The following is a 57671-nucleotide window of genomic DNA, read 5'->3' as shown; positions in this document are numbered from 1 at the left end:
CTGCACATTATGCCTAAGCTGTTGACTAACGTCAACCCCTAATAAGCATTTTTTGCAAAAAAACGAATTTAATTCAGATTAATTGCAACTATTACTACAACAAACAATAAAAAAGGTTTGGTAAACCGATAAGCCGGGTTCTGTCGTGGACGATCATTCCTCTAGGCGTATCATCGCTAATACGCTCAAGCAACCTACCCGCATCGAACGCGGGCCGCGCCATGCCGATGCCTATTTGGTCTTGCTACGCGTGGAGTTTACCATGCCGTGAACTGTTACCAGCCACGCGGTGCGCTCTTACCGCACCCTTTCACCCTTACCGATAATACCCTAAGATACTAAAGGCGGTCTACTCTCTGCTGCACTGGTCGTCAAGTTACCCTGCCCAGCCGTTAGCTGGCACGCTGCCCTATGTAGCCCGGACTTTCCTCCCCTGCTCATCTGTTGCCAGTGTGCAGCGGCGATCGCCTAGTCTACCAAGCGCGCTAGTATAGCAAACTTATGACTGCCTGCGCATGTCTTTTGGATTTATTTTTGTGGACAACATAAATAGGCTAAACAAAATTTGCTGGTAGTGTTTCAATATTACTGACCACTTTATTCTTCAAATACGGTATCTGCAGCCAATGCGCTTCGGGATAATGATTGTCCAAATATTTTCGTAGAAACTCAATAGTGCTATTTGCGATCTCAGTATCCGTTTGCTCAGCATCATCATGGATATGATTATAAATTACGCTATGTACTATTAATCCGCGCGATTTTATAGCTTCTAAACTCAGCAAAGTATGATTGATGCTGCCCAATTGACCAGAGGTGACCAAAATAACTGGACAGCCTTGCTCAGCAATATAGTCTAATGTGAGTAGATTCTCTGTAATCGGCACAAGTAAGCCACCTGCACCTTCTAGTAGTACCAGCTCATACTCAGATTGCAGTCGCTTGGTAGCGTTAGTAATCATATCAGGATCAAGTGTTTCCCCTGATAACTTAGTAGCTAGATGAGGAGACGCTGGCTTCTTATAACGATGAGCACAAGTCGTAAAATCGAGGTCACATTGCTGTAAAGGAATGTCCATAAGTTGACGATGCGTAATAATATCATCAGCGATATTCATCTCACCATTATCTGGATTGATCGATACGCCCGTTTGTACTAGCTTTTGAGTGATGACATTTAAGCCTTGCTGCATAAGCGCTTTAGCAAGCAGCCCAGTAGCATAAGTTTTACCGATATCGGTATCGATACCAGAAACAAATAAAACACTCATAGTTGACCTCGGTTTTCTAAATACGTACGCACTACTTTTAGCAATGATTGGGATAAGGTAGTCAGCTCAGCATCAGTAATCACGTAAGGCGGCATGATATACACCAGCTTGCCAAATGGTCTGACCCAGATACCGTTATCAATCAACAAAGACTGAAAAATGGGCATATCGACCGCTTCATGCAGCTCAATTACAGCGACCGCGCCCAAGCAGCGCACTTCAGCAACGCCTTCTAATAAAGCAGCAGGCGCTAGTTGTTGCTCCATAATACATTGCATATTTGCGGTACGCGCTTCAATATCATAAGACATAATCAAATCAATCGATGCACACGCAACCGCACAAGCCAGTGGATTGCCCATAAAGGTTGGGCCATGCATCAGCGCTGGATAGTCACTATTATGAATGGTATCGGCAATCTTTCGGGTACATAACGTTGCGGCAAAAGTCATATAGCCACCCGTCAGCGCCTTGCCAATGGTCATGATATCAGGGCTAATAGCTGCATGTTCACACGCAAATAATTTGCCACTACGACCAAACCCAGTGGCGATTTCATCCGCAACCAATAGTACATCATGCTCATCACACAGTTGACGCAGCAATTGTAGGTATTCAGGACTATAAAAACGCATCCCGCCTGCGCCCTGAATAATCGGCTCAATGATAAACCCCGCCAGCTGCTCGCCATACTTTACAAAAAACTGAGCCAACGATTCACGCTCATCTACTGTCAAGGCGCGATCAAAGCCAAGTGGCGGCGCAGGGACGAAATGCTGCATCGGTAACTGCTTGCCATATAGGCTATGCATTCCATTAACAGGATCACAGACACTCATGGCATGCCACGTGTCTCCGTAATACCCTGAATGGGTTGAGGCAAACTGCTGCTTATTTGGACGCTTGGCAGCCACTTGATATTGCAGCGCCATTTTTAGCGCTACTTCTACCGCGATACTGCCACTATCTGCATAAAAAATCGCATCGAGACCAGTAGGTACAATGTCGAGCAGTTTTTTGCCCAAATCTATCGCTGGCTGATGGGTTAACCCACCAAACATGACATGCGCCATTTTACCCAATTGCTGAGTCAATGCTTCATTCAGTTTTGGATGATTATAACCATGAACGCTCGCCCACCAGGATGACATACCATCGATCAGACGCGTACCATTTTCAGTGATGATATAAATACCTTCAGCTCGATCGATTACGATATTAGAATAAGTGGGTGGCAGGCTGGCATAAGGGTGCCAAAGGTGTTGCTGATCAAAGTCATTTACGACTTGGATGGATTGCGTGGTGGTTGTTTGCGTGGTTATTGTTTCCATGGTCATCGTGTTGTCCCTAAAACGTTGTAAACCCAAACGTCATCAATCGCTTATAAATACTCTATTGGCCCGTAATACGTTTATATTTAGATAGCAGGTCGCTTTCAGTCTCGACATGATTGGGATCGTGAGGAATACAATCGACTGGACAAATCACAACGCATTGTGGCTCGTCAAAATGTCCAACACATTCTGTACATAGATCAGGGTCGATGACATAGATATCATCCCCTTCTGAGATGGCTTCATTGGGGCAAGCAGGCTCGCACACATCACAGTTGATGCACTCATCAGTGATTAATAGTGCCATGAACTGTTCCTTATATTTTTGCTTATATCAGTCATATATGGCTGCTCCTTACTGTTTTAGCAAGTGCTAGCAGCTTATCTTTAATGCAGCGTCTTTTATTTACTATTTAACTTTTTGTCGAATGCTTGCAAAACACAGGGTGGAACGAATTTATTGACGTCACCGCCAAGCTTAGCAATCTCACGAATCATCGTAGAAGAGATAAATGAATAATTTTGAGACGGGGTCAAAAACACCGCTTCAAAGTTTTCATCAAGCTCACGATTCATATTGGCCAACTGAAACTCATACTCAAAATCTGACATCGCTCGCAATCCTCGCAGCACCGCCGTCGCGTTTTTTTCACGCATAAAGTCAACCAATAGTCCCTCAAATCCAATGACGGATACTTGCGGTAAGTCAGCAAATACGGTTTCGACCAAAGCAACGCGCTCTTCAAAATTAAACAAGGGTTTTTTATGGTGGCCTGAGGCAACCGCGATAACGACCTCATCAAATAGCTTGACGGCGCGTGTGACCAAATCTACATGACCATTGGTAATAGGATCAAAGGTACCAGGGTATAGAATTTTGGTATGTAGCTTTGAGGAATTGGGAGAAATAGAGTGGCTCATAGCATGACTGATATAATCGGTGATATTAGGCCATATGCTAGCAAATTTTGCTCAAACTTAATACTTATCTGCTACATTTGTCCTAACAGCTGATTTACCTTTTCATCAGAGGCTTTGATACAATAGGCAGTTCGACTCATCCATCTCATAATCGAAATAAAAAACAAGACTAGTTATTGGATTAGGATGAGGAATTAGTGGGACTGATTAAATAAGGAGCCTGTGTTTTAGGTCACCCTTATGGAGAGATTATGTCAAAAAAATCAAAAAAGCCAGACAATCAGATTTGTGCCAATAAAAAGGCACGTCATGAGTATTTTATCGAAGAAACCTTTGAAGCAGGACTGGCATTACAAGGCTGGGAGGTCAAAGCCATTCGCGCAGGAAAAATGACGATTACTGAAGCGTACGTCATATTTCGCAATAACGAAGCTTTCTTGTTTGGGGCGCACATTCAGCCATTGCTATCGAGCTCAACGCACGTTAGTCCAGACAGTATTCGTACTCGTAAACTGCTGCTGAACCGTCGTGAAATCGAGAAACTATCTGGGGCAATTAACCAGAAAGGCTACGCTTGCGTACCGCTGTCTTGCTACTGGAAAAACTCATTGGTGAAATGCCAAATTGGCCTAGCCTTGGGTAAAAAGCAACATGATAAGCGTAAAACACTAAAAGATCGTGACTGGGAACGTGATAAGCAGCGCGGTTTCAAACAGCATTTAGATTAAGCACTATTTAATCTATATAAAAAAGGACGGCTCAATATTTACTGAGCCGTCCTTTTTTGTTGTTTGTGACGTTTAATAAAATAGAAACCTTTATAACATCTAGCCAGTGGCTTTCTATGCCATTTGCTCTTTTAGAGATAATGCTGTCTTTCTACTAGCCTGACGCAATTGCCTAACACCATGAGCAATCAAACACCCAATACCTAGCCAAATCAGACCATAGCTATAAATCATCGCTGACTCAAATGGGTTGCCTAGTACGGTCACTGCCAAGATAAATAGTAACACTGGCTCCAAATAGCTCATCATGCCATAGACATTGACTGGTAGCATTTGACTGGCATCAATATTGGTCTTCATTGCCAAGACACTGAGCACACCTAAACCTACTAGCATCATGATAAAGAAACCCGAGCCGCTAACCAATGCCAAACTGCTTGGGGCAAAGAAGAACAAGTAAGCAAGCGCAAAGGGCGCAAATATCGTTAAATCAACCAATAAACCAGTTACTGCGCCAATTCCCTGCAGTCGGCGTAAAATGTAGTAAACAGGATACGTACCGCATACCCATAGCGTCGCCCAAGAGACACTTTGCGTACGGATAACTTCACTACCCACGCCCAATGCAGCAAAGGCCACTGCCAACCATTGCAAACGGCTTAATTTTTCGCCAAAGAGGACACAACCAAACACCACCATCATTAACGGGAATAGAAAGTATCCCATCGCGGTTTGCACACCTTGTCCATTCACTGGCGCCCACATAAATAACCAAAATTGACTCAGGAATATCGGTGTAGGTAGTAGCAGCCAAACGCATTGCTTAGCGCCTTTGAGCGCTTTTAGTTTATCGATGTGCAATCCCAGACGTCCACTTACCATTAAGTATCCGACCAACGCTGCCCACATCGCGAGCATGCGCCAGATAAAAACTTGCGTCCCTGATAATGGCGACAAAAAACTGCTATACGCATAGAGTACACCAAATAGCACGTTGGACAATATGGCAAAAGACACCCCTAGTATTAATGTGCGTTGTTGTGCGCTACCTGTCGTCCAAATCGCAGGTAGTGGCAAACGTGCAACAGTCGTTGCTAGCGTATTAGCGAATACATTGGAGAACATTGAGATAGACATGATAGGCACCGTAGCTATTAATAGATGATAAAAAACCAATTGCTAGCTCTTATTTTGAAGCAGGTCTGATTGGTATGGTCTATTTTACTAGGGTACTTTGATATATTATCTCTATATAGATGTACTTATGAATAAAAATATCATATATATATCCTATAAATGATTATTTTCTTATATTAGTGTTTTTAGTGATAATATTTATAAAAATAGATAAAAAACTCTGCTGTTAAGGATGTCCTGATATGAGCCATACTTTAGATAACATTGATAAAGCTATTTTGAACTTGCTGCAAGATGATGCGACATTACCGCTTAAAACTGTCGCAGAGCGAGTGCACGTATCCATTGCGACGGCGCAGCGGCGTATACAAGCGCTAATAGATAGTGACGTGATTACCAAACAAGTCGCCATTGTCAATCCTGACAAAGTGGGCTATGGCCTGACAGCAGTAGTAATGATAGAAATGGAGCGCTCTAATACCTCAATGCAACATCGATTTGAGCGCCTGATGGACGCGCAATCACGAATCATGAGCTGTTATGAAGTATCGGGCGATTTTGATTTTATGTTGATGGTCAATGCAAAAAACATGAGCGACTATCATCAGTTCACTCGCAGCTTACTGACTTACGAAAATAATGTACGCAATTTCAAAAGCCAGTTTGTGATGAACTTTACTAAGAGTGGAACTAAAATCACCCTAGATTAATTATAATTAGTTATTCACCGCTACACTTACCTATCATATAACAATGGATGATAAGTAGCTAAGTTACATATAAACACTGTACGATATTCACCAGACATCCGAGAAGAAATAAAAACTCGATAGTTAATTTCGTAAGCCCATTTGTTAGACAAGGAAGCCTAATCATGACTGACCATACAAACGCTGATAACAAGAATATGAAAGCGTCACTAAAACCATTAAATTCAAAAAAGGTGATAGCAGGCGCTTTGTTTGCCGCGGTACTAGCCAGCTCGGGCTGTGCGACCAGCTCACTATTAGACAATAGTGGACACGTCACCACGAACACAACGAAGCAGATACTGTCTGAAGATCAAATTGTTGCCTTTGGTCGTCCTGCTCAGGCGTTACCAAAAATGCCAAACGCGTCAATGGTTATCGTAGGAGAGAAGAACAGCTACGTTCTCACCCAAGGTGGGACAGAAATGGTGAACTTACTGAGTAATCTGTCTCAAAAAAATATTCAAGTGGATAACGACATGAGCTTTCATGTACCCAATAACGATGGGTACTTCCAAGGTGAGATGAAACTGTCTTATGCTAAATTAAAAGATGAGTTTGGGCGCTCAGACTATCAGTTCTTTTTGCAAAACAACGGTAAAGAGTGTACCTCAGCGAGCGATCAACGTATCAATGCTCAGCGCTTTTGTTTTAGCGTTCCTGTCAAAGGCGCTATCTATCCGCAAGTTAGTAACTTGGGGTTAATTCAGTCAAACTATCGCGCATTGACCAAACCATATACGGTGAGTTTTTATACACAAACTCAGCAAGATGTCGTCACTCGTAGCGGTCCAAATGGCGCACAAAAACTGGTACTGCTACCCTTTGCCCTCGCCTTTGACGTGGTTACTTTCCCGTTTCAGCTATTAGATTAGATAGTTAACTATTATACCGCTCATCGTCTAGTATCAAGTTTCAGGCTACGTCATGAAAGCTACGTCATGAAAGCTACGTCATGAAAGCTACATCTTGAAAGCTACATCTTGAAAGCTGCGTTATAAAAGCCCCTTTATATAAGGTACGTTATCGAAAGGTATTCCATACTAAATCGTAACGTGCCTGCTTAATATTTTAGAATAACTTTTCGACCAGTGTTTTCGGGTAATTTTGTTTTGCCTTCTCTGCCGCTCGAAACATCATCTCATCTGCTTCGACAGGTCCTGCAACATCGCATAAGCATACATAAGCCAACTGCATCAAATTATTTAACAGGTGCTCATTATCAGGTACAGACGGGCGATTGCCTTCTAAAAATTGACTGATGTTAAGACCATGCCCTTTGAAGGTGCGCTCTTGCGAAACAGTTTGGTGCATGGTCAGAAATAGGTTGCGACTTTCTGTTTCTGATAGCTGACTGCGCAGCGCTTCTACGACGGTATAAAATGCCAAAACCAACTCAGAGACAGGAACTGGCGCTTTGATTGCTTTATTATGACCATTATGGCTATTGTGACTATTAACCTCTACTGTCTGCTGACTGTCCGCTTGCAACGTAGCCCAAAAGCCTTTCCTAATATCAGACTTATAAGCTTGCAGCTCAGGATAGCGCCTTGTCGCATCCAAGACGCACTGTTGCATCATCTTTACAGAGACCGTTGAGTATCGCTGCCACTGTGATTTAAGCAGCCGCACCTCCTCAGGATGTAGATAGTCGGCAAGCACCTCTGCCATCGCAGTCACAGCTTGGTCTACGGATTGAGTATCAATATTCATCAGCTCTCTCCTATAAATGCCGCTCGGTTAAACTCTTGGAATCAAACATTTGCTTCTGGAACTCAGGGTAACCGAGCTCTGCATGCTCGGTATAATCAAGGCCACGCTGCTCATGTAAGCGGCTTGCTTTTAACCCAAAGCTTAGATCGATCAGCTTATACATCACTAGACCCAGTCCCAGTCCCCAGCCTAATGCCACGCCGACGCCCAGCACTTGTACGCCAAGCCGTGATAAGTTAAACAAATCTCCTGTATAAAACAATCCTGCAGCGATCGTACCCCACGCACCGCCAAAGCCATGTACTGCCACTGCCGAGACCACATCGTCTACTTTGAATTTTAATAACGCTTGCGACGATAGGATATAAACCACGGAAGCAATCGCACCGATGATAATGGCAAATACAGGCGTTGTGGTCGCACAACCTGCAGTAATCGATACCAAACCAATCAAGCTGGCATTGACACTATCGCTCAGCAAAATAGCTTTATTAAGCGATCGGGAGATCAGCATGTAGCTCACCACAGCACTGACTGCTGCAACAAAAGTATTGACTGCGATTAGACCAATATTGCCAGTGATAGACAATGTCGATCCAGCATTGAAGCCGAACCAACCAAACCATAAGATAAATCCGCCAAGCGCTAGCAACGTCATGTTATGCCCTGCGATGAGTCTTGGCGTACCATCAGGTGCAAAGCGGCCTAACCTTGGGCCAATGACCAAGATGCCTGCCAATGCCAACCAACCACCGATAGAATGCACTACAGTAGACCCAGCAAAATCAATAAAACCAAGCTCAGCTAGCCAGCCTGTACCGCCGAAGTAACCACCCCATACCCAACTGGCAAACACGGGATAGATAAACAAACAAATCAAACATGCCGCCACCGCATAGCCGATGAACGAGACGCGCTCTGCCATCGCACCACTCGCAATCGTCACCGCTGTCGCTGCAAACATCATTTGAAAAAACATCAATGCCCAGTCCATATTAGACAACGCGACTGGCATAAAGTGATCCGTACCGACGAATCCGGAGTGATTAGTACCCATCATCAGCCCAAAACCAACCAAGTAGAACGCTAGACCGCCGATACACATATCGGTATAGTTTTTCATCATCACGTTTACCGCATTTTTCGCACGTACCGATCCGCTTTCAAGTAGAGCAAAACCTGCCTGCATAAAGAACACCAATACCCCGCCCCAGATAATCCAAGCGATGTTTTGATATTCGAGCAGCTGTGCCACGGTCAATGTGTCAGTCTCAGCAGCTTGGGCACTACTTATCATTGCAAACGATACTGTACTTAGCACCAGCCTATTGTTTAGCGATAATTTTAATGGTTGTAATAGTTTTAATAATGTCTTTATCGTGTCCAGTCCAACAGATGATGTTCTCATTTTATCTCCAAACACTTATCTATCCGTTCAAATTTTATCGGTGCACTATTTTTACTCATTAATGCACACAAATAAGCCCTAATAAGGGTGGAGCAAAACCTGTGCCAAAACCTATCATTAGAAATTAAAGAAACTTATCAACATGAGAAAACAAATGACCAGTAACAGCCAAGTCGGTATTTTGATAATTACGTTTGCGAGAATGTAGCTATAAGTTGAACTAAGGTAGAGAATGATTGTTGGAAGTAAGTTTGATTGAACTGATAATGTGACTGTTCTGTCTAGACTGTTTTTGCCATTATTTTGCTGTGCGGATAGCTTACTTTGCATGAGCAGTTTATCTCACGCTATCAATAACTTATCAGCAATCACCCCTCATAGAATAGGTCGCATAGTGAAGGCGATTCATGTTAAAATGAGCGCTTTTAAATTCGCCTTTATTATCATTGGGTAATAAGGGCTGTATTTTTAGTGCCATTTTTCTAATTAACAGGTCCGCCCATGTCTGCCGATACCATCGCCCGCACTGCCTTTAAACAAGGCACCAAGCCACTTTATGATTATGACAAACACTGGGCGAGCTGCTACGAGCCGGCGCCTTATCTGCCGATGAGCCGCAAAGAGATGGACGATCTAGGCTGGGATGCTTGTGATGTCATAATCATCTCAGGTGATGCCTATGTCGATCACCCAAGCTTTGGTATGGCCATCATCGGTCGTCTATTAGAGTCGCAAGGCTTCCGTGTTGGTATCATCGCTCAGCCAGATTGGAAGAGCAAAGACGCCTTTATGGAATTAGGCAAACCTGTCTATGCGTACGGCGTGACCGCGGGCAACATGGACAGCATGATCAACCGCTATACCGCCGATCGCAAAATCCGTAGCGATGATGCTTACTCTCCGGGCAACGTGGCAAACAAACGCCCTGACCGAGCGGCTATCGTCTATAGCCAGCGCTGCCGTGAAGCCTATCCTGATGTGCCTATTATCTTAGGCGGCATTGAAGGCAGTCTACGCCGTATCGCTCATTATGATTATTGGTCAGACAAAGTCCGCCGTAGTATCCTGCTGGATGCGCGTGCTGATGTCTTATTATATGGTAATGCTGAGCGTGCGATCGTCGATGTGGTACATGGTCTGTCTAAAGGCTATAGCTTTGAGCAGATGAGTAAATTGCGCGGTACGGCTTATTTATTGACTCCGACTCGTCGTCATTGGCAAGAAGACATGACCGAGGTTGCGAGTAATGATGTCGATACCGTCGGCCGTGTCGATCCTATCATCAACCCTTATGTGATGACCGAAGACGTTGATAGCTGTTCAATTGAGCAGAACAAACCATCGGACTCGCCTGTTGGCCAAGCCATGCCTTCATCTATGTCATCGCAATATCAGGGTTTTGTCGCTGAGCCAGTTGCCAATAAAGTCATCAACGCTGAACAAGTCGACGAAGAGACGCAAGTGGTACAAATGCGCGGCTTTGATAAGCCAATGACCGCACGTAAGCATAAGCTAAAAATGCCACCACGTGAAAAGACAGTGATTCGTCTGCCTGACTACGAGCATGTCAAATCTGACCCTGTGCTTTATGCTCATGCAAGTCGTATCCTGCATCTAGAAACCAATCCAGGTAACGCCCGTGCGCTTGTACAGCGTCATAGTAGCGGTGCTGGTAACTCACATACCTCTATCGATGTTTGGCTCAATCCACCACCAGTGCCACTCTCGACAGAAGAGATGGATTATGTGTTTGACTTGCCGTACGCACGCTTGCCACATCCAAGCTACGGCGATGCGCGCATTCCTGCTTATGACATGATTAAATTCTCAGTCAATATCATGCGTGGCTGTTTTGGTGGTTGTACATTCTGCTCGATCACTGAGCATGAGGGCCGTATTATCCAGAGCCGTTCAGAAGATTCCATCTTGCGCGAAGTAGAAGCGATTCGTGATACTGCACCGAACTTTACTGGTGTGATATCTGATCTTGGTGGCCCAACAGCCAATATGTATCGCCTCAGCTGTAAAGACGAGACAATTGAGAAGAACTGTCGTAAGCCGTCTTGTGTCTATCCTGACGTCTGCGAAAACTTGCTGACCGATCATAGCAACTTGACCAAGCTATATCGCAAAGCACGTGATATCAAAGGCGTGAAAAAAATTCTGATTGCTTCAGGCTTGCGTTATGACTTGGCAGTGAAAGATCCTGAATATGTGAAAGAATTGGTCAGTCATCACGTCGGTGGTTACCTCAAGATTGCGCCTGAGCACTCTGAAGAAGGCGTGCTATCGAAGATGATGAAGCCGGGCATGGGCAGTTATGATCAATTCAAAGCCATGTTTGAACAGTTCAGCCAAGAAGCGGGCAAAGAGCAATATCTGATTCCTTACTTCATCGCCGCCCATCCGGGTACCAAAGATGAAGATATGATGAACCTTGCCCTTTGGCTCAAAAGTAATGGCTATCGTGCTGATCAAGTACAGGCGTTTTATCCAAGCCCAATGGCGACCGCGACTACCATGTATCACACGCACAAAGATCCGCTACATAAGGTCAGCCGTGATGAAGGTGACATGGATATCGTCAAGTCTGGTAAGCAGCGCAAACTGCATAAAGCGTTCTTGCGCTATCATGATCCAAAAAACTGGGTACTACTACGTAAAGCGCTACAAGACATGGGTCGTAGTGACTTGATTGGTAAAAATCGTGGTTGCTTGATTCCACCATTTAACGCCAGTTTAGAAGGGCGTGATGCCGCGCAAGATACTTATCAGTCAGCGCGTAAAAAGAATAGCCGTGTTGGCAATGACTCAGTGAAGCGCAGTAATGGCTCGCCAAACAGCAATGCGTCAGCTAAAGGTGCAGCGGGTAAAAATGCTGTCGGTAAAAACAGTAAGAAGAAAGTCAGCAAAGGCAATTTCCAGACTCAGCATACTGGTCTACCACCACGTAAAACTAAGTAGTATTCATAGCAAGTAGTATTCATAGCAAGTAGTGTTCATAGTATAGAAATGCATGCTCAATCTAGAGCGTGTTAAGTAAAAAAAGCGGCTATCAGCCACTCGTTGATAGGCGCTTTTTTACGCGCTAATTTTATAGATGCAGATTTCATAATCAACACTGTTTACTTTTCACCATGTCGCAAATTGCAAGTTACATTAGACAGCGGTTGGGTAACGAAGCTAACAGGTAACGAACAATTTCTAACACTGAAATGGTTCGTTTTCGCTACTATAACCCTCATATGCTAAACGCATCATTAAGAACAAGTAAATGACATCAGCGAAAAGCTTTGGAGAGCACTATGAAAATGATAACTAAAATTGCGACTACCCTACCAGTCCTTGCCCTATTGAGCGCTTGTGCGACTACCGCACCAACTACCCCAGATGCAACTGATACGCCAGTTCCAGAAAAAGTAACCGCTGCCTATGATCGTATGGCACCAGCACCATACACCTGTACCGATGACAGCAAAATCATGGCAAAGCAATCTATCAACAAAGAACAAGTGATGCTCAACGTCACCTTGCCGAAAGTAAAATGGGCCGAGCAGCCAATCATCCTAAACGGTAAAGTGAAAGGCGAAGTCGCAAGCTATGTAAACGACTCAAACCCAGAAGTCATCTATGCATGGCACATGAAAGGTGACAAAGGTATCTTTGCGATGAAGTGGGCTGACGGTAAAGAATATCAAGTAAACTGCCAAATCTAATCAGCTAGAGATACGCTCATATCGTAATAGACAAATAGTCGTAATAGACAAAAAGCAGTCATTATATGGTGGCTGCTTTTTTATGCGTGTTCGTTTGATACGCGTATAGAAATGGCTATAAAAATCAGTATCAGATAGATAGTTGTACAGTTAGTTCAACATAATTTCGATACAAGGAAACCGAGTGCAAGTTATACATTAGTATGCTTAGCGAGGATGACAATGTAGCGGACTTATATAGACTCGACTATACAGTTGATTCAATTTAAAAGTGGTACAAGGCAGCCGAGTGCAGATATAACTGTAATACTGCAAGCGAGGTTAACGTTGTCATTCTTTTATAGAGGATCGACTATATCAAAACTTACCAACTGATGTATTTCGCTAGAGAAGCACAAAGAAAGCTGTCAAAATAGCAGGTAAAGAAAATCAATCATGACCAACAATCAAAAGGGTAACTCGATGGCAAAGCGTCTGATAAGTATGATGGTAATTGCAACGGCAAGCATGTGGGCGCTGACGGGCTGCGATAACGCTACCGATTCTGTCGATGCCACTGAGCAAACTGCGGAGACAGCATCAGATCCATCCACACCAGCAGCCGACACCATCGACTGGTCACTGGTAGATAGTGGTGAAAAGCCTGCTGACCCTACCAATTATAAGTATCCGTTTGCCATCGATAGTCAAAACGTCCGAGACTATGCAGATTACTTCAAAGTGGACGCTGCTACCGCCCAGCACAATCTGACCCTAAGCATGGCAAGTAATGAAGCACTATCAAAGGTTCTCGATCAGATCGGTGAGCACTATACCTCACATGAGCTGAACGATGGCGAAGATATGACCCTCATTATTCATACGACGCCTGATATTGAAGCGAGTCGCTATGATTACGTGTTTGGCGATGACTTTGCAAAGGGTTTGGTTTTGCCTATCATTATTCAGCCTGATGCTAAAAAAAGTGAGAGACAGCCGCATAGTGAGATACAAGGGTTGGCAGTTGATGAATAATTGTCTTATCTGTGTCTTTGTATATGCCTGATAAATCAACGTTTATTTATCGAAATAAGTCAAAGACAAAAACCCTAAAAGCTTAGCCTCAGCATCGCTTGCTTCCATGAGGGGCAAATATGCTTATCATAGCGCGGTTTTCTTTACTGGTACATTCGGCGCTCGTCCCTCGCGCAAAAGCAAAGCAAAGCTCTCCCCTTGCGGACGGCCAGAACAGTACTCTGATATTTCTATTCTCAATCGCGCGTTCATACTTATCGGCGAAAGAGAATGATAGATACCATCAAATTGCACATATAAATTCAAAATCCATTTCTTAGTCTTGCGCGAGTTAGTGTTACGCGAGGCGCACCTTACGTCAACTCTCATCTATTGTATATCTTTAACCTCTGTACCCTCTGCCTTTACCCAGTAAACAATGGCAAGCTGTTCAATATCTGTTGCTTTATAAGGTACGTGATATATATCAAATGAATACTCGCCATAGTTTGGCTTCACCTCACTACCCTCTTCGCTTACTACTATCTTTAGTAAAGCACGTGAACGTGTTCGTTTTTCATGAATATCCTTAATCGATCGCCATGGTATATCTAAGACTTGATTGGATTGAATGATTTGTAGTTTCTCTGGTAATAACTTAAGACTAGATATCGATACTAACGGTATTTTATTTTTATCTTCATTCCTGGCTACCAAATAACAGAGTATCGCTGCACCAATCGGTATCACTGCCCAAATGATATCAGAGGGATCAAATGTTTGGCTTGTGAATAATGGTAGTAGCCATGACATAATCAGTTTAGTGCTCAGCCATATCATTAGTGCAAAAATAGCTATCGTTAAGAAAAATCCAGCATTGTACTCTTTTGCTCTAAATTCGAAACTTGGTAATTTTGATCCAGCCTGAATATGAGCATTTTTTAAATTTTGTATACTGGCACTGATATCTATTTTTTGAGAATTGACTGATTCAAATACACCTAGCCACTTCAAGTAGCTCATGACGACAATAAAGAGTATTAAAAGGGATAAGCTCACACTATCTGTCAAATACTCGACGCCCGCGCTTATACAGGCGATGATGCCTACATGACGCATTATTTGAGTATTAGTCCGATGTGTCATAGCATTCCTGAGTTTCGATTATATAATTGCTAGTGTAAGCTTGTTTTGGCTTATATATTTTTCTCTGACCATACAGCAAACTCATTGCCGCTAGGTTCGGTAAAATGAAAGCGAAAGCCACCGGGGAATTCAAAAATATCTTGAGTAATCACTCCGTTGTTATCTACGATCTTCTTACGAGTTGCGGGTAAATGCTTACTATAAAAAATGAGTAGCGCTCCGCCATTTTCAGCTGAGCTGGATTTGTCCGCTTGGTAAAACCCGCCTTCCAATCCCTGATTATCAAACGCGGTATAGCCGTCGCCATAGTCGGTAAACGTCCAATCGAATACCGCGTTAAAAAAGCCTTTGGTCGCTGATAAATCCTTAGCAGCAAACTCTACATAGTTTAGTTTCTCGTGTTGATTCATTTGACGTCCTTGTCGATTAAGTGCAGAATATCATTAACAATTGTTTATTTTATCAATCTAAATTCAGAATATAAAACGCCAGTCTATAGTTTATTCATATACCTTAAAAGAGTGATCTCCACCTTATGAACATAAAAGTGATAGTAGCTAGCATTCTCTTGACATTGAGTCTAAGCGCTTGTAGTCCCTCGCCTGATGATATTAATGACACTGTTAAAGAGTCGTTACAAGAAACATTAAGCACTGATACAGACTTCGCAAATTATAATTTAAGAGTGGGTAATATTGATCTTATTAAAGTAAACGACAGTCAATATAAAGCCTTAGCTGAAGTTTATTTGGATGACGAGTTACACACCGTACCGCTCGATGTTTATGCCGAAGGTGATATGTTTGAATATAATGCCATTTGGGAAGCACAGCCAGGTGCCTTTTTGTTCGTTGCTGAAAAGGAAATTGATGCGGCTATAGAAGAGTTCAATGCTGAAATGGATAACTTACAATCTGAGTTTGAAAGTAGCTTTTATGATTAATAACGCCATACCTATACGCTAGATAAAACAAGTTAGCTATGTTGATGCATTTGATTCTAACACCTTCAAGCTATCTAACTGCCATTGCCTTTCAATTGTTATCATCTCACTATCGTTTGGAAAGGCAAGTTGTATTGATTTGATGGCATAATCTGAGCACACCATGGTGTGCTCTGTCATATGCCCAACCGCCACCGCGTGTCCCACAGCTCTAAAAACCGTTCTGGCTATTTCAGTCTGACATTGCCTTGCGACAACATGAATCTTGAATCCTGCTTTTCTGACCGCATTAACGCTAGCTTTACTGTCTTGCCAAAGCTGACTGGTTAACATGCCCTCTTGTATATCCGTAATATCAATATCTTCACTATTCGCTAATGGTAAAACGTGTTTTGCACATTCAATCGCCCATTTTGCTAGTGTTGCCTGTGTTGTTGATTCAAAGAGACTGTCTATCTCTGCTCGCAACTCTAGATTGTCTGTAATCTTAATCTTTGATTTGGTAGGCATAGAGAACCCGAATTAGCATGAGTGTAAATTTAGAAGATTGTAGAGTGTTTCTTATTTAGATCTGTACTTCACAGTGCATAATGACTACTTTCGGCTCTTGCGCAAGTGAGGACGGAAATAGCAGAGCACTGCTCTGCCCGTCTGCAAGGCGAGAGCTGTGCTCTGCTCTTGCGAGGGACGAGCGCCGAGTGAACTATTAAAGAAAGACGGCTCATGACCCGCATATTTCTATGTATTAAAGCACGTGATGCTGAGGCTAATTGTTTTCGCTATTGTCTTCTGCTACTTTAAATTAGACTCACCCTCATTCTTTAATCAATTGCAAAAACTCTTCCTCAGCCACTACCTTTACGCCTAACTTCTCCGCTTTCGCCATCTTCGAACCTGCTTTTTCCCCTGCTAACAATGCCGTAGTCTTAGCCGAGATACTACCCGACACTTTTGCGCCCAGCGCTTGTAGTTTGGCTTTGGCTTCATCACGCGCCATGCTATCGAGTGCGCCTGTGATGACCCACGTTTGCCCATCGAGTGGTAGCCCTTCTGATGCAACCTGCTCGACTTTATCCCAGTGGACGCCAGCTTCAAGCAACGAATTAATCACTTCGATATTGTGCGGCGCACGGAAGAATTTGTAGGTCAGCTCGGCAGTGATTTCTCCGACATCTGGGGTTTTTATCAAAGTCTCAATACTGGCCGCCATTAGGCTATCTAAACCACCAAATTGCTGAGCAAAGTTCTGTGCCGTACCTTCACCGACACCACGAATACCAAGCGCATAGATAAAACGAGCCAATGTCGTATGCTTGCTGGCTTCGATTGCATTGATGATATTCTGGACCGATTTTTCACCCAATTTCTCAAAGGTGACCATCTCATCTGCATGATTGTGCAACTGATAGATATCAGCAACCGTTTTGACCAGACCATGCTCAAAGAAGCTAATCAACCAACTCGCACCAAGCCCATCGATATCCATGGCACGACGTGAGACAAAATGAATAAGTGCTTCTTGCTGCTGCGCTGGGCAAAACAGTCCACCCGTACAGCGCGCCAATGCTTCGTCTTCTGGCAGCACGACGGGAGAGTCGCAGACAGGACAAGTAGAGGGTAGCGTGACAGGCGTACTATCGGCTGGGCGCTGATCGTGCCAGACACGAGTGACTTTGGGGATGACATCGCCTGCACGGTGGACACTGACCGTATCGCCTGCGCGCACGTCCAAACGCTGAATCTCGCCAAAGTTATGCAAGGTGACATTGCTGACAGTGACGCCGCCGACTTTGACAGGCTCAAGCTTACCGACTGGGGTGATTTGACCCGTACGGCCAACTTGCCATTCGATATCGTTGAGACGTGTCATTACCGTTTCAGCGGGGAATTTATAGGCAGTCGCCCAGCGTGGCTCGCGTGATAGGTAGCCTAACTGCTGCTGTAACGCAAGGCTGTTTACCTTAATCACCATGCCATCGATTTCAAATGGCAGATCGCTACGCCCTTCTATCACTGATTCATAGTAGGCCTGGGCGGCGCGTGGATTTGCGACTACTTCTACGGCGCTGACTGTAAATCCAAGCTCGGTAAGCCATGCCAACGCTCCTGATTGGGTGTCGATAGTATCTGGCAAACCCTGATTGACCGAATAGCCATAGAAAGCCAGTGGACGACTAGCAGCAATGGCTGGATCTAACTGACGTAAGCTACCAGCAGCAGCATTGCGCGGATTAGCAAAGGTTTTGCCCTCGTTCTCTTCTGCCAATCGATTAAGACGTTCAAACCCCGCCTTTGGCATCAATACCTCACCGCGTACTTCTAATAACTCAATATCAGCAGCATCAGCTATCCATAGTGGCAGGTTACGGATGGTTTTGGCATTTTGGGTAATATCTTCACCCGTCTGCCCATCACCGCGCGTGACCGCTTGGACAAATTTTCCGTGCTCATATTTCAGTGAGACGGCCAGTCCATCGAGCTTTAGCTCCATCTCGTATTCAGGGTTTTGCTGTGAGTCGCTGAGACGATCATTGACACGGCGCATAAAATCGCGCAAATCATCATATTCAAACACATTGCCTAACGACAGCATCGGAATATCATGCGTAACTTGGGTAAAGGCTGATAGCGGCATATCGCCGACTTGATTGATTGGACTGTCTGGCTGTACCAAATCTGGATATTCTTCTTCAATCTCAAGCAACGAGCGACGTAACTGATCGTATTCACTGTCTTCTAATATCGGATTATCGAGCACATAATAGGCATAGTTATGCGTCTTAATCGCTTCAATAAGCGCACGCATTTTTGAGACAATCTCTGCACTATTATTGGTACTACTGTCAGTCGAACTAGATACATTAGATTTGGCAGGTGCTTGGTTTTCTACTTGAGCAGATGGATTTTTAGAATTATTTGATGAGGTAGAGTCAGTCATAGTCGGCGTCTTTTTCGCAATTCAAGATGTTGATATGATAACAAGTTTGTAGGAAGCTCGGTATAGTCAATCCTATATAAATCAGATACTGTGTTAGGCTCGCTCAGTCTACTATGGTTAGCACTTTTCGGAAACTATAGCCCATTAAAAAAGGCAAATAACGTTAATCGCTATTTGCCTTTTTATGATTTCTGATACTAATCAGCTTTTATCTTTCAGCGCTTATCCTTCGAGCTTCTAATCCTCAAGCACCTAGCCCTCATAATCACGAACTTGGTTACGTAGTTGCTGCTTGTATTCAGGCGTGATTGGTTCATTCTCTTCATCAAGCATAATGGCGTCAAGGTCGCTTGCCATCATATAAGCAATGCTCATCATACTATCAAAACTGCGCACGGCCTGTGGATGTGGCAATGACAAGAATACGACGACACCGTTATAAGTGTTGGTCGCGACACTATGCGGATCAAATGGCGCGATACCGCTATCGGTGATACCCATCATGCTAAACCACAGCATACCCGTGCCGTCTTTTTGCTCGTAGCGATGGAACATATTCATCGCACCATAGCGTAGACCATATTTATCAATCAATGCTAATAGGTCACGACCACGGATAATCGCCGCTGGACGGTCACGATATTGGTGCGGCAAGATAGTGATATTGATATTGTCTTTGGCATTAATCAAAGGACCATTTTGCACATCATCACCTGACTCTGATAGATGCTGATCCAGTATCGGGCTGTTGTCATCGAAGCTCGGCTCTTCTGCCGTATCGATGGTTGGCATCAGGCTATCAGTCGCTGACATTAGGCTAGAGAACGCATCAGGCTCTTGCTCGATATGCATCTGATCGGCGACTTCTACAAACTCAGCACTATCGGCACGGCGTTGCTCTTCTTGCCAGCGCGCGTAGTCGGCTTCATCGATGACGTCATAGTCGTCAGCTGCTACATGGTCACGCTCAGCCGTTAGTTGGGCATCAACGTTGGTATGCGATTGCGTCAATGGCTCTTCTTCAACCACAGCATCCAAGTAGCTACGATCTGGACCGATGCTCGTCTCGCCTGCGACTGTATCATCGAGATCTGGCTGATCGACGATGTTGCGCTCGTGACGCGGTATGATCGGAATACCATTTTTATCATAATTGACCGCAGCAGCTTCGGTAGCACCGCGGCGCTTAAAGCTACGAATGACCATAAACAGCCCTGCGAGCACGATAAACGCGGCAATGGCAATCAATATAAACTGAATAACGGTCATGATAAATACATCCTAGTATATATAACAAAAGGGAATACACAAACGAGCATAAATGGCAATATTCTAGCATGGCTGACCTATATCGTCACCACATTGTGTACTTTATAACCAGTATGCTGGACTGAGGTCAAGCTTATTTGCATTTATGCCAATTGATTGATTATATTTGCATCGCGCTGATTCTCATAGCACTTTTAATGTCGACTATTTCACTCTTAGCTCTCTACGTAACGCGCAGCTTCATCAAGCGACACACTGACTAGTGTAGAAATGCCTGCACTTGGCATGGTAATACCTTTTAGCTCATCAGCAATTTGCATCGTCAATTTATTATGGCTGATAAAAATAAATTGCAAATCATCTGCTAACTCATGAATGAGACTGGTAAAGCGCGCGACGTTGGCATCATCAAGCGGTGCATCGACCTCATCAAGCACACAGAACGGTGCGGGATGCTGCTTAAATATCGCAAAAATCAAACTCAGCGCTGTAAGGGTTTTTTCACCGCCCGATAATACCGCTAAGCGACTATTGCGTTTACCCTTCGGCTGCGCCATCAAGGTAAGCCCTGCCCGCCATTGTTCGGACTTTGGCGTATTGGCTGGCATCTCGTCAGTGTTCAACGTCAGGCTAGCCTGTCCACCGCCAAAGACTTTGGCAAATAAATTGGCCAACTCATTATTGACCGCATCAAGCGTCTGCATAAACAGTGTCTTGGTCGTCTCATCAATAGAGGCAATCGCTTCGGTCAATGTCTGCATACTGGCCGCGATATCTGCCGTCTGCTGTGCGAGTGGTTCTAGGCGCTCGTTTACCTCGGCCAACTCTGCGACCGCTGCCAAATTCACTGGCCCAATCTTGCTCAACTGCTGGGTCAACTTGGCGCGCTCGGACTCTAGCTCAGCGATTTTGTCTGGACGGACGCGGCGATCATGAGCGATAAAATCTGCTAGCAAGTTTGAGACGCTCATGCTTTGTCGCGGTTGCTCTGCTTGCGCTTTATATTTATGACTTACACGATAATAAGCATCTAAAGCGCTCTGCGTGTGTGCGCTAGCATCCTCTAACCGTGCCGCGCTTAATGCCAACTCAGTAGCATGACGGGCAAGCTCGCTTTGCTGCGTTTGCAATGTATTTTGCAATGTATCAAATGCCGTCTGCTGCTCAGCGTACGTTTGTTTTAATGCCATTAGCGCAGTATCGCGCTCGTTCAATAGCACTTGCTGCTCATCGCGCGTTACCTGTGCAGACTGTAGTGCTGCTTGTAGCTCTGGCAATTTAGCCTGCTGCTGATCGTGACGCGTCTGTAGACTTTGCTCATTCTCTAACGACTTATCATATTGCTCAGTCGTACGAGCCAGACTACTAATACTATGCTCCAAGCGCATCTCGTATTGCTGAATGCGCAGCTGCAATGCTTGCCACGCATCATCATCAGCTTGACGCGCGCGGTTTAGCTCGCTGCGCTCAGCTTGCAGTTGCTGAGTTGTCGCTCGTGCTTCTACTATTTGCGGCGTTAGCGTAGCGATCTCGCTTTCAATGTGCTGTTGTTCTTGTTCAAGCGTTTGTTGCTCTTGCGCCAGTTCTTGCTTTTCCTGCTCAAGCGTTGCTTTATCAGCGTTCAAACGCTGGCTATCCGCTTGCAACCGCTCAGCATTGGCTCGCTCGGTCGTCAGTTGCTGCTGGTATTGATGCTTATCACGGGTTAACTGCTCAACTTGCGCGCGCGTTTCTTCCAAGCTAACTATTAATGCATCATAATCGCGCTGGTCTTTTGCAATAGATTTTTGCTGCTCTTGTATTTTGGTTTCAAACTCATCAAGCAAGTCTTCTAACGCTTGCAAACGAGTGCGCTGCTGCAAACGCTGCGTGAGAAATTGACTGCTGCTATCACTTTGACTATCTTGCGCACCAGCGAATTTGCTTAAGTTAATCGTCCCATGACGACTGATCAGCCAACCATCTGCGGTGAGCAATATTGCTAATGGTGGTAATGACTTCAGTACATCAGTAAGTGTGTCAATTTCATGCTGCTCACTAGTCTCAAGCTGCGCCGTATATATATAGCACTGTTGCCATAGCGAGAGTAGCGGCTGAGTAATCAACTGCGATAATGGCAACACTTTATCAATCAAATTATCTGGCAATTCACTGACAAGGTCATGGTCACTGATGCTATTTTGCGCAGTAGGCAACCATAAGCTATGACCCGTCTCCATTAGAGTTTTATCTTTTGCACTGGCAGGCGTATTTTGTGCCGTCTGATAAGTCAGTAAATCTGCAACGTCATGCTCAAGCGCTTGCCACAAGCTATCGGCTCTTTGATAAACGCCAGTAGCATTATTAACGCTTGATTGCTTGATTTGATTAGCTTGTTGATTAGCAACCAGCACATGGCTATCTAGCCACAATGCTAGGATACTATCGAGTAGCGGCGCATACTCCTGCCCCTTCGCACTTAGCTCAATTTGCTCACGTAGCGTTGCAATGGCTATCGGCTGATGATATATGCCATCGCTATCTGCATTATCTGTCGCGGTAGATTGAGTCTTTTCTGATTGCTGTTGTGTAGGTTTTGGATGCAATATCTGATGCAGGGTATCGTATTCGCCTACCAACAGCGCATGACGCTTTTCATCATCGCTCAACTCGCTCTGCTGTGCGTTTAGTCTCTGCTGCAAACTATGCGCTTGCGGTTGTATCTCGGACAAGCGTTCATCGACGGCTTCGCGTTGACGCTCAATCTGCTGCAACTGCGTGTTTAGCTCAGTGACTTGCTGTTCTAGCACTTGACTGAGATCTTGCGCATTATTCGTTTTACTCACATCAGCACTGTCAGATGCAGATGGCGCTATAGACTGCTGTAATTGCTGCCACAGGTTTTGCCAGTTTTGCTCGCGGCGTTGCCATTTATCATAGCTTTGCTGATGACGTTTTTGTGCTTGAGCGTTAATAGCTTGCTGCTGTTCAAGCGAACGGGCTTTATCTTGTAAGCGTGACAGATTGTTTTGCGCGTCATGCCACGCGCGTTGTAGTGGCTGCTCATTGCGCTTATAGTTATCGCGCTTATCTGTTAGCTCAACAAGCTGTGGACGCAACGCTTCTAGCGCTTGATGCTGTTCAGCTTGTTCAGCGTTGAGCCGTTCGATATCAGCGAGTGATTGCGCACGCTGTTGAGCCAAGCCAAACAGTTGCTGCTCGATAGTAGCCAGCTGTGACTTAGCATCACTTAGCTTATGTTCCGCTTGTTGATAGCCGAGCTGCTGCTGATAGTGAGCGCTTTGGGCATCGTCTTTGAGCCATTGCTCTTGATTGATACGAGCAGTGAGCTTGTCTTGCTGAGCTTTGAGCGTGTCGTAGTCAGCTTGAAGTGTCGACACCTCAGTAGCATTGCGTTCATGCGCTACTTTCTGCTGTTGATGTGTTTGCTTGGCTTGATAGAGCTGTTGGATGGCGAGCTGCTGCTCGATATCAGCTAGTGTTAATGCCAATTCTTCGTAACGCTGCGCGCTCGCTGCCTGTTTAGACAGTGTTTTCTGCTGGCGTAGTAATTCGCTTTGCATATCATGCAGACGCGCTAGATTGTCTTTCGTTTTCTCTAATTTCTTTTGCGTTTCTTCACGGCGAGCCTGATAGCGTGAGACACCTGCCGCCTCTTCAATAAACTCACGCAGCTGCACGGGGCTAGACTCAACAATGCGCCCAATCATACCTTGCTCAATCACCGCATAGCTACGTGCACCCAGCCCTGTACCTAAAAACACATCGACCACATCACGGCGACGACAACGCGTACCATTGATAAAATAATCTGAGGGGCCATCTTTATTTACCTGACGGCGAACCGATAGCTCTTGGTACAAGTTAAACTCGTGGCGAATGCCAGTCTGCTCATCTTGGGTATGCTCAAAAGTCAGCTCAACACTGGCGACACTTTTTGCTGTCTTATCCTGCGTACCAGCAAAGATAACATCACTCATCGCCCCGCCGCGTAACTGCTTGGCTGAGGTTTCGCCCAGCACCCAGCGGATGGCATCAATCACATTGGATTTGCCACAGCCGTTCGGCCCGACGATGGCGGTGATACCATGACGAAAAGTAAAAGTGGTTGGATTGGCAAAGGATTTGAAGCCTGCCAGCTTTAGGGATTTTAAACGCATGAAGAGTCAATAAACTTAGCAAAAACAGGCGGCTATTCTACCTGAAATTGTAGTGGGTTTTTAGGGTTAAACTGCTAAGTGCATAAACGATTTTGATTCTAGGCTTTGATGGAATCCTCGTAATAGTTTTTGCTCCACTTGGCAGACGCTATTTTCTGCTAAGTAGCGATTATTAAACTCGATGAAGGCTGACCAAGAGATACTTGCTACTTCTAAGTGATCGACTATTTCTAACAGCTCTGGTCTTAGCAAATGCTGATACTTTCTTGGCCGTTTATGACATAGAGCCAGCTCCCGATCTACGAGCGTTTGCTTGTTTTGCTTTAGCGCGTCACCACCGATAAATAACAATAAAAACTTTGCCCCTTTATCGATAAAGCCTTTTTCTAATAAGTGCTCATACATCAAACAATACTTTAGGATTGGGTCTGGGTTTTTCCGACCAGCGAGTTTTAACTCATTCGCTATCAATACATTCCCCTGATGGTTATAGGCTAGGTTGTCCATATACATGGCTTTTAGCTCTGTACTGTTTTCAAACATACCGCTATTACCATGTGTCGACCATGATCCACTCGGCTCAAAGCTGATAAATTGCTGATAAAATAAGTTCAGATAAACATCACTGCACAAACTCAAAAAGATATCGAATTCTTTATTGAGATAGTCTTCAGAAAAGAACGTTACGCGGCGCACGGCTTCTCTCGCATTACAGATACCCATCGTTTGCGTTGAATACGTCTCTAGCTGCTCAGTTTCATTCATTTTTGTATTGAGCTTTTTGATGACTGATTGCTCAATCTCTTCTATATTTTTGTCCTTTAACTCTGGGTGGGCCGCCCATTCAATGATTTGGCGTACATATTGCTTTTTAGTAATACCTAAAATACGCTGCGGCTCCCATGCCAAAAACTCTACCATATTAGAGAGACCCGTCGTCCATGATAACTGGTCTTTTAGATGATTCATTGAGCCGAAAACACGGCGGTATTTTTCTGCAGCTTTCATACTAATAATGTCTCACGGTTTGCATACTAATTTTATAAAAACTCATTATTGCTATAAAACACCCAATCCACTCAGTAACAACTGCCCTCCAGCAAATATCAATAATATGCCAAATGCGCGCTTAAGCATGAGCGCAGGTAAGATATGGGCAAGCTTGGCGCCCACCTTTGCCATCGCAAAGCTGGCGACTGAAATAAACAAAAATCCTGTGACATGGACAAACCCTATCGTACCCTCAGGCAGATTGACCACGTCTTGACCGAACCAAGCAAAGCCTGCTGCTCCAGCCAAGGCAATTGGTAGACCGCATGCCGCTGATGTGCCGACCGATTGTTTCATCGGCAGCCCTGCCCAGTTCAAGAACGGCACGGTCAAGCTGCCGCCGCCAATGCCAAAAATAGAGGACGCCATACCAATGCCAGTACCGGCACCAAACTGTACACCAGCCGATGGTAACGGTTTACCCACTTGTTCTTTATTCGAAAAAAACAGCATTTTTAGCGCGACCAATAGCGCACCGAAACCAATGATAGCCTGTAGAGCTTGCCCATCAATCATATCCGCGATACCAGCGCCGACCAAACTACCGATGACCAATCCAAGCGCCATCTTGCGCCATACTTCCCAGCGTACACCGCCACGCTTATTATGAGCAGTCAGTGAGCTAATCGAGGTCACAACGATGGTCGCCAATGACGTCCCAATGGCCAAATGGGTGATTACTTCTGGCGAAAAGTCATAAGCGGTAAAAATCCAAACCAATGCGGGCACGATAATCATACCACCGCCGACGCCAAACAAGCCTGCGCTGACACCTGCAAACGCGCCTGCAATCACAAACCACACATATAACATCATAGAACGAACCTTTTATAATACTGACTGGCACTATAGTACTCACTAGCGCTTAGGCGTGCTTAATTGTATTTGCCAAATCTCAACGCGACCTTTATGCTGTTTACTCGGTACTGTCTGACCGCAACAATCGCTCAGTATATCAAAGTTTCCTTTAACCACATCGACTAAACTTATGCCGCCACTCACTAGTTTTTCTACCTATTTATCCGAGCTCAATCATCGTCATGTGGCTAGTAGCGCCTCGACCAATAGTGAGCTGATAGAAGCCTTGCAAAACGGGGCGTTAGATGTCGCCACCGTACACGTTTTGACCGCGGAAACCCAAAGCGCAGGTCGTGGTCAGCACGGACGCTCGTGGCAATCACCGCGCGGCAATGTCTATCTGTCGCTATACCATCCCGTGCATATGCCAATCAGTGGCTTGCTATCGCTAATCATTGGTCTTGAGCTGGCGAAGATGCCCGTCATTCAAATGTTGAACGAGCAACTGCAAGCACAAGGACTGACGCCAATTGGGGTGAAATGGGCAAATGACTTGGGTTTTTATCAGCAAGCTCAGAGCCAATCTGAAGAGCAATCTAAAGAACAATCCATAACGGACAGCTCGGTATTGGATTCCGTATTGGATAATGATGTAGCAAATCAGCGTACGCTACCCTTTAATAAACTGGCTGGGATTTTGATAGAGCCAGTGACGAAAGCTGGCAGGTTGGTCGGTGTGGTGTTAGGCATTGGCCTAAACGTACAGGCAGCACCTAAGCTCACCACACAAACGTCTGAGGGTATGAGCTACCAAGCGATTAGCTTACAAGACATTAATGAGATGCTACCTTTAGAGACACGACCTGCGAGCCTACCAGACCTACCAATGCTCTATCAGCAGATGTGCAAAGCATTGATGGCGGCGATGACACGCTTTGAGCATTTGGGCATAGAGCAGCCAACGGGTCACACTTATTATTTGAATAGTTTTTTGGAGCAGTTTGCGACGATGGATGCGCTATCAGGTCTGTGCTTACGCGTCACCCAAGACTATAATAACGAAGAAAAAGTCGTGACGGGAATCGCTTGCGGTGTCGACACACATGGCTGTTTGCAATTGCGCCAAGATAGCGGTAAGATTTCTACGCTTTTTACTGGACGCATCGACGTTATTTATTAGGCTTAGACAACTATATTGATGAATACCATCATTAACGAGCACTATATAAAGGGACTTTTATGCTCTGGCTTGATCTTGGAAATACCCGCCTAAAATACTGGCTAACCGATGATATCGGACAAATAGTCGCGCATGATGCCAAGCAGCACCTGCAAGCGCCTGCCGAACTACTTATGGGTCTGACGGATCGCTTTGAGCGTTACGCGCCTGACTTTATTGGTATCTCATCGGTATTGGGCGACAATCTCAATGCCAAAGTCTCAGAGACACTCAGTCGTTTGAATATTCCGTTTGAGTTTGTCCATGTCGATGCGGCACACGCACTGATGAAAAGTACTTACAATGATCAGCAGCTCGGCTGTGATCGTTGGCTACAGATGCTCGGTGCGGTCGATAAGAAAAAACGCCAGTGTGTGATTGGTTGTGGTACAGCGGTGACCATTGATTTAATTGATCATGCTGAGCATTTGGGCGGTTATATTTTCCCCAGCATCTATCTACAGCGTGAGTCACTGTTCTCTGGTACTAAGCAAATCACTATCTCGAACGGTACTTTTGATAGCGTCAACCAAGGCTTAACCACTCAAGACGCGGTACATCGCGGTATTTTGCTCTCTATCGTCGGCGCGATCAATGAGATTAGCCATCGTCACCCTAATTTTGAATTGATTATGACAGGCGGTGATGCAGCCATTATATCCCAGCATGTTAATCGTCCAGTGCGCTTACGTGATGATTTATTACTAAATGGTTTGGCAAGATACTTTGATTATCGCAATAAGTCTTAACCGCTTATAGATAATTCGGTTTAACGTTGACACAAAAAAAGCAGCACGTTTTGAACGTGCTGCTTTTTTATTTTACTATTAGAAAATAGCTAACGTGTTTCTAGTTATTGCCACAATACTTTCTTATTTGGTCTCGTTAAACAGCTCACGACCGACTAGCATACGGCGAATTTCACTGGTACCTGCGCCAATCTCATACAGCTTGGCATCGCGCCAGTAGCGACCGAGTGGATACTCATTGGTATAGCCATTACCGCCAAATATTTGAATACCTTCACCTGCCATCCATGTGGCTTTTTCGGCACACCATAGAATCACACTGGCGCAATCTTTACGCACTTCTCGACTATGACCCGCACCGCGCGCGTCCAACATGTCCAAATTCTTGCCAACGGTATATAAGAAACTACGACCGGCTTGTAGTATGGTATACATGTCCGCAACTTTACCTTGGATAAGCTGAAACTCACCGATCGCTTGACCAAACTGTTTACGGTCATGGATATAAGGCACGACATTGTCCATCACCGCTTGCATGATACCGATAGGACCTGCGGCCAATACGGCACGCTCGTAATCTAGGCCACTCATCAATACCTTAACGCCTTCATTGAGACCACCCAAGATATTTTCGCTTGGTACTTTTACATTATTAAAAGTCATCTCGCCAGTATGGCTACCGCGCATGCCGAGCTTATCTAGCTTTTGTGCGGTACCAAAACCTTCCATGCCTTTTTCAACGATAAAGGCCGTCATGCCTTTTGCACCCATCTCAGGGTTGGTCTTGGCATAGACTACCATCACGTCCGCGTCAGGGCCATTGGTGATCCACATTTTGCTACCGTTCAACACATAGCTGCCATCTTTTTCTTCGGCTTTGAGCTTCATACTAACGACGTCTGAGCCAGCGCCTGTCTCACTCATTGCCAATGCACCGATGAACTCGCCACTGATTAGCTTTGGCAGATATTTCTGCTTTTGTTCTTCAGAGCCGTTACGTTTGATTTGGTTAATACATAGATTAGAATGTGCGCCATAGCTAAGCGCGACTGATGCCGAAGCTCGGCTAATCTCTTCCATCGCGACCATATGGGCGACATAACCCATGTTGGAGCCGCCGTACTCTTCTGGAACGGTAATACCATGTAGACCGAGGTCACCCATCTTCTGCCACAGATCCATTGGGAACTCATCACTGCTATCAATCTCGGCAGCACGTGGAGCGATCTCGTTTGCTGCAAACTGCTGTACGACATCACGTAGGGCGTCAATATCTTCGCCAAGTTGAAAATTCAATCCAGGTAAACTCATAACCATTCCTTGTATTTTAATATTTAGTTTTCGAATTTTGATCTGTTTTTTAAAGCCATATTATTTTCGATGTCATCTTTGATGTCATAGTCCATTCAATGCGAAAGTATGGCAAGGCAACCGAGTGTAGATGTATATCGAATACTTCAAACGAGGTTAACGCTGTCATACCTTCACAGTGGATTGACTATACTCATTAAGACTGACGTTTATTAATGATGGCACGTGCCACATTTGAACCATTCGGACGCTTTAAGAACTCGCTGATACGTTCACCTGCCACGACTAATTTATCCAAATCGATACCCGTGCTGATACCCATACCATGCAGCATATATACTACATCTTCGGTGGCGACATTGCCCGTTGCGCCTTTGGCATAAGGACAACCGCCCAAGCCAGCGACAGAGGTATCAAACTCACTCACACCCATCTGCAAGGCAGCCAGAGTATTGCTTAGTGCCTGGCCATAAGTATCATGGAAATGACCTGATAGCATAGAGATATCAGCATACTCAAGTGCAGCTTGCAATGCTCGTTGTACTTTGAGCGGCGTACCCACACCGATCGTATCGGCAATGCCAATTTGCTCTGAACCAATCTCTACCAGACGCTTGGTCACATAGGCTACTTGGCTTGGGTCAATCTCGCCTTCATAGGGACAACCAACCGTACAAGAGATAACGCCACGTACCTTTATGCCTTGGGCTTTTGCTGCAGCAGCTACTGGCGCAAAACGTTCGATACTCTCATCGATACTACAGTTGATGTTTTTTTGACTAAAGGTTTCACTGGCTGAGCCGAAAATAACGATTTCATCTGGGCGATGCAAAATAGCACTTTCAAAGCCACGCATATTGGGCACCAGTACCGAGTAGCAAACGTCCGTCTGCCGTGTCGGCGCTAGCGCGTCAAGTAGCGCGCTATTATCGCCCATTTGTGGCACCCACTTTGGCGAGACAAAACTGGTCGCTTCCAGCTTTTTGACACCCGCCGCAATCAAGTCATTGATAAGCGCTTGCTTAACCTCAGTCGGTACCGTCATGGATTCGTTTTGTAGTCCATCACGTGGACTGACATCAACAATGCTGACATGGCTTGGATACGAATGGCTCATACTTGTCGTCCTTTTTGTTATTTGCGCTTTGATGAGGCTTTTTTATTAAGCTACGTCAGCTATGCTTTTTCACTATCGATTCGCAATAGCTCATCACCATCAGCGACCAAATCACCTGCTGCAAATAATAGCTCTGCTACCACACCATCTGTCGGTGCGGTAATCGTGTGTTCAATTTTCATGGCTTCGATGACGGCAAGTGGCTCGCCTTTTTTCACAGTATCGCCAACAGCTACTTTGAATGCAACCACTTGTCCTGGCATTGGTGACTTCAAACTGCCAACTGCTGCTGTGTCTTCGCCCACATGTGCCATGATATCAATAAGCGTAATTTCATCACGTCCGCTATCTGTGAATACGTAGACTGTCTCGTTATTTACCCAGCTTTGGGCACTGATACGTGCACCATCTAACCATAAAGTATGATTGTGCGCGTCACTGCTATCATAATTGACCTCACCTTCATAAACCGTTTCGGTCTGAGCCGCTACATTGATATTGCTATCATCCTGCGTATTTACGATTTCTTGACCAATGACGAGCGTAAAACTACTGAGATTATCGCCGCCTTTTTTGCTATCAACACAACTCGCATTATGCCAATTACTGATGCGAGCACTGTAGGCTTGCTCATCATAAACCAAGCTAAATGAACGAGTATAATTGCTATAAGCACGGAAACCCGTCGGCTTGCTAAACGGATCTGAGCCCTGCGTGGTCGCTTCACTCGCAAGCTGCTGGGCAATAGCTGTCACCACAAGCGTCGATAACTCAAGAGGATGCTGGTCAAAAAGTTTATCCTGCTCACGCTCTATCAAGGCCGTATCAAGATTGGCTTTGCTAAATGAATCGGTATTTAAAATATAACGCAAAAATGCCACGTTGTTTGGCAGACCAACGATACGAGTCTGTGCCAATGCATGGTCTAGTCTCGCCAACGCTTGCTCGCGCGTAGGAGCATGCACGATAAGCTTGGCAATCATAGAGTCGTAAAAAGGACTGATCACATCACCCTCACGTACGCCATCGTCGATACGCACATCGGTAATGTTAAAGGTACTATGCTCAGGCTTTTGATAAGTGAATAAAGTTCCTGTCGCTGGCAAGAAATTATTGTCAGGGTTTTCAGCACAGATACGCGCCTCAATTGCATGACCGTTGATAGCCAGATCATCTTGTGTTTTTGGCAATGGCTGACCTGCAGCAACCAACAGCTGCCACTCGACCAAATCGACACCCGTAATCGCTTCACTAACAGGATGCTCAACTTGCAAACGCGTATTCATTTCCATGAAATAAAAATTCATAGAGTCTTCACGCTGCTCCACAATAAACTCAACCGTACCTGCACCCACGTAATCGACCGCACGTGCTGCTTCGATTGCCGCTGTGCCCATCGCTTCACGCATCGCAGTATCGACACCCGGTGCGGGCGCTTCTTCTAATACTTTTTGATGGCGGCGCTGTACTGAGCAATCACGCTCAAACAGATGCACATAATTGCCATGCGTATCACCGAATACTTGGATTTCGATATGACGTGGTTTTAGCGCGTATTTTTCGACCAACACTTGATCATTGCCAAAACTGGTAATCGCTTCTCGGCGACAGGAGTCTAGCAGGTCAATAAAATCGCTGCTTTTTTCAACGATACGCATACCTTTACCACCGCCACCTGCACTCGCTTTAATCAAGACAGGATAGCCAATACTATCGGCCTGCTGCTGCAAAAACTGTGCATTTTGGTTGTCACCATGATAACCGGGGATCAGCGGTACACCAGCTGACTCCATCAAGCGCTTAGATTCAGACTTACCGCCCATAGCGCGAATAGCATCTGCCGATGGGCCAATAAATACCAAGCCAGCATCTTGGCAAGCCTGCGCAAAGTCTGCATTTTCGCTCAAGAACCCATATCCTGGATGAATCGCTTGGGCACCAGTCTCAAGCGCTATCGCAATAATAGCATCGCCTTTGAGATAACTGTCTTTCGGTGCCGAACCGCCTAAATAGATAGCCTCATCACAGACAGCCACATGTTTGGCCTCACGATCCGCATCGGAATAAACAGCAACGGTACTGACGCCAAGACGCTTAGCAGTCGCAGCCACTCGGCAAGCAATTTCACCACGGTTGGCGATTAGAATTTTAGAAAACATAACTATCCCTGTGTCTTGTCGTTATTATTTGACGTCTTGTCTATTTACCCATTTGCCTATCATTGTTCTGCTACTAGTTAGTCTGCCATTAGCCAATCAGGTTTACGCTTTTGCAAAAATGCTTGCACACCCTCGCGGCCTTGCTCTGATGAGCGAATATCAGCGATACCTTTGACCGTGTCAGCAATCAGCTCATCTGTAATAGGCGCACCAGCAACATCGTGTAATAGCTGTTTGCAGGTCTTAACTGCATCAGGGCTGTTTTTGACGACCTTGTTACAGAACGCAGCCACTTCATCGCCTAGCCACTCTTCGCTAACACGCTCATGGATAAAGCCAAGCTGACGCGCCTTTTTGGCATCAAACACTTCAGCACTTAAGAAATAACGCTGCGATGCTCTAGCGCCTAGCGCGCGGATAACATAAGGACTGATAGTGGCAGGTGCCAACCCTAAACGCACTTCACTGAGGCAGAAATTAGCAATTTTGACCGCAATGGCTACGTCGCAAGCAGCGACTAGACCCATGCCACCTGCGTATACATCGCCTTGAATAGCCGCGACTGTTGGCTTAGGACATTCATAAATAGTCTTAAGCATTTGCGCCAATTTATCAGCATCCGCTAGATTCTCTTCATAGCTATAATCTGCCATGGCACGCATCCAATTGAGGTCAGCACCTGCGCAAAATGCCTTGCCAGTAGCTGCTAGCACAATGACACGTACTTCATCATCAGCACCAAGCGTATTGAATGCATCGGTTAACTCGGCAATCATTTCGTCGTTAAAGGCATTACGTATCTCAGGACGATTCAACGTCACTGTCGCCACGTGCTGCTCGACGTTAACCAGTAGGCTTTTATAGTTATTTATATTTTGTTGCATTGTCTTCTCTTTTTTTAGTCACTATCTACTATCTTTACTAATGATATTTATTGAGTATCGTTAAATATTAAAAACTGGTTACATTCTAAAAACACCGAAAGTAGTTTCTTCGATGGGAGCGTTATGAGCGGCACTAAGCGCTAATGCCAACACATTACGCGTATCAGCAGGATCAATCACGCCGTCATCCCATAGACGAGCGGTAGCATAATAAGGATGACCTTGCTCTTCATACATGTCACGTATTGGCGCTTTAAATGCCGCTTCATCTTCCTCACTCCAAGCTTCGCCTTTACGATCAAAGTTATCACGCTTAACCGTTGCCAATACCGATGCTGCTTGCTCGCCGCCCATCACAGAAATACGCGCATTTGGCCACATCCATAAGAAACGCGGACTATAAGCACGGCCACACATGCCGTAGTTACCAGCACCGAATGAGCCGCCAACGATGACAGTAAACTTAGGTACTTTTGCATTCGCCACTGCCATTACCATTTTGGCGCCATGACGAGCGATACCTTCATTCTCGTATTTGCGGCCAACCATAAAGCCAGTAATGTTCTGCAGGAACACTAATGGAATTTTGCGCTTACAGCACAGCTCGATGAAGTGAGTACCTTTTTGCGCTGACTCACTGAACAAGATACCGTTATTGGCAATAATACCAACAGGCATCCCTTCGATATGAGCAAATCCACAAACCAACGTCGTACCAAAGCGTGATTTGAATTCATCAAAAGCACTGTCATCGACGATACGCGCGATGATTTCTCTGATATCAAATGGCTTGCGCTTGTCCGTTGGAATCACACCATAGAGTTCTTTGGCATCGTAACGTGGCGGACGCGGTGTGATTTGATTAGGAATATTTTTTGCAGGGCGATTTAGGTGACTGACGATATTACGGGCAATCGATAGTGCATGCGTATCATTCTGCGCTAGATGATCAACCACGCCTGAAAGTCGGGTATGTACATCGCCACCACCCAAGTCTTCTGCCGTGACCTCTTCACCAGTTGCTGCTTTGACTAGTGGCGGACCACCCAAAAAGATCGTACCTTGCTCTTTTACAATAATAGACTCATCGCTCATGGCGGGCACATACGCACCGCCAGCCGTACAGCTGCCCATGACCACAGCAATCTGCGGAATACCTGCCGCACTGAGATTGGCTTGATTAAAAAAGATACGGCCGAAATGTTCTTTATCAGGGAATACATCATCTTGGTTCGGTAAATTAGCCCCACCTGAATCAACCAGATAAACGCATGGTAGATGGTTTTCTTGCGCAATCTCTTGAGCTCGTAGGTGTTTTTTGACCGTCATTGGGTAGTACGTGCCGCCTTTTACCGTGGCATCGTTACAGACAATCATGCACTCAACGCCATTGATACGACCGATACCGGCAATCACCCCAGCCGCTGGAATCTCTTCGCCATACATATCATGTGCGGCCATCGGCGCCACTTCTAGGAACGGCGTACCCACATCCAATAAACGCTCGACACGCTCACGAGGCAAGAGTTTGCCACGCGCTAGATGCTTGGCTCGTGCACGCTCTGAGCCACCTTGGGCAACTTTACGCAAGTGTACATACAGGTCATCGACTATCTCTTGCATCGCGGCACTGTTTTGCTGAAAATCGCTTGAGTTTGGACTCAGTTTACTGGTTATGATAGCGCTCATGATATCCCTTTTTTTCTTATACATAGATAGATACGTAGATGTAAGTAGCTTTTTATATAAATCATACTAACTGCTATTTTTAAGCGTTGCTCACATATAGTCGATTCAATTTAAAAGTAGTACAAGGCAACCGAGTGCAGATGTATGTGTGATACTTCAAGCGAGGTTAACGCTGTAATACTTTTATAGTGAAATGAATATGGTTAGTCTTTTGTTTTTTAGAGCAGATAAGTAAGCTTACTACAAACCCAACTCTTCTTTCATTTGCTCAATGATTTTATATTTTTGAATCTTGCCAGTGATGGTCATTGGATATTCAGTCACAAAGCGATAGTAAGCAGGCACTTTATAATGAGCGATATGCTCGCTGCAGAATTCACGGACTTCCTGTTCAGTCAAGCAGCCAGGCTCTTTCGGAATAATCCACGCTGCCAGCACTTCACCATAACGCTCGTCGGGTATACCCACGATTTGCACATCACGAATCTTTGGATGACGATAAAGGTAATTTTCAATTTCTACCGGATAGATATTTTCGCCGCCGCGAATCACCATGTCTTTACTACGACCGACGATTTTGACGTAGCCATCTTCATCCATTGTGGCCAAGTCACCCGTATGCATCCAACCATCTTGGATAGCCTCACGCGTTTTAAAACGGCTACCCCAATAGCCTTTCATCACTGAATAGCCTCGTGTAAGCAACTCACCTGTCTCACCTAGCGGTACAATTTCACCTGTTTCTGTATCGACGACTTTCACCTCAAGCGCAGGCTGTACCAATCCCACGGTTGATACTTGCTTATCAAGTGGCGTGTGCTCATTGGTCTGGCAGGAAACGGGACTGGTCTCGGTCATGCCATAAGCAATGGTGACCTCACTCATATGCATCTTATCAATGACACGGCGCATGACTTCAATCGGACAGCTAGAGCCGGCCATAATGCCAGTACGCAAAGTCGATAAATCAAAATTTTCAAATTCAGGATGGTCGAGCTCGGCAATAAACATCGTCGGTACGCCATGCAGACCAGTACATTTCTCTTCTTCGACTGCTTGCAGCACTGATAACGGCTCAAAGCCATCGTTCGGATAGACGATACAGCCGCCATGCGTCAGAATCGCTAAGTTGCCGAGCACCATGCCGAAGCAATGGTATAGCGGTACTGGAATACACAGTCTGTCTTCCTCGGTGAGATTCATGGCCTCACCGATAAAGTAGCCATTATTTAAGATATTACGATGGCTTAAGGTGGCACCTTTTGGTGTACCAGTCGTGCCACTGGTAAATTGGACGTTAATAGCATCCGTGTTTTTAAGCTGGGCTTGACGCTCGGCAACCCGTGGATCGTTGGCATCGCCTTCCGCCATCCAAGCAGAGAACTTCTGCATAAAACCAAACTCTTCATCAGAGTTTGGTTCATCAATCCAAATGATACGCTCAATGGTTGGAATCTCGACCAAATCAAGCTGAGTATAATCTTTATGGTAAATCTCAGGACACAGCTCACGGATTAGGCTGGCATAGTCGCTGCTTTTGAAATGACGCATGAGCACGAGTGCTGAGCAGCCGAGTTTATTTAACGCATATTGCAGCTCAAAGGTACGATAGGCAGGATTGATATTGACGAGGATAACGCCGACTTTCGCGGTCGCTAATTGCATCAAGAGCCATTCAGCATTGTTGTGCGACCAGATACCGATGCGATCGCCAATCTCAAGTCCCATCTCAATCATACTACTAGCCAGCTGATTAACATGCTGTTGTAACTCACGATACGTCCAGCGGATATTTTGATGGCGCACGACCAGTGCTTCGCGCTCTGGATATTTGGAGACAATCGCATCAAAAAAATCACCGATAGTCGCTTCAATCAGCGGCACATCAGGACCTTTATCATAGCTTTGGGTAAGTGGCGCATTTGCTGAGCGCGCGCCCATATTGATGCTAGGAATATTTTTTAGAATGGTATCAAAATCAGGATTTTTAGTCATAACGAGTCCTTTCGTTTTACTTTATACGGTGCTTATTAATAGCCTGTGGGTATAGCGTTCTTCCTTGAACAGGTCTTACATAGCATGCAGCTACTATAACGCCATCAATGAAAGGCTGTCAATAATAGTAATACATTATGTATCATTTAAAAATAACGACACAAGAGTAATGCTTCAATGGTGACTAATCAACGAGTCTTTTATACGACCTAAATTAGAAAAGCCAGCTTTATACCATAATAGTAAAAAGCTGGCTTTTCCAGTGATGAAGAGTTTCAAATCACTCCAAGCCCAACTCCTCTATCATTTGCTCAACAATTTTATATTTTTGAATTTTACCAGTCACGGTCATTGGATAGTCAGTCACAAAGCGAAAATAGGTCGGCACTTTATAATGAGCGATATGGTCACGACAAAATTGCCTTATCTCTTCTTCGTTTAAGCCACTCGGCTCTTTGGCAATAATCCACGCCGCCAGTACTTCACCATACTTTTTATCAGGAACACCAACGATTTGCACATCACGAATTTTTGGATGGCGATAGAGATAATTTTCGACTTCTACTGGATAAATATTTTCGCCGCCACGAATGATCATATCTTTACTACGCCCAACCACCGTAATATAGCCATCTTCGTCCATCGTTGCCAAATCACCCGTGTGCATCCAACCATCCTGAATGGCTTTTCGGGTTTTAAAACGGCTGCCCCAATAGCTTTTCATGACCGCGTAGCCGTATGTCAGTAATTCGCCCGTCTCTCCAATCGGGACGACCTCACCCGTTTCGGTATCGACGATTTTGACCTCAAGCGCTGGTAGCACCATTCCTACGGTAGATACTCTCTTTTCAAGGGGCGTTTGCGAGCTGGTCTGACAAGAGGCTGGACTGGTCTCGGTCATGCCATAAGCAATGGTCACCTCGCTCATGTGCATCTTATCCATGACACGGCGCATGACCTCAATGGGACAGCTTGAGCCGCCCATAATACCGGTGCGCAGACTAGATAAATCAAAGCTATCAAATTCCGGATGATCAAGTTCCGCGATAAACATCGTTGGCACCCCCAGCAGAGCAGTACACTTTTCTGCTTCCACTGTTTGCAATACTGTCAACGGATCAAAACCATCATTGGGATACACCGCGCAACCACCGTGGGTCAAAATAGCTAAGTTGCCACCCACCATGCCAAAGCAGTGATAGAGTGGCAATGGGATACATAGCCTATCTTCTTCGGTGAGCCTCATTCCTTCGCCCATAAAATATCCGTTGTTCAAGATATTACGATGCGTTAAGGTGGCGCCTTTGGGTGTGCCGGTCGTGCCACTGGTAAACTGCACACTAATAGCATCAGTGTTCTTAAGCGAGGCTTGGCGTTCCGCTACGCGAGGGTCGTTTGCATCACCCTCTGCCATCCACGTAGAGAACTTCTGCATAAAATTAAAGTCCTCATCACTCTCTGGTTCATCAATCCAAATAATGCGCTCGATGGTAGGAATCTCGACCAAATCAAGCTGAGTATAGTCTTTATGATAAATTTCAGGACATAGCTCACGAATCATTTGCGTATAATCACTGGTTTTAAAATGACGCATCAATACCAAGGCCGAGCAGCCCAGTTTATTCAGCGCATATTGCAGCTCAAAGGTACGATAGGCAGGATTGATATTGACTAAGATGACGCCGATTTTTGCTGTCGCTAATTGCATCAGCAGCCATTCCGCATTATTATGCGACCAAATAGCGATACGATCCCCTATCTCAAGCCCCATCTCAATCAGGGCACTGGCTAACTGATTAACTTTTTCCTGTAGCTCGCGATAAGTCCAACGGATATTTTGATGGCGAGAAACCAAGGCTTCACGCTCAGGATATTTATTAACAATAGCATCGAAAAAGTCACCGATGGTCGCTTCAATCAGCGGCACATCAAGTCCTTTATCATGGCTTTGGGTGAGTGGCGCATTCGTTGAGCGCGCGCCTATATTGACTTTGGGAACATTATTGAGAATACTGTCATTAAGAGTATTCTCATTGAGAATATTGTCGAAATCGGTGTGCTGAGTCATAACGAATCCTTTCGTTTTGCTGTTAGTTTTATTATTTTATTGCCTTATGTGCATGTAATGCGCTGCTAAGGTAAATATTTTTCCTTGAATACTCTTTATCGCTATATTTATAGCTTTCTAGTTACCTCCTAACCAATATAGCGCCTAAAATAAAAGACTGTCAATCATAACTGATACAGCACGTATCGATTATGATTGATACAACGTATTATCAAGTCGATAACTAATGCAAAAAATGCGATAGCCATAAAAAAGCCAGTGCTGCATTAGGTTTGCAGCATTGGCTATGGTGTAAAGATTTTTAATAGTTACCCTTTAGGCATGATAGGCGCTTTAATAGTCACTGTCGCGCTAACCGCATCGTTATCATCTATCAAATCCATGATTAACGCTTCATCCGTTTCAGTCTTTACCTGCCAATTGCCAGCAGCTTGCGGCACACCAGTAACCATCACAGAGATGGCTTTATTTTTAAGACGAATCATCGGCGGTTTATGCTCATAGCCGTCATGTTCATGCCCCAAAATATCATCCGCAATGGTGGCAGCTTGCGCACGCAGTGGCGCAACATAACGACAGGCAACCCCATTAATAGACATGCAATCACCAATGGCGTAAATACTAGAAGTATTAGTACGCAGTGTTGTCGCATCGACCACGATACCGGTACGGCGATTGAATTCAACGCCAGCAGCGGCAGGCAATTTATCATCAACCGTCAGCCCGGTACTGGCAATGACATGGTCAACGACTAATGGTTCGAGAGACTGAGCAATATTACTATCAGCATCTGATGCAACTGAGTCATAGCTGACTTGCAACTTACCATCACTATTACGTATGACGTCAGACACTTGGTAGCCGCCTAAAAAGTTAATCCCTTGTGATTTGACCGCTTGAGCAATACGTGCCGTCGCTTTTGACGGTAGCATTTGTGAAAGCGGTGCATCATTTAAATCAATCAGCGTTACTTCATGACCAGCCTTCAGCAAGTCCTCAGCGATTTCTGTCCCAACCATGCCAGCCCCAACAATGGCAACATGCTGACGACCGCTTGCCAGCTTCTCTTGCAGCTGTCCAAAGCGCTCAATATGATTGACATGCCAGACCAAATCTTCTGGTAAGCTCGATGGAAAAATAGGATGAGCACCCATTGCCAGTACCAGCTTGTCATAGCTGATAGTGGCGTAATTGGTATAAACGGGGTCCGATCGCAGCGCAGAGACAAGTTGTAGCTGCTGAGTGCTAGCGTCAATATCAGTGACCTGCGTATTAGCCAGCAAGTTAACATTCGCAGCTTCTGCCGCCTCACTACCCGTAGCCCGCACCAAGTCTGATGCGCTTTTGTTTTGGCTAATTGCCATTGTTAGCATAGGTTTATGATAACGATCGCCACTATCAGCGGTAATCAAGGTAATTGGAATGTCTTTATCTTTCGCCCGAATCGCATCGATGACATGCCAGCCGGCCAATCCTGCACCAATAATTACTACACCTTTCGATGTAGATGAACGTTCTGCACTCATACAAGCTCCTATTAACTTAATTACTGTGTGTATCAGATTTCGCCAAATATAATTACCCTTATTGTATCAGTAAACAGCCATTCACTCATCTATTCTGCCATACAGCTCACAATGTAATTACTCATATCACTATCATGGTTGACGGTATAAATCGACTAGGGTTTATGGAATAGTCAAATGTGCTACGGGCACAAAAAAGCGCCTATAAATAGACGCTTCTCATCATGTAAATCTAAAGGTTTTTCTAATAACATCGTTAGTGATTGAGAATTTTAGATAAGAACATCTGCGCGCGCTCACTTTTCGCCCCTTCAAAAAACTCATCTTTACTACAGTTTTCGACAATATGACCTTCATCCATAAAGATAATCCGGTTGGCGACCTGACTGGCAAAACCCATTTCATGGGTCACACACATCATGGTCATGCCATCACGAGTCAGCTCCACCATCACATCGAGTACTTCTTGAATCATCTCAGGGTCAAGTGCGGAAGTTGGCTCATCAAATAGCATCGCTACTGGATCCATTGCCAGCGCACGAGCAATCGCCACCCGCTGCTGCTGACCACCGGACAATTCTGCCGGATACTTCGCCGCTTGTACCGTCAGTCCGACACGATCCAAATACACCATGGCTTTTTGCTTGGCCTCGCTTTCTTTACGGCCTAGCACCTTGATTTGCGCAACGGTTAGATTATCAATAATCGTTAGATGTGGAAACAGTTCAAAATGCTGAAACACCATACCGACACGACTACGCAGCTTAGGCAAGTTGGTCTTAGGTGCACCAACTGAGATACCATTGACCATGATTTCACCTTTTTGAAAAGGCTCAAGTCCATTCACTGTCTTAATCAAAGTTGATTTACCACTGCCCGATGGACCACAAACGACGACGACATCACCTTTATGTACATGCGCCGTACAGTCAGTCAGTACTTGAAAGTCTCCATACCATTTGCTGACATTAGATATCTCGATGACCATCTCATCACTAGCATGACCACTATTGGTAACCAGCCCGCCAAAGGCATTTAAGTACGTATCAGCATTGCTCATCACTGGCTCCTAACCACATTATTTTCGATAATCATTATTTAAAAAAGTTAAATCAAATACTCAAGCTTTTAACACTCAAAAGCGCAAGCGATAGCCGTATTAAAATAACTATACTAAAACCGCAAACGCTTTTGTAATTGTTGCACACCAATAGAAGCACTTAAGCTAATCACAAAATAGACAGCACCAGCACCTAGGATATACGGCGTGAGTAAGCCCATTAGCTCACCGCGAACATAGGCTGCGCGGAAAAAGTCGGTCAAACCAATGGCAAATACCAGTGTCGTATCTTGGAATAAAATAATACATTGCTGCAAAATCAATGGCAGCATCTTACGAAAGGCTTGTGGCAAGATGACCAGACGCATGGTCTGCCCATAAGTCATACCGAGCGCTTTTGCCGCATTGACCTGCCCGCTACCAATCGATTGAATACCAGCACGCACTACTTCTGAGAAATAAGCGGCCTCAAACATCATAAATGCGACCACACAAGAGGCAAATGCCGCATCGAGTTGCAGGTACTTACCCGCTACCCAAAGATAAATCATCGGTACGGCAAAATAAAACCATAGCAGTACCAGTAGCAGCGGTACGGAGCGGAAGTAATTGACGTATAGTTTGGCTGGAATCTCAAGCGCTTTAATGCCTGACAAGCGCATCAATGCCAGTACAGTTCCTAAACTGATACCGCCTAAAATAGCCAAAAACAGCACTTTTAAAGTGGTAAGCATGCCACCCATCAAACCAGGATAGGCTGTTGCCAATTCGGTCATATTCATTTCTGACCTCCCGCAATAAGCCCAGGCACACGCAATTTACGTTCAATCAATCCCATAATAGCGATTAAGGATAAATTGAAAACCAAATAAATAATCGTCGCGTAAGTATATATCTCGATACTATTTTGAGTATATTCGCTGATGGTTTTGGTTTGGCTAATCAGCTCCATTACCCCCACAAGCGAGGCCACAGAAGCGTTTTTAAAGCAATTAGTCAGCTCAGAGCTGAGCGGTGGCAAGATAATACGGAATGCTTGCGGTAGCAGCACTTCTTTATAGACTTGTGGAATGCTAAACCCTAACGCATAGGCCGCGTTAATCTGTCCATCTGGTAATGACTCAATACCCGTCCGTACCTGTTCAACGATACGAGCAGCGGTAAATAAGCCCAAACCAATACTGGCTGATAACATGGCTGAGGTATTCGGAGACAAATCCTTATACCACCATTCTTGTATCGTCGGCGTGAGCCAGCCAGGCGCGATATAAAACCAAAAGAACAGTTGAACAAGCAGTGGAATATTACGAAAAAATGTTACATAAGCCGTACCGATTGCACGAGCAGTCTTGTTGGGCAAAGTACGCATGATACCGAAGATAGTACCGACGACCATCGCAATGGCCCATGCGATACTGCCAATCAATAGCAGCCAGCCAAGACCAGTGATCATCCAATGGATGTAGAGCTCGTTGCCAATACCAGTCTGCTCAAAGAGCACACCCCAGTTCCAGCTATAATTCATGGTTGTCTCTCCGAGCAACGATTGATAAGCCTATACGTCAAATAAAATTACTGGTTATCTGAACGTATAGGCAAGCTATGTTGAGGGACAATGAGCGTTACTGCGCTGCTGCTTCTTTAGGCTGAGCGCTGTCATGCGGATTGGCAATCAAGGCCTTTAAGTTGTCTGACATCTCAAAGTTTAGATTGACGTTCTTTGGTGGGATTGGGTTCAAGAACCACTTGTCATAAATGCTATTGATTTCGCCTGAGCTAAAGACATTAGCAAGTGCTTCATCGACCACAGCTTTGAATTCAGGATCATCTTTACGCATCATACAACCATAGATTTCAAACGATTGCGGCGTACCGACGATGACCCACTCATCAGGATTTTTTGCTTTGGCTTTTTCGCCCGCGAGCAATACATCATCCATCATAAAGGCATCAGCGCGACCATTCTCTAGCATTAGGAAGCCTTCGCCATGATCTTTGGCTGAGATGATGTTGGTATCCATTTTATTATCATCGTTGTACTGACGGATATAACGCTCTGAAGTCGTGCCTGCTGTCGTTACCAGAGTTTTACCTTTTAGGTCTTCAAAATCTTGAATACCAGAATCTTTTTTGGTCAACAGACGCGTACCGATTTCAAAGAAACCGTTTGAGAAAGCGACTTGCTTTTGACGTTCTTCGTTATTGGTTGTTGAGCCACACTCAAAATCTACTGTGCCGTTTTGTACCAATGGGATACGAGTTTGCGAAGTAATTAGGTTATAGCGAACGTTAAGGTCTGGCATGTTTAGCTTTTGCTTAACGGCTTCAACCACTTTCATTTCCAAGTCGTGTGCATAGCCAATCGGTTGGTTAGGATCATCAGCGATATAAGAAAAAGGAATAGAGGAATCACGGTGACCGACGACAATAGTGCCAGAGTCTTTGATTTTCTGTAGCGTACCGTTGGTCGTGGTTTCTGTCGTCGCTGCATCATCTGCTGGCGCATCAGTACTGGTCTGGCTGCTGTTATTACATCCCGCTAAACCTAATGCCATAACAGCAGCTAAAGTCAACGGTTTGGAAAATGAGTATGTCATGAAATACATCCTTTTATCGCAAGATTGAGTGAGTGCTTGGACGACATAGGTCTGATTGACCCGACTGCCCCGCATCCGTACGGTTGTTGCTGTTGTTTATCACAATGCAACTTAATGTTACTGTACAACAAATTTGCAGTAGAGGGTGAATTTTTTTTGAGAGAGTACATATTTATGAATATGTTTATATTCTGGCTATAAAATGTTGGCTCATAGCGGCTATCTACTCAGAACTTTGTACAAACAGCTGCTTGGTTGTTTAAGCTAATTATTGACAATTACTACTCATAATCATCAAAACAGTCTGCTAAGTGAGATTGATAAATCGGCAGTAATCCCCATAAAGCAAACAACTTCTCTATATTACAAATGACTTATGACTCAAGATATCCAAGTCCCAAATACGGACAGCCAAACTACTGGCAACCATGGCAGCAACGACATTCGCCAACGTTTCTTTGTTGAAGACTCTCCCGTGCGCGGTGATGTGGTACGTCTATCACGCAGCTACGCAAGCACGATTGCACAAAAGCCCTACCCAGAAGCCATCAAACGCTTATTAGGTGAGATGCTGACCGCAGCGAGTTTGCTAATCAGTACGGTCAAAATCAATGGTCGCCTGTCTATTCAGTTGCAATCATCAGACAGTGACAGCTTACTAAACTGGGCGATGGCAGAATGCGATCAAGACGGTATCATTCGTGCGCTTGCTAGCTGGAAAGGCGAGACGGATGAGCAAGTACAAGCGTGGGACAATATGACCCATGCCAAAGAAGCCTTTGCTGAGCTTGGTGCGATGGGACAAGGCGTATTGTTTATCAATATTCAGCCTGATGGCGGTGAGCCATACCAAGGTATCGTTGAGCGTAGCCATGACAATCTAGCGGACTGCTTAGCGCATTATCAAAAGCAATCAGCCCAGATTCCAACGTTAATTAACTTGGCATCTGATGGCCTGCAAGCTGGTGGTATCTTGGTACAAATGCTACCGCGTACTGCTGAAGAAACGTCTGAAGTTGAGCAAAACCAAGATGCGGGTATCGATGATGATTTATGGACGCGCTTGTCTGTATTGACGCGCACGGTCAAACCAGAAGAGCTAACGACACTGGATGCTAACGAAATACTCTATCGCTTGTATCACGAAGAAAACATTGTTGCCCCTGAGCCTGCGCCTCTATCATTTGGTTGCACTTGCTCACGCGAGAAGTGTGAAATGGCAATCGAGCAAATTGGTGAAGCAGAAGCATTAGACATCGTCGAAGAGCAAGGCGGTACATTTGAGATGGATTGTGGATTCTGCGGTGAAGTCTATAAATTCAATAAAGATGATGTAGCAGCGATATTTGCTGAGTAAGTTTTCTTACTTACTATAAGTCAATGTTTATAAAAAAACCCTCAAGCGTCATGCTTGAGGGTTTTTGTTTTTCACATTAAATCACTACACCGCCACATCCAAACTTCTAGGATAAGAATGTATGCACGGACGTCCGGCGTAGTCATTTCGACCATTATCAAGTAGCCATTCAACAACCTGCTCGCGCACCCGTCTACTATGAATCAAGTTCATATGATTAACACCATAAAACACCGCTTTATTACCATCTGGCACAAATAAGGCATGCTCAGCGTCATCTTCACCCAATGCTGAAGCGACGGATACCAAACTGTCTCCTAGCAGATCCGTTACCTTAGAATCATAATGCGTCTCAAGCAACGCACTGGCGACAAAGTAAGTTTTGATACCACTTGGCAGCCGTGCAGGATGGCGAAAGTCTTGTGGTAGTACGCTACGTCCTTCTAATGCTTTCCAATCCGCATCACGAATACTGCCATGACGCAGATCGATAATACCGGCACTGCGCATATCACCGAGCTTGGCCAGTGAGCCTGCAAACGGTAGCTTGGCAATGACGTCTTGCACATAATTACCGATACGCTCAAGGACTGCCCCATGATGCGGCGAACCTAGCGTGATGAGATTGCCCACGCGCTTGGTCCAGTCTAGGCGATCTTGCTCACCATAAAACAGTGCGCTGCGAGAGACCAAACCGCCCATACTATGTCCAACAAGATCTATCTGACTGATATTTGGGTTGTCAGCGACCAGCGCTTGTAGCAATTGAGAGAACTTACGGCCGCTACGCGAGATACGGCGACCTGTGTTGTAATCCAAATATAACACCGTGGTATCAGGCTGGCTGACATGAATGGCCTCGCCTAAATCATTATCCGCTTGGGCTTGCCAGCTCAAATGACTCATGCATAGACCATGGCACAAAATAGCGATACGGCCTGATAGCACTTCATTCTGTGGTTTGCCGTCTTGAGTGTATAGCATCATCGGAATGGCGAGCGCATTTTGATTGTTGACAAGATGGTCACCCATGACACCATTGAGTACATTGACCAGTTTTTTTAGTGAGTCTGGTAGTGGCTGCACTGACTTTTGGAGAATCAGGTTTTTGTATATGCGTAGTACAGACGCCAGATTATTACCGACCATTTGCATGACATGACGTATCGTGCCATAGATACGTCCAGTAAATCCGCGCGACCATTTATTTAAATGTTTGTCATTGAAGCGGCCTAGCGGACGCAGAATAACTTCACGGTGGATGGCTTCTACGATTTCTGTAACCTCAACCACACCCATGGTAGCAAGCTGCGCCAATCCTTCAAAAAAATCAGCCAGAGATACAGGTGTTTTGTTGATTTCATCACTGTCATCTGAATCTGCTAGTAGCTTAACCAGTTCATCCATATCGATGGCTTCGAGTTGGTCGATTTGCTCATATAGATGACTGTGTAGCGGTACACTCGCATCTGGGACAAAATGCGCATCGAGCTCATGGTGAGTACGAGTATAGCTGCTATCGTTTTGAGCGTCGCTGTCACTAACACCGTTGTTATAAAACACATTTGGACTGCTCATAATATTTGCACATTCAGCGAGAGAAGTAATGGTCTATATTATCCTGTAACGGCAGCAAAGAGAAGTGAATGGTTTGACTTTAGAGCGAGATGACGATTAGCAGAGCCAGATGAGTGATAGACGGTCTCGTTAGCCATCAAATCAATATGACAATAAAAAATCCCAAGCCTTAACTTGGGATTCTTATGGTCGTGAGCATTTTGGTTATTTCTATTATTCGCTTACAGCTTATCTATCTATGTCGTGCTATCAGCTGTAACAAATGATTCTGCCAGTATGACATCACCATCCTCGCGAGTAATCATCACAGTCGCTGAGCGAGGTATACTACCGCCAGCGACAGCGCCCCATGTGTTGCCAGGATGCTGAATGTTGATAAACAGCGTCTTAAAATCTGGTGCCATGGTAATACCTGTTACTTCGCATCCTTCAGGACCAACAAAGAACCGTTTAATATTGTCATTGCTAGCAGATGTGCCGACTCGGGTCGACTGCCCTGCCGATGTGGTCGTCATCGAGCCATCACTGACTTTGCCTGGTAGAGCCGCGAGCAACATGCAGCTACTGGTATCGGTATAAGCGCCGTCATCTGTCTGAATCCACAAGACACCGCGCGGGTCAAAATATAGCCCATCAGGTGAAGAAAAGTCATTATTATCATTTAGCTGAGATAAGTTTTCTGCCGATAAATCACTTGGCGCACCAAACAGATAAATATCCCACTCAAAGCTCGTTGCGGCATGGTCGCCGCCCGCTTCTGCCCAGCGAATAATGTGACCATTGTCATTACCAAGCGCTTTTCCGCTTGATTGATAGCTACGCGGATTGGAAGCTGAGACAGGCTGGTCGTCACGCACACCGCGATATTTATTATTGGTCAATGTCACATAGACATCACCCGTCATAGGGCTGACCGATACCCATTCAGGTCGATCCATCTTAGTAGCACCAGCAGCATCGGCAGCTGCACGAGCAAAGACCAATACCTCATCTTGTCCATTGAATGGCAGTACACTATTAAAAGCATCCAGTCCATTTTGACCATGGACGAGAGCTTTCCATTCACCGCTACCATCTTCGTTAAATACCGCCACGTATAGCGTGCCGTCATTCAGATATTTGTCACCTGCTTTTAGTCCGCCGCCGATGTCCGAGTTTGACCACATCGCTTTGGAGACAAACTTATAAATGTACTCACCTCGGGCGTCATCACCCATGTAGAACACCACTGGCTTACCTTGCTCAACAGGAGCATACGCACAGTTTTCATGAGCGAATCGGCCCAGTGCGGTACGTTTTTGCGGTATAGAGTTTTGGTCAAATGGGTCAATCTCAGTAATATAACCAAAAGTGTTGAAGCCGTAGCGATAATCTTCAGCAGCACTCGCACCGACAGCTGTCATATCCCAGCGTGAGAACTCGTCTGCTATTTTGGCATCCTTTGCCTCTGGGGTATGCCATAGATACTCCCAACCTGGGAAGTCCTCCACCGCACCGTAGCGCTCGCGCGCATAGTTATCACCAGCGCTCAATTGGCTGGCATCTTGTCCACGGGCAAACACCCCCAAGAAGTTCTCTTCGGTAGTCAGATAAGTACCCCACGGTGACAGACCTGCGCCGCAGTTATTATTGATGCCGCGAGTCTGATAGCCTGTCGGATCAAACTTGGTCTTGACCAGAGCAGAGCCTGCCACAGGGCCAGCCAATTGTGCTGTTGTACTACTGGTGATACGACGATTGTATTTAGAGTCAGGTACCATCTCATAACCCATACCATCTGCACGGCGAGTTAACTCGACCACTGAGACGCCATGACAATTGACTTCACGGCGGACGTCGCTTGCGAGACGGCGGTTTTGAAAGATAGGCGCAGCTTCGTTATCTTGAGTGACGTAATAGCCAAATGGGCTAAGCTCACTGCTATTAACGTATTCATGATTCATGACTAACAAGCTGTTTTCTGACGCTTTGGCATCGTAAGCGTTACCGTTTTTGCCAAAGAACCACATCCCATCATGGTTGTCACCCATACGCCATTCAAATGACTCTGCTGATTGCTCGCGATTGTCTTTCCAATCCTCAATACCAGAGTTCAGCGGTGTACCCAGCGGTAATATCATCTCTGCCTTGTAGCCTGCTGCTACGGTCATCGTATCAGCTGTTGAATGCGCGACTGCCTCAAACTTTAGGGTATTAGGACGCTTTAGATCACCTTGTGCAGGGATAGCGGCATTATTGTCATCACCAACAATACTGCTATCGTCGTCTTCACTACAACCGACCAAAGGTAATGCGCCAAAAAACGCAGCAGCCGTCAACCCTGTGCCACCTTTTAGGATACTACGGCGGTTCAATCGACGATTGATAATCGTCTGAAAGTCAGTATTATTAGTAGGATTGGAGTCTTCAACCACTTCGTGGGCAAGCGTTCGCTCATTGTTCAATAATGTCATTATCAGTCACCTTGCTATTAGGCTAGATTGGCAGAGAGTTGATCGCGGCTTTATCATTACGACCACAAAAATACGAATTCCGCTTAAGTCTACTCAACCTTTATGACAGCACGCTGAACAATAGGTGACAAACTGATGACAATCGAATGTACTGACGATTATTGAAAAATAGAATGATTAGATAGCTAGCATTGTTTGGCCGTTAGCAAATTTTAGAAATAAATATAAAGTCTTAAAAGCAAAAACCCCAAGCAATTGCTCAGGGTTTTTAATATGCGTCTGTTATTGCAATCAAGCTCACTGTACTTGTGATACCCACTCATGAGCACCCAGTTTTAGCTTAAGCTGATCGCCTGCTTGCAACACACCAACACCGCTTGGCGTACCAGTCATAATCACATCCCCTGCTTGCAAGCTAAAGGCGTGACTGATATTGACCAGTAATTCATAGACAGGAAATAGCATTAAGGCACTATCGCCATCTTGCGTTAATTTATCATTGATAGACAGCTGATACTGTACATTCTGCAGATTGCCAAACGCTTGCGGGTCGAGCCAATCAGCAAGGACGCAAGCTCCGTCAAAACACTTAGCACGCTCCCACGGATGACCTTTTTCTTTTAGCTTGCTTTGCAAATCACGCAAGGTCAAATCCAGTCCCAATGTCACCCCACCAATGGCTTGCTGAGCTTGCTCAATCGTCGCCATAGATAAATCAGCTGATAACTGAATACATAGCTCGGCCTCGTAGTGAGTCTCACCAAACAGCTCTGGACTTGGGCGAACCACATCACTACGGATAGAGACCACTGAAGACGCAGGTTTCATAAACAGTATCGGCGTGGTTGGTACTTCATTGCCCAATTCTGCAGCATGTGCCGCATAGTTGCGACCAACACAAACTACCTTACCAATAGAGGTACGTAGGCTTTTATTATGATTGATAGCGCCCTGCTCGGCATTGACACCAGCTGCAATGGCGTTCGCTAATGACTCGTGTGGCGATTGGCTCATACTAAACTCTCCCTGTAAATGATGGCTATTTTATCAGCAGTCCATACTATATTGTCTACAGTGACTTTGACGGTTTTTAGTTGCTAACTGCTAACTGCTAACTGCTAACTGCTAACTGCTAACTGCTAACTATGGAATCGTATTGGTCACGACATCTGGTGGTACATAACTGGCGTGGCGGTTCATACGTTTTTCAAACATTCTAAAGCTAAACAAGATAACCCACGACAGCAGTAGATAGACGATACCAGCGGCAAAGAATAGCTCCATCAAGGTATAGGTACGCGCACTAATCGTACGAGCAACACCTGTGATATCCATCAATGCAATAGTTGAAGCTAGCGCACTACCTTTTAGCATAAAGATAACTTCGTTACTGTACGCTGGAATCACAATACCAAATGCGCGCGGCAGTGTAACCCGTGTTAGCTTTTGCCATTTTGACATACCAAGCGCATCAGCCGCTTCAAGCTCTCCAATCGGAATCGTCTGAATCGCCCCGCGTATAATCTCTGCGAGATAAGCACTGGTATTGAGGGTAAAGGCGATGATGGCACACCAATATGCTTGGCTAAGTACCGGCTCCCACAAGAACGACTCGCGTACGGCCTCAAATTGACCTAAACCATAATAAATCAGGAATATCTGTACCAGCAGCGGCGTACCACGGAAAAAGAAGATATACAGGAATGGTAGTATCTGTACCACCCAATTCTTAGACAGTCGTAATAACGCCAAAACCAAACCAAACAGCAATCCAATCACACCTGAAAACAAAACCAGCTGTACGGTCAATACCGCGCCGCCTAGTAAATCAGGGATATGGTCAAAAATGACCTGCCAATTCCAATCCATAGTATCTCTCCTCTACCCTATGGTCGATTGACTGTGAGTGGATTGACGGCTTATCTTTTTGGCATAGCGTGCCGCAGGATTGGCGCGCCACTCAAGCCACATCATAAAGCCAGTAATCAACATGGTCAGACCCAAATAAATAATCGCTGCTGCCATATAAAAGGTAAATGGCTGCTGTGTAGACTGTGCCGCACGCGATGACTGATACATGATGTCTTTGAGACCCACGACCGATACCAATGCGGTATCTTTGAGCAGTACCAGAAATAAATTACCCAAACCTGGCAAAGCAATCTGCCACACTTGCGGCAACGTGATGCGATAAAAAGTCTGAAAAGGACGCATACCAATCGCTTGCGCAGCCTCTCGCTGCCCTACTGGAATCTCTTGAATGGACATGCGAAAAATCTCAGTCGCATATGCACCAAAAGCAATAGACAGTGCCATGACACCACCCCAAAAAGCGCTAATCTCGACATAGTCGTTATAGCCGAACTTTTTGAGGATGCTCATCAATAAGATAGAGCCGCCATAATAAATAAAGAGCACCAATAGCAGCTCAGGAATACCGCGCATCGTCGCAGTATAGACAGTCGCAAGTTTACGCAGCAACCAGATATTGGACATCTTTGCGGTTGCGCCGAGCAAGCCTAAAGCCAGACCAATAATTAAACTGGTCACAGCTAGCTGTATGGTGACGGTAGCGCCGCTTAATAAAAGCGCGCCAAATCCTTGTAAGTCAAACACGATTATCCACTCAGTCTCTTTATATTAGCAGTTAGGGCATGTCTTCAATTCAATCGATAGACATCTAAATGGTTTAAAAACGGCTAAATCTTGCCAAACGGCGTCAAATAGCTGACTAATATCTCGATATTATTTGCGCTATTTTCCTTGTTTGACTGCAATTTATCTCATTTTTATTACCATTTTTAAAATGAAGACACGCCCTAGCAAAATATGAGTTAAAAGAATCAGCATCAATAGCTGAACGCGGCAAAACACCGTATTTTATACCAAATCAATAGGGATGGTCGGCATCAAAAAATGACGTCAGAAGAATACGATTAACGCTGCGATAATTGACACAGTAGAAATGAGCGCTGATTTTATCATATTCACTCGCCATGATGTTAATACTGACGCGTAAAAGCTGCGCCTAAACCGTACTTAAACAGACACTTGCCTCTAGAGACATACAATAAGCCGACTAAGTTTGAGCAAAATTGGTAGGCCGCTACGATGTATATTTGTTGATATAACGACAAATAAAAAAGGACATCACCATGAAGGCGATATCCTTTTATTGATCAAAACAATATTTTTTGACTGCTATCTCTAACTACTGTTAGCTATTAACTAGCGTTTTCTGTCGCTGGTTGCTCGGCAGTATTTGTATCTGTGCCTGTATTTGCGTCTTCATCAACTGTACTCGTTGCAGACGCTGGCACCGCAAAGTACTTTTGGTTGATTTTATCGTAAGTACCGTTTGCTTTTATATTGGCAAGAGACTGATTGATCTTTGCTTGTAGCGGATCACCTGGGCGTACCGCTATCGCAAAGTTATCATTAATATCGATCTCATCACCTTTTAGCGCATATTTGCTACCAGCATTTGAGCTCAGCCATTCTATGGCAGGCAGCTTATCAGAAATCATCGCATCGACACGGTTTGAACCGAGATCCAAAAACGCATTGCTCAACGTATCATAAAGCTTCATATCGGCTTTTGGATACGTGTCTTCTAGCCACTGCGATGAGATAGTTGAACGCTGTGCAGCAATAGAATGCGAGTCGATATCGCTGTTGTTGCTAGGATCAAAGCTGCTGTCTTTTTTGGCCAAAAAAACCAAGGCATTGCTAAAGTACGGATCGGTGAAGCTCACCTGCTGCGAACGCTCTGGAGTAACGGACATCGCGGCCACGATTGCATCGTACTTACCTGCTTTTAGACCAGGAATAATACCGTCCCAGTCCTGCGCCACAATCTCACAAGTGACCTGCATATCCGCACAAAGTGCATTTGCTATCTCAACATCAAAACCACCCAGTGTCCCATCGGCATTGGTATAGTTAAAAGGTGCATAGGCCCCTTCTGTACCGATGCGTAATACATCACCTGTAGACGCTGCCGTTGTTTTGGTAGCCTCTGGATTGGTATCAGCTGCACTCTCTTGGCTATTGCTACAGCCAGCAACGGTAAAGGCCGTCGCTAGTGCGAGCAATGACATAGACAGACGACTGGCTACAGTAATGTTAGATTTGCCAGTCGTGGCACAGATTGGGGCACAATGGTTGCTCATGATCATCCTTGGTTTTTTCTTGAGTAAACAACACGTTTTCAAACAACAGCAGTCAAACTACTAGATATCGTATTAGTTAGCTGGCGCTTCTTCTTCAGCGACCATTACTTCTTCGACACTATCAGTTGTTGCCACAGCTTTTTGCGCAGCAGCCGTTGAGCTAGTACCAAAATAGCTACCCGTGATTTGATCATAGGTGCCGTTGTCTTTTAGCTCAGCCAATGCTGCATTGAACTTAGCAATTAACGGATCGCCTTTACGGAAAGCAATACCCATTGCGTCATCATTGGTGCTGATTTCTTCACCTTTAACTTCGTAACCTTTGCCTGCGTCTGTTTTTAACCAGTCGATACCCGTTACTTTGTCAGACATCATACCGCGCACACGGCCTGAGGTTAGATCTAGATAGGCATTGTCTTGCGTATCGTATAGTTTGATATCAGCATCTGCATGCTCGTCTTGTAGGTATTGCGAGGCAACAGTTGAGCGCTGTGAGGCAATTGGTAAGCCTGTTAGCGACTCAACGCTTAAGTCATCACCCTTTTTGCCGATCAAGATGATACCGCTATGGAAGTAAGGGTCGCTAAAATCAACCACTTCTTTACGCTCAGGCGTGATAGACATACCTGCGATAGCTGCATCAAATTTCTGTGCGTTAAGCCCTGGAATCAAACCGTCCCAATCTTGAGAGATGACTTCACACTCAGCTTTCATTTGTGCACATAGTGCGTCAACTAGCTCAATCTCGTAACCAATCAGCTTGCCATCTGCATCGGTATAACTAAAAGGCTTGTAGCTTGATTCTGTAGCGATTTTGATATTTAAAGGCGCTTCAGTAGCGGTATCAGCTTCAGCATTTTCTGCTGGTGCTGAGCTATTGTTACAACCTGCCAGCATTAGCATTGCTGCGCTAAGCGGTGCTAGCCACAATGCTTTTTTACTCATTGATGATGTCATTGAAATTGTCATAAGTTTTATTCCTTAATATATTTACCAGCTGTATCGTCAATCACTGCTTGCTGATTTATGATTATAAACACCGTTTATTTGAAAAATGCCCAGTTTTAGCATTACTCGCATCAAACGTTACTTGTTCTAAGCATAAATCTTCAGTGAGTCATTATTGACCAAAGTTCATCTGCTCAAGACGTGCAAGCTCACCGTTACTACGGATTTCGCTCAATGCTTTGTCAAAGTCAGCTTTGAGTGAGTCACCTTTACGTACAGCAATGGCAATATTGTCATCGTTATCAATTTCATCACCAACGATACCGAAGCCCGCTGCATTTTCTGCTAACCATGATTTGGCAGAAACTTTTTCGGCCAATACGGCATCGCTACGACCAGATTTTAGATCTAGATAGGCATTGTCATAGTTGTCATACAATTGAACTGTGTTGCCTTCTTTGCCTTCGTAGTTATCCTGTAGATAAGCACCTGGCGTAGTAGAACGTTGACCACCAAGCGTTGCGTCTTTAATCGCCATAGGATCAAAACTACCATCCGTATTGGTCAACCATACCATCGTATTGGCAAAGTATGGCTCGCTGAAATCAACTTTTTCTTGACGCTCAGCGGTAATAGACATACCTGCAATCACCGCATCATATTTCTGTGCCAATAGACCTGGGATAATACCGTCCCAGTCCTGTGCAACGATTTCACACTTGGCTTGCATTTGATCACATAATGCATTGGCAACATCGATATCAAAACCTGCCAAGCTGCCGTCGGCGTTGGTATAGTTGAATGGAGGGTAAGCGCCTTCGGTAGCGATACGAATGGTTTTACCAGTGGTTTCTGCTGCAGGGGCGTCAGCGTTGGTATCGGTAGTTTCATCGGCAGGTTGGCTACAAGCGCTCAACATCAATGCAGCAGTAACGGTCATCGATGACCACAATAGGCGAGAATTCGACATCATACGTTCCTTAAATTCTGATGGGTTTTACATAAGTTTTTGACAGGATTTTCTGACTTAGGGTGCTGATATTTTGTTCTCTGACGTCCCTGCCAGACAAGCAATATAGATAGCAGAATAACAGACAGCCACGAGACGTGACGACCTATAAACCTTTTGATAATACCTGAGTAAAATATCAAAAACAAACGTTTTGCATACTCATAGTTATCATTGGGCAATAAACAGTCAACAATGGTTACGTTACAGTGATTTTACATTTGGTAGGGTAAATGGTGGCAAGCGTGTTGCCACCATTTGTATTGGACATGATATTAAGCGAAAAACTAATAATTAATAACTAAGTAGGACGGTGTGATGCCATAAAGTCTTTGACGCGCTCAGAGGTAGGGTTGTCAAAGACTTGCTCAGGTGTGCCAATTTCTTCAACCACACCTTGATGTAAAAAGACGACTTTGCTTGATACTTCACGGGCAAAGCGCATTTCGTGAGTAACGATAAGCATTGTACGCCCCTCTTCTGCTAGCTCACGCATTACCGCAAGTACTTCGTTGACCAGTTCAGGATCTAGCGCAGAGGTTGGTTCATCAAATAGTAGAACTTGTGGCTGCATAGCAAGCGCACGAGCAATAGCGACACGCTGACGCTGACCACCAGATAAGTTCGCAGGATAAGCGTCTTTTTTGTCGAGCAGGCCGACTTTATCGAGTAGTTTTTCCGCATCGCTAATCGCTTGGTCTTTTTTAATCTTCAAGACCTGCGTTGGCCCTTCGATGATGTTTTGCAAAATGGTCTTGTGCGGCCACAGATTAAAGCTCTGAAAGACAAACCCGACGCGTGCACGCAAGCTTTCTAGCTGCTTCACGTCTGCCGCTTGTAGCTCACCTGATTTGGCAGGCTTTAGCATCAGCTCTTCATTACCGATCAAGATACGACCATGATTTGGGTTTTCTAGAAGATTAATACAACGCAGCAACGTCGACTTACCTGAGCCAGATGAGCCCAAAATAGAGATAACATCGCCATCATAGGCAGTCAGGGATACCCCTTTTAGTACCTCTAATGAGCCGTAGCTTTTATGGATGTCTTGTAAGTCTAGGGCGATAGGCCGAGTCGGGTTTTTTGCAGTATCAAGCATGGTTCAGCAGACTTCCAATAAATATGAGTGAAAACACGAATAAAATAAGAGCTATATCTATATATAGTACAAGCATCTAGATGCATTATCGTAATATGCCTGATGAGGCAAAGAGAAAAATGCCATATTGTCTCTTATTACACAGTAAAAAGGCAAATATTGTATTTAACCAACGGGTTAATCAGTTTTTAGCAAACCGCGAATACAAAAAAGCCCAGACTGCATTTATCGCTCTGGGCTTTATTTTATCACTTTAGAATACGAGACGTTGTGTTATCTGATAACTGCCTATTTATAGTATCTAGTTAGTACACTTATGATGTAGCTAATAGGGAGTTTCCTAAAAACTGTGTAACTGCTTATAATCCAATAACAGGAGAATAAGCAATGACTACTCAATCTGACAT

The 57671-nt window shown here is 45.0% G+C and carries 46 protein-coding genes and 1 other RNA gene; 10 read left to right on the top strand and 37 right to left on the bottom strand.

Annotated features, from left to right (window positions below; all coding sequences use genetic code 11):
- Positions 1–113: 113 nt before the first annotated feature.
- The 5 genes from rnpB to coaD all read right to left on the bottom strand — a co-directional run bounded on the left by rnpB (position 114) and on the right by coaD (position 3526).
- Positions 114–480, bottom strand: an RNA gene (gene rnpB, locus QO187_RS06285) — RNase P RNA component class A.
- A gap of 74 nt (positions 481–554) precedes the next feature.
- Complete coding sequence (bioD, locus tag QO187_RS06280) at positions 555–1271, bottom strand: dethiobiotin synthase (protein ID WP_102094581.1); 717 nt, start codon at positions 1269–1271, stop codon at positions 555–557.
- Positions 1268–2602 (bottom strand): adenosylmethionine--8-amino-7-oxononanoate transaminase, encoded by a 1335-nt coding sequence (gene bioA / locus QO187_RS06275; RefSeq protein ID WP_102094637.1) that lies wholly within the window; start codon positions 2600–2602, stop codon positions 1268–1270. The genes bioD and bioA overlap by 4 nt, the downstream gene beginning before the upstream one ends.
- Positions 2603–2663: 61 nt before the next feature.
- Entirely contained in the window at positions 2664–2912 is a 249-nt protein-coding gene (locus QO187_RS06270) for a YfhL family 4Fe-4S dicluster ferredoxin (protein WP_021814308.1), read from the bottom strand.
- A gap of 95 nt (positions 2913–3007) precedes the next feature.
- Positions 3008–3526, bottom strand: coding sequence for a pantetheine-phosphate adenylyltransferase (coaD, locus tag QO187_RS06265; protein ID WP_102094580.1), 519 nt, complete (start codon positions 3524–3526; stop codon positions 3008–3010).
- 251 nt (positions 3527–3777) lie between these two features.
- Between coaD and smpB the strand changes: the two genes are divergently transcribed.
- Positions 3778–4254 (top strand): SsrA-binding protein SmpB, encoded by a 477-nt coding sequence (gene smpB / locus QO187_RS06260; protein WP_057758370.1) that lies wholly within the window; start codon positions 3778–3780, stop codon positions 4252–4254.
- A gap of 114 nt (positions 4255–4368) precedes the next feature.
- Here smpB and rarD read toward each other — a convergent pair whose 3' ends face one another.
- The gene (rarD, locus tag QO187_RS06255; protein ID WP_228153234.1) at positions 4369–5391 is read right to left on the bottom strand and encodes an EamA family transporter RarD; all 1023 of its coding nucleotides are present in this window, start codon (positions 5389–5391) and stop codon (positions 4369–4371) included.
- Positions 5392–5633: 242 nt separating this feature from the next.
- Between rarD and QO187_RS06250 the strand changes: the two genes are divergently transcribed.
- Together QO187_RS06250 and QO187_RS06245 are read left to right on the top strand one after the other, a co-directional pair.
- The gene (locus tag QO187_RS06250) at positions 5634–6101 is read left to right on the top strand and encodes an Lrp/AsnC family transcriptional regulator (RefSeq protein ID WP_101204277.1); all 468 of its coding nucleotides are present in this window, start codon (positions 5634–5636) and stop codon (positions 6099–6101) included.
- 164 nt (positions 6102–6265) lie between these two features.
- Complete coding sequence (locus QO187_RS06245; protein WP_102094579.1) at positions 6266–7015, top strand: hypothetical protein; 750 nt, start codon at positions 6266–6268, stop codon at positions 7013–7015.
- A gap of 196 nt (positions 7016–7211) precedes the next feature.
- On the opposite strand, the gene QO187_RS06240 is transcribed toward QO187_RS06245, so the two are convergent.
- Complete coding sequence (locus QO187_RS06240; RefSeq protein ID WP_102094578.1) at positions 7212–7853, bottom strand: hypothetical protein; 642 nt, start codon at positions 7851–7853, stop codon at positions 7212–7214.
- 10 nt (positions 7854–7863) lie between these two features.
- Positions 7864–9150, bottom strand: a complete 1287-nt coding sequence (locus tag QO187_RS06235; protein WP_102094635.1) for an ammonium transporter — start codon at positions 9148–9150, stop codon at positions 7864–7866.
- A gap of 612 nt (positions 9151–9762) precedes the next feature.
- Between QO187_RS06235 and QO187_RS06230 the strand changes: the two genes are divergently transcribed.
- The 3 genes from QO187_RS06230 (at position 9763) to QO187_RS06220 (ending at position 13991) form a co-directional block, all read left to right on the top strand.
- A complete protein-coding gene (locus QO187_RS06230) occupies positions 9763–12225 on the top strand; it encodes a YgiQ family radical SAM protein (protein WP_102094577.1) in 2463 nt (820 codons plus the stop codon).
- A gap of 341 nt (positions 12226–12566) precedes the next feature.
- On the top strand, positions 12567–12977 hold the full coding sequence (locus QO187_RS06225) for a hypothetical protein (protein ID WP_102094576.1): 411 nt from the start codon (positions 12567–12569) through the stop codon (positions 12975–12977).
- A gap of 435 nt (positions 12978–13412) precedes the next feature.
- A complete protein-coding gene (locus tag QO187_RS06220) occupies positions 13413–13991 on the top strand; it encodes a hypothetical protein (protein WP_228153233.1) in 579 nt (192 codons plus the stop codon).
- A gap of 369 nt (positions 13992–14360) precedes the next feature.
- Here QO187_RS06220 and QO187_RS06215 read toward each other — a convergent pair whose 3' ends face one another.
- Entirely contained in the window at positions 14361–15041 is a 681-nt protein-coding gene (locus QO187_RS06215) for a hypothetical protein (RefSeq protein ID WP_145990559.1), read from the bottom strand.
- Positions 15042–15166: 125 nt separating this feature from the next.
- Entirely contained in the window at positions 15167–15526 is a 360-nt protein-coding gene (locus tag QO187_RS06210; RefSeq protein ID WP_102094574.1) for a VOC family protein, read from the bottom strand.
- Between the two features lie 125 nt (positions 15527–15651).
- Between QO187_RS06210 and QO187_RS06205 the strand changes: the two genes are divergently transcribed.
- Positions 15652–16059 carry a hypothetical protein gene (locus QO187_RS06205; protein ID WP_102094573.1) on the top strand — a complete coding sequence of 136 codons (408 nt, stop codon included), beginning with the start codon at positions 15652–15654 and terminating at the stop codon, positions 16057–16059.
- Positions 16060–16095: 36 nt separating this feature from the next.
- Here the strand turns inward: QO187_RS06205 and QO187_RS06200 are convergent, their stop codons facing one another.
- The 6 genes from QO187_RS06200 to QO187_RS06175 form a co-directional block, all read right to left on the bottom strand.
- Positions 16096–16569 carry a putative immunity protein gene (locus QO187_RS06200; RefSeq protein WP_102094572.1) on the bottom strand — a complete coding sequence of 158 codons (474 nt, stop codon included), beginning with the start codon at positions 16567–16569 and terminating at the stop codon, positions 16096–16098.
- A gap of 304 nt (positions 16570–16873) precedes the next feature.
- The gene (gene ligA, locus QO187_RS06195) at positions 16874–18865 is read right to left on the bottom strand and encodes an NAD-dependent DNA ligase LigA (RefSeq protein ID WP_102094633.1); all 1992 of its coding nucleotides are present in this window, start codon (positions 18863–18865) and stop codon (positions 16874–16876) included.
- A 384-nt stretch (positions 18866–19249) separates the two neighbouring features.
- Positions 19250–20266, bottom strand: a complete 1017-nt coding sequence (locus QO187_RS06190; protein WP_102094571.1) for a cell division protein ZipA C-terminal FtsZ-binding domain-containing protein — start codon at positions 20264–20266, stop codon at positions 19250–19252.
- A gap of 215 nt (positions 20267–20481) precedes the next feature.
- Positions 20482–24426, bottom strand: a complete 3945-nt coding sequence (locus tag QO187_RS06185; protein ID WP_102094570.1) for an AAA family ATPase — start codon at positions 24424–24426, stop codon at positions 20482–20484.
- A gap of 66 nt (positions 24427–24492) precedes the next feature.
- Complete coding sequence (locus QO187_RS06180) at positions 24493–25434, bottom strand: hypothetical protein (protein ID WP_102094569.1); 942 nt, start codon at positions 25432–25434, stop codon at positions 24493–24495.
- 51 nt (positions 25435–25485) lie between these two features.
- Positions 25486–26289, bottom strand: coding sequence for a sulfite exporter TauE/SafE family protein (locus QO187_RS06175; protein ID WP_185156659.1), 804 nt, complete (start codon positions 26287–26289; stop codon positions 25486–25488).
- A gap of 175 nt (positions 26290–26464) precedes the next feature.
- Here QO187_RS06175 and QO187_RS06170 point away from each other — a divergent pair, with 175 nt between their 5' ends.
- Both QO187_RS06170 and QO187_RS06165 read left to right on the top strand, forming a co-directional pair.
- Positions 26465–27454 (top strand): biotin--[acetyl-CoA-carboxylase] ligase, encoded by a 990-nt coding sequence (locus QO187_RS06170; protein WP_102094567.1) that lies wholly within the window; start codon positions 26465–26467, stop codon positions 27452–27454.
- A gap of 59 nt (positions 27455–27513) precedes the next feature.
- Positions 27514–28242 carry a pantothenate kinase gene (locus QO187_RS06165; protein WP_102094566.1) on the top strand — a complete coding sequence of 243 codons (729 nt, stop codon included), beginning with the start codon at positions 27514–27516 and terminating at the stop codon, positions 28240–28242.
- Positions 28243–28365: 123 nt separating this feature from the next.
- Here QO187_RS06165 and QO187_RS06160 read toward each other — a convergent pair whose 3' ends face one another.
- The 12 genes from QO187_RS06160 to QO187_RS06105 all read right to left on the bottom strand — a co-directional run bounded on the left by QO187_RS06160 (position 28366) and on the right by QO187_RS06105 (position 44648).
- Positions 28366–29553 carry an isovaleryl-CoA dehydrogenase gene (locus QO187_RS06160; RefSeq protein WP_102094565.1) on the bottom strand — a complete coding sequence of 396 codons (1188 nt, stop codon included), beginning with the start codon at positions 29551–29553 and terminating at the stop codon, positions 28366–28368.
- Positions 29554–29749: 196 nt separating this feature from the next.
- Positions 29750–30670, bottom strand: a complete 921-nt coding sequence (locus QO187_RS06155; RefSeq protein ID WP_102094564.1) for a hydroxymethylglutaryl-CoA lyase — start codon at positions 30668–30670, stop codon at positions 29750–29752.
- A 59-nt stretch (positions 30671–30729) separates the two neighbouring features.
- The gene (locus QO187_RS06150) at positions 30730–32829 is read right to left on the bottom strand and encodes an acetyl/propionyl/methylcrotonyl-CoA carboxylase subunit alpha (RefSeq protein WP_102094563.1); all 2100 of its coding nucleotides are present in this window, start codon (positions 32827–32829) and stop codon (positions 30730–30732) included.
- A 77-nt stretch (positions 32830–32906) separates the two neighbouring features.
- A complete protein-coding gene (locus tag QO187_RS06145; RefSeq protein WP_102094562.1) occupies positions 32907–33713 on the bottom strand; it encodes an enoyl-CoA hydratase/isomerase family protein in 807 nt (268 codons plus the stop codon).
- A gap of 78 nt (positions 33714–33791) precedes the next feature.
- Positions 33792–35402 carry a carboxyl transferase domain-containing protein gene (locus tag QO187_RS06140; RefSeq protein WP_102094561.1) on the bottom strand — a complete coding sequence of 537 codons (1611 nt, stop codon included), beginning with the start codon at positions 35400–35402 and terminating at the stop codon, positions 33792–33794.
- 240 nt (positions 35403–35642) lie between these two features.
- Positions 35643–37397: an AMP-binding protein gene (locus QO187_RS06135; protein WP_102094560.1), complete on the bottom strand. Its 1755-nt coding sequence runs from the start codon at positions 37395–37397 to the stop codon at positions 35643–35645.
- A 280-nt stretch (positions 37398–37677) separates the two neighbouring features.
- The gene (locus QO187_RS06130) at positions 37678–39465 is read right to left on the bottom strand and encodes an AMP-binding protein (protein WP_102094559.1); all 1788 of its coding nucleotides are present in this window, start codon (positions 39463–39465) and stop codon (positions 37678–37680) included.
- A 308-nt stretch (positions 39466–39773) separates the two neighbouring features.
- Positions 39774–40991 (bottom strand): FAD-dependent oxidoreductase, encoded by a 1218-nt coding sequence (locus tag QO187_RS06125; RefSeq protein WP_102094558.1) that lies wholly within the window; start codon positions 40989–40991, stop codon positions 39774–39776.
- Between the two features lie 256 nt (positions 40992–41247).
- Complete coding sequence (locus tag QO187_RS06120) at positions 41248–41979, bottom strand: amino acid ABC transporter ATP-binding protein (protein ID WP_185156658.1); 732 nt, start codon at positions 41977–41979, stop codon at positions 41248–41250.
- Positions 41980–42164: 185 nt separating this feature from the next.
- Complete coding sequence (locus QO187_RS06115; protein ID WP_101205580.1) at positions 42165–42833, bottom strand: ABC transporter permease subunit; 669 nt, start codon at positions 42831–42833, stop codon at positions 42165–42167.
- Entirely contained in the window at positions 42830–43576 is a 747-nt protein-coding gene (locus tag QO187_RS06110; protein WP_057758328.1) for an amino acid ABC transporter permease, read from the bottom strand. The genes QO187_RS06115 and QO187_RS06110 overlap by 4 nt, the downstream gene beginning before the upstream one ends.
- A gap of 97 nt (positions 43577–43673) precedes the next feature.
- Positions 43674–44648 carry a glutamate/aspartate ABC transporter substrate-binding protein gene (locus QO187_RS06105; RefSeq protein WP_180958124.1) on the bottom strand — a complete coding sequence of 325 codons (975 nt, stop codon included), beginning with the start codon at positions 44646–44648 and terminating at the stop codon, positions 43674–43676.
- Between the two features lie 376 nt (positions 44649–45024).
- Here QO187_RS06105 and QO187_RS06100 point away from each other — a divergent pair, with 376 nt between their 5' ends.
- Positions 45025–46005 carry an Hsp33 family molecular chaperone HslO gene (locus QO187_RS06100; RefSeq protein ID WP_102094556.1) on the top strand — a complete coding sequence of 327 codons (981 nt, stop codon included), beginning with the start codon at positions 45025–45027 and terminating at the stop codon, positions 46003–46005.
- Positions 46006–46089: 84 nt separating this feature from the next.
- Here the strand turns inward: QO187_RS06100 and QO187_RS06095 are convergent, their stop codons facing one another.
- The 9 genes from QO187_RS06095 to QO187_RS06055 all read right to left on the bottom strand — a co-directional run bounded on the left by QO187_RS06095 (position 46090) and on the right by QO187_RS06055 (position 57264).
- Entirely contained in the window at positions 46090–47583 is a 1494-nt protein-coding gene (locus tag QO187_RS06095; protein ID WP_102094555.1) for an alpha/beta fold hydrolase, read from the bottom strand.
- A 236-nt stretch (positions 47584–47819) separates the two neighbouring features.
- The gene (locus QO187_RS06090; RefSeq protein WP_102094554.1) at positions 47820–50036 is read right to left on the bottom strand and encodes a PhoX family phosphatase; all 2217 of its coding nucleotides are present in this window, start codon (positions 50034–50036) and stop codon (positions 47820–47822) included.
- A gap of 297 nt (positions 50037–50333) precedes the next feature.
- Positions 50334–51050 carry a fumarylacetoacetate hydrolase family protein gene (locus tag QO187_RS06085; RefSeq protein ID WP_102094553.1) on the bottom strand — a complete coding sequence of 239 codons (717 nt, stop codon included), beginning with the start codon at positions 51048–51050 and terminating at the stop codon, positions 50334–50336.
- A gap of 129 nt (positions 51051–51179) precedes the next feature.
- Positions 51180–51905, bottom strand: coding sequence for an ABC transporter permease (locus QO187_RS06080; RefSeq protein ID WP_101205569.1), 726 nt, complete (start codon positions 51903–51905; stop codon positions 51180–51182).
- A gap of 12 nt (positions 51906–51917) precedes the next feature.
- On the bottom strand, positions 51918–52652 hold the full coding sequence (locus QO187_RS06075; RefSeq protein WP_057758316.1) for an ABC transporter permease: 735 nt from the start codon (positions 52650–52652) through the stop codon (positions 51918–51920).
- 608 nt (positions 52653–53260) lie between these two features.
- Entirely contained in the window at positions 53261–54208 is a 948-nt protein-coding gene (locus tag QO187_RS06070) for an ABC transporter substrate-binding protein (RefSeq protein WP_102094552.1), read from the bottom strand.
- 72 nt (positions 54209–54280) lie between these two features.
- On the bottom strand, positions 54281–55177 hold the full coding sequence (locus tag QO187_RS06065) for a transporter substrate-binding domain-containing protein (protein WP_102091643.1): 897 nt from the start codon (positions 55175–55177) through the stop codon (positions 54281–54283).
- Between the two features lie 151 nt (positions 55178–55328).
- Positions 55329–56129 (bottom strand): transporter substrate-binding domain-containing protein, encoded by an 801-nt coding sequence (locus tag QO187_RS06060; protein WP_185156656.1) that lies wholly within the window; start codon positions 56127–56129, stop codon positions 55329–55331.
- A 337-nt stretch (positions 56130–56466) separates the two neighbouring features.
- Complete coding sequence (locus tag QO187_RS06055; protein WP_102094550.1) at positions 56467–57264, bottom strand: ABC transporter ATP-binding protein; 798 nt, start codon at positions 57262–57264, stop codon at positions 56467–56469.
- Positions 57265–57671: the final 407 nt, after the last annotated feature.

The sequence above is a fragment of the Psychrobacter sp. Arc9 genome (assembly GCF_041431295.1).
In the GTDB taxonomy this organism is placed as follows: domain Bacteria; phylum Pseudomonadota; class Gammaproteobacteria; order Pseudomonadales; family Moraxellaceae; genus Psychrobacter.
Note: the sequence above shows the minus strand (reverse complement) of the source record. Positions and strands in the feature narration are given on the sequence as shown.

What these genes read in the sequence shown, in the direction of transcription:
- bioD (WP_102094581.1), bottom strand. Translation starts at nt 1,271, where the DNA reads ATGAGTGTTTTATTTGTTTCTGGTATCGATACCGATATCGGTAAAACT.
- bioA (WP_102094637.1), bottom strand. Translation starts at nt 2,602, where the DNA reads ATGGAAACAATAACCACGCAAACAACCACCACGCAATCCATCCAAGTC.
- QO187_RS06270 (WP_021814308.1), bottom strand. Translation starts at nt 2,912, where the DNA reads ATGGCACTATTAATCACTGATGAGTGCATCAACTGTGATGTGTGCGAG.
- coaD (WP_102094580.1), bottom strand. Translation starts at nt 3,526, where the DNA reads ATGAGCCACTCTATTTCTCCCAATTCCTCAAAGCTACATACCAAAATT.
- smpB (WP_057758370.1), top strand. Translation starts at nt 3,778, where the DNA reads ATGTCAAAAAAATCAAAAAAGCCAGACAATCAGATTTGTGCCAATAAA.
- rarD (WP_228153234.1), bottom strand. Translation starts at nt 5,391, where the DNA reads ATGTCTATCTCAATGTTCTCCAATGTATTCGCTAATACGCTAGCAACG.
- QO187_RS06250 (WP_101204277.1), top strand. Translation starts at nt 5,634, where the DNA reads ATGAGCCATACTTTAGATAACATTGATAAAGCTATTTTGAACTTGCTG.
- QO187_RS06245 (WP_102094579.1), top strand. Translation starts at nt 6,266, where the DNA reads ATGACTGACCATACAAACGCTGATAACAAGAATATGAAAGCGTCACTA.
- QO187_RS06240 (WP_102094578.1), bottom strand. Translation starts at nt 7,853, where the DNA reads ATGAATATTGATACTCAATCCGTAGACCAAGCTGTGACTGCGATGGCA.
- QO187_RS06235 (WP_102094635.1), bottom strand. Translation starts at nt 9,150, where the DNA reads ATGATAAGTAGTGCCCAAGCTGCTGAGACTGACACATTGACCGTGGCA.
- QO187_RS06230 (WP_102094577.1), top strand. Translation starts at nt 9,763, where the DNA reads ATGTCTGCCGATACCATCGCCCGCACTGCCTTTAAACAAGGCACCAAG.
- QO187_RS06225 (WP_102094576.1), top strand. Translation starts at nt 12,567, where the DNA reads ATGAAAATGATAACTAAAATTGCGACTACCCTACCAGTCCTTGCCCTA.
- QO187_RS06220 (WP_228153233.1), top strand. Translation starts at nt 13,413, where the DNA reads ATGACCAACAATCAAAAGGGTAACTCGATGGCAAAGCGTCTGATAAGT.
- QO187_RS06210 (WP_102094574.1), bottom strand. Translation starts at nt 15,526, where the DNA reads ATGAATCAACACGAGAAACTAAACTATGTAGAGTTTGCTGCTAAGGAT.
- QO187_RS06205 (WP_102094573.1), top strand. Translation starts at nt 15,652, where the DNA reads ATGAACATAAAAGTGATAGTAGCTAGCATTCTCTTGACATTGAGTCTA.
- QO187_RS06200 (WP_102094572.1), bottom strand. Translation starts at nt 16,569, where the DNA reads ATGCCTACCAAATCAAAGATTAAGATTACAGACAATCTAGAGTTGCGA.
- ligA (WP_102094633.1), bottom strand. Translation starts at nt 18,865, where the DNA reads ATGCGTGCGCTTATTGAAGCGATTAAGACGCATAACTATGCCTATTAT.
- QO187_RS06190 (WP_102094571.1), bottom strand. Translation starts at nt 20,266, where the DNA reads ATGACCGTTATTCAGTTTATATTGATTGCCATTGCCGCGTTTATCGTG.
- QO187_RS06185 (WP_102094570.1), bottom strand. Translation starts at nt 24,426, where the DNA reads ATGCGTTTAAAATCCCTAAAGCTGGCAGGCTTCAAATCCTTTGCCAAT.
- QO187_RS06180 (WP_102094569.1), bottom strand. Translation starts at nt 25,434, where the DNA reads ATGAAAGCTGCAGAAAAATACCGCCGTGTTTTCGGCTCAATGAATCAT.
- QO187_RS06175 (WP_185156659.1), bottom strand. Translation starts at nt 26,289, where the DNA reads ATGTTATATGTGTGGTTTGTGATTGCAGGCGCGTTTGCAGGTGTCAGC.
- QO187_RS06170 (WP_102094567.1), top strand. Translation starts at nt 26,465, where the DNA reads ATGCCGCCACTCACTAGTTTTTCTACCTATTTATCCGAGCTCAATCAT.
- QO187_RS06165 (WP_102094566.1), top strand. Translation starts at nt 27,514, where the DNA reads ATGCTCTGGCTTGATCTTGGAAATACCCGCCTAAAATACTGGCTAACC.
- QO187_RS06160 (WP_102094565.1), bottom strand. Translation starts at nt 29,553, where the DNA reads ATGAGTTTACCTGGATTGAATTTTCAACTTGGCGAAGATATTGACGCC.
- QO187_RS06155 (WP_102094564.1), bottom strand. Translation starts at nt 30,670, where the DNA reads ATGAGCCATTCGTATCCAAGCCATGTCAGCATTGTTGATGTCAGTCCA.
- QO187_RS06150 (WP_102094563.1), bottom strand. Translation starts at nt 32,829, where the DNA reads ATGTTTTCTAAAATTCTAATCGCCAACCGTGGTGAAATTGCTTGCCGA.
- QO187_RS06145 (WP_102094562.1), bottom strand. Translation starts at nt 33,713, where the DNA reads ATGCAACAAAATATAAATAACTATAAAAGCCTACTGGTTAACGTCGAG.
- QO187_RS06140 (WP_102094561.1), bottom strand. Translation starts at nt 35,402, where the DNA reads ATGAGCGCTATCATAACCAGTAAACTGAGTCCAAACTCAAGCGATTTT.
- QO187_RS06135 (WP_102094560.1), bottom strand. Translation starts at nt 37,397, where the DNA reads ATGACTAAAAATCCTGATTTTGATACCATTCTAAAAAATATTCCTAGC.
- QO187_RS06130 (WP_102094559.1), bottom strand. Translation starts at nt 39,465, where the DNA reads ATGACTCAGCACACCGATTTCGACAATATTCTCAATGAGAATACTCTT.
- QO187_RS06125 (WP_102094558.1), bottom strand. Translation starts at nt 40,991, where the DNA reads ATGAGTGCAGAACGTTCATCTACATCGAAAGGTGTAGTAATTATTGGT.
- QO187_RS06120 (WP_185156658.1), bottom strand. Translation starts at nt 41,979, where the DNA reads ATGGTCATCGAGATATCTAATGTCAGCAAATGGTATGGAGACTTTCAA.
- QO187_RS06115 (WP_101205580.1), bottom strand. Translation starts at nt 42,833, where the DNA reads ATGAATATGACCGAATTGGCAACAGCCTATCCTGGTTTGATGGGTGGC.
- QO187_RS06110 (WP_057758328.1), bottom strand. Translation starts at nt 43,576, where the DNA reads ATGAATTATAGCTGGAACTGGGGTGTGCTCTTTGAGCAGACTGGTATT.
- QO187_RS06105 (WP_180958124.1), bottom strand. Translation starts at nt 44,648, where the DNA reads ATGACATACTCATTTTCCAAACCGTTGACTTTAGCTGCTGTTATGGCA.
- QO187_RS06100 (WP_102094556.1), top strand. Translation starts at nt 45,025, where the DNA reads ATGACTCAAGATATCCAAGTCCCAAATACGGACAGCCAAACTACTGGC.
- QO187_RS06095 (WP_102094555.1), bottom strand. Translation starts at nt 47,583, where the DNA reads ATGAGCAGTCCAAATGTGTTTTATAACAACGGTGTTAGTGACAGCGAC.
- QO187_RS06090 (WP_102094554.1), bottom strand. Translation starts at nt 50,036, where the DNA reads ATGACATTATTGAACAATGAGCGAACGCTTGCCCACGAAGTGGTTGAA.
- QO187_RS06085 (WP_102094553.1), bottom strand. Translation starts at nt 51,050, where the DNA reads ATGAGCCAATCGCCACACGAGTCATTAGCGAACGCCATTGCAGCTGGT.
- QO187_RS06080 (WP_101205569.1), bottom strand. Translation starts at nt 51,905, where the DNA reads ATGGATTGGAATTGGCAGGTCATTTTTGACCATATCCCTGATTTACTA.
- QO187_RS06070 (WP_102094552.1), bottom strand. Translation starts at nt 54,208, where the DNA reads ATGAGCAACCATTGTGCCCCAATCTGTGCCACGACTGGCAAATCTAAC.
- QO187_RS06065 (WP_102091643.1), bottom strand. Translation starts at nt 55,177, where the DNA reads ATGACAATTTCAATGACATCATCAATGAGTAAAAAAGCATTGTGGCTA.
- QO187_RS06060 (WP_185156656.1), bottom strand. Translation starts at nt 56,129, where the DNA reads ATGATGTCGAATTCTCGCCTATTGTGGTCATCGATGACCGTTACTGCT.
- QO187_RS06055 (WP_102094550.1), bottom strand. Translation starts at nt 57,264, where the DNA reads ATGCTTGATACTGCAAAAAACCCGACTCGGCCTATCGCCCTAGACTTA.